Origin of the sequence: Verrucosispora sp. WMMC514 (assembly GCF_027497295.1) — a bacterium.
Lineage (GTDB): Bacteria > Actinomycetota > Actinomycetes > Mycobacteriales > Micromonosporaceae > Micromonospora > Micromonospora palythoicola.
Genome location: NZ_CP114906.1, coordinates 6,236,345 through 6,293,467, shown reverse-complemented (window position 1 = coordinate 6,293,467; position 57,123 = coordinate 6,236,345). Strand labels below are relative to the sequence as shown.

At 71.6% G+C, this 57,123-nt stretch carries 49 protein-coding genes (2 of these 49 only partly in view); 22 read left to right on the top strand and 27 right to left on the bottom strand.

Translation table 11 applies throughout. The annotated features are described in order from the left end of the window. From O7597_RS29200 to O7597_RS29175, 6 genes are all read left to right on the top strand, one after another. A protein-coding gene (locus tag O7597_RS29200) for an MFS transporter (protein ID WP_281581349.1) crosses the window boundary here: on the top strand, window positions 1-1,272 show its 3' portion. The gene continues 3 nt to the left of window position 1, outside the view; only the last 1,272 of its 1,275 coding nucleotides appear in the window; its start codon lies off the left edge, out of view; it ends in the stop codon at window positions 1,270-1,272. A 10-nt stretch (window positions 1,273-1,282) separates the two neighbouring features. Continuing rightward, window positions 1,283-2,215, top strand: coding sequence for an NAD(P)-dependent oxidoreductase (locus tag O7597_RS29195; RefSeq protein WP_281581348.1), 933 nt, complete (start codon window positions 1,283-1,285; stop codon window positions 2,213-2,215). Beyond that, a complete protein-coding gene (locus O7597_RS29190; RefSeq protein ID WP_281581347.1) occupies window positions 2,212-3,822 on the top strand; it encodes an FAD-binding dehydrogenase in 1,611 nt (536 codons plus the stop codon). The genes O7597_RS29195 and O7597_RS29190 overlap by 4 nt, the downstream gene beginning before the upstream one ends. A 6-nt stretch (window positions 3,823-3,828) precedes the next feature. Then, window positions 3,829-5,190: an acyclic terpene utilization AtuA family protein gene (locus O7597_RS29185; RefSeq protein WP_281581346.1), complete on the top strand. Its 1,362-nt coding sequence runs from the start codon at window positions 3,829-3,831 to the stop codon at window positions 5,188-5,190. Continuing rightward, window positions 5,187-5,504 (top strand): DUF4387 domain-containing protein, encoded by a 318-nt coding sequence (locus tag O7597_RS29180; RefSeq protein ID WP_281581345.1) that lies wholly within the window; start codon window positions 5,187-5,189, stop codon window positions 5,502-5,504. Before O7597_RS29185 ends, O7597_RS29180 begins: the two co-directional genes overlap by 4 nt. Window positions 5,505-5,620: 116 nt before the next feature. Then, entirely contained in the window at window positions 5,621-6,133 is a 513-nt protein-coding gene (locus O7597_RS29175) for a hypothetical protein (RefSeq protein WP_281581344.1), read from the top strand. 121 nt (window positions 6,134-6,254) lie between these two features. Here O7597_RS29175 and O7597_RS29170 read toward each other — a convergent pair whose 3' ends face one another. From O7597_RS29170 to O7597_RS29150, 5 genes are all read right to left on the bottom strand, one after another. After that, complete coding sequence (locus O7597_RS29170) at window positions 6,255-7,133, bottom strand: carbohydrate ABC transporter permease (protein ID WP_281581343.1); 879 nt, start codon at window positions 7,131-7,133, stop codon at window positions 6,255-6,257. Continuing rightward, window positions 7,133-8,155, bottom strand: coding sequence for a sugar ABC transporter permease (locus tag O7597_RS29165; protein ID WP_269741898.1), 1,023 nt, complete (start codon window positions 8,153-8,155; stop codon window positions 7,133-7,135). Before O7597_RS29165 ends, O7597_RS29170 begins: the two co-directional genes overlap by 1 nt. Window positions 8,156-8,165: 10 nt before the next feature. Beyond that, entirely contained in the window at window positions 8,166-9,464 is a 1,299-nt protein-coding gene (locus tag O7597_RS29160; protein ID WP_281581342.1) for an extracellular solute-binding protein, read from the bottom strand. 645 nt (window positions 9,465-10,109) lie between these two features. Then, window positions 10,110-10,844 carry a hypothetical protein gene (locus O7597_RS29155; RefSeq protein ID WP_281581341.1) on the bottom strand — a complete coding sequence of 245 codons (735 nt, stop codon included), beginning with the start codon at window positions 10,842-10,844 and terminating at the stop codon, window positions 10,110-10,112. Beyond that, window positions 10,837-11,409: an RNA polymerase sigma factor gene (locus tag O7597_RS29150; protein WP_281583341.1), complete on the bottom strand. Its 573-nt coding sequence runs from the start codon at window positions 11,407-11,409 to the stop codon at window positions 10,837-10,839. The genes O7597_RS29155 and O7597_RS29150 overlap by 8 nt, the downstream gene beginning before the upstream one ends. 83 nt (window positions 11,410-11,492) lie before the next feature. On the opposite strand from O7597_RS29150, the gene O7597_RS29145 reads away from it, so the two are divergent. Then, complete coding sequence (locus O7597_RS29145) at window positions 11,493-12,740, top strand: hypothetical protein (RefSeq protein WP_269741895.1); 1,248 nt, start codon at window positions 11,493-11,495, stop codon at window positions 12,738-12,740. Between the two features lie 73 nt (window positions 12,741-12,813). Here the strand turns inward: O7597_RS29145 and O7597_RS29140 are convergent, their stop codons facing one another. From O7597_RS29140 to O7597_RS29130, 3 genes are all read right to left on the bottom strand, one after another. Then, complete coding sequence (locus O7597_RS29140) at window positions 12,814-14,271, bottom strand: hypothetical protein (protein WP_269741894.1); 1,458 nt, start codon at window positions 14,269-14,271, stop codon at window positions 12,814-12,816. Next, window positions 14,268-16,106, bottom strand: coding sequence for a dynamin family protein (locus O7597_RS29135; protein ID WP_281581340.1), 1,839 nt, complete (start codon window positions 16,104-16,106; stop codon window positions 14,268-14,270). Before O7597_RS29135 ends, O7597_RS29140 begins: the two co-directional genes overlap by 4 nt. A 97-nt stretch (window positions 16,107-16,203) precedes the next feature. Further along, entirely contained in the window at window positions 16,204-17,097 is an 894-nt protein-coding gene (locus O7597_RS29130; RefSeq protein ID WP_281581339.1) for an IniB N-terminal domain-containing protein, read from the bottom strand. 298 nt (window positions 17,098-17,395) lie between these two features. On the opposite strand from O7597_RS29130, the gene O7597_RS29125 reads away from it, so the two are divergent. The 5 genes from O7597_RS29125 (at window position 17,396) to O7597_RS29105 (ending at window position 24,846) form a co-directional block, all read left to right on the top strand. Further along, entirely contained in the window at window positions 17,396-18,682 is a 1,287-nt protein-coding gene (locus O7597_RS29125) for an Hsp70 family protein (RefSeq protein WP_281581338.1), read from the top strand. Window positions 18,683-18,687: 5 nt separating this feature from the next. Further along, window positions 18,688-21,204 carry a LuxR family transcriptional regulator gene (locus O7597_RS29120; RefSeq protein WP_281581337.1) on the top strand — a complete coding sequence of 839 codons (2,517 nt, stop codon included), beginning with the start codon at window positions 18,688-18,690 and terminating at the stop codon, window positions 21,202-21,204. Window positions 21,205-21,254: 50 nt separating this feature from the next. Then, on the top strand, window positions 21,255-21,677 hold the full coding sequence (locus O7597_RS29115) for a roadblock/LC7 domain-containing protein (protein ID WP_281581336.1): 423 nt from the start codon (window positions 21,255-21,257) through the stop codon (window positions 21,675-21,677). Window positions 21,678-21,809: 132 nt separating this feature from the next. Beyond that, window positions 21,810-22,679 carry an AraC family transcriptional regulator gene (locus O7597_RS29110; protein WP_269741889.1) on the top strand — a complete coding sequence of 290 codons (870 nt, stop codon included), beginning with the start codon at window positions 21,810-21,812 and terminating at the stop codon, window positions 22,677-22,679. A gap of 109 nt (window positions 22,680-22,788) precedes the next feature. Then, on the top strand, window positions 22,789-24,846 hold the full coding sequence (locus O7597_RS29105; RefSeq protein ID WP_269741888.1) for an alpha-glucuronidase: 2,058 nt from the start codon (window positions 22,789-22,791) through the stop codon (window positions 24,844-24,846). Between the two features lie 31 nt (window positions 24,847-24,877). Here O7597_RS29105 and O7597_RS29100 read toward each other — a convergent pair whose 3' ends face one another. Beyond that, entirely contained in the window at window positions 24,878-25,528 is a 651-nt protein-coding gene (locus O7597_RS29100) for a methyltransferase domain-containing protein (protein ID WP_269741887.1), read from the bottom strand. A 141-nt stretch (window positions 25,529-25,669) separates the two neighbouring features. Between O7597_RS29100 and O7597_RS29095 the strand changes: the two genes are divergently transcribed. Beyond that, entirely contained in the window at window positions 25,670-26,554 is an 885-nt protein-coding gene (locus O7597_RS29095) for an AraC family transcriptional regulator (protein WP_269742768.1), read from the top strand. Window positions 26,555-26,628: 74 nt separating this feature from the next. Then, a complete protein-coding gene (locus O7597_RS29090; RefSeq protein WP_269741886.1) occupies window positions 26,629-27,237 on the top strand; it encodes a TIGR03086 family metal-binding protein in 609 nt (202 codons plus the stop codon). Window positions 27,238-27,284: 47 nt separating this feature from the next. On the opposite strand, the gene O7597_RS29085 is transcribed toward O7597_RS29090, so the two are convergent. Then, the gene (locus tag O7597_RS29085; RefSeq protein WP_269741885.1) at window positions 27,285-28,157 is read right to left on the bottom strand and encodes an SDR family NAD(P)-dependent oxidoreductase; all 873 of its coding nucleotides are present in this window, start codon (window positions 28,155-28,157) and stop codon (window positions 27,285-27,287) included. Window positions 28,158-28,259: 102 nt separating this feature from the next. Here O7597_RS29085 and O7597_RS29080 point away from each other — a divergent pair, with 102 nt between their 5' ends. Continuing rightward, window positions 28,260-29,138: a helix-turn-helix transcriptional regulator gene (locus O7597_RS29080; protein ID WP_281581335.1), complete on the top strand. Its 879-nt coding sequence runs from the start codon at window positions 28,260-28,262 to the stop codon at window positions 29,136-29,138. An 11-nt stretch (window positions 29,139-29,149) separates the two neighbouring features. Here O7597_RS29080 and O7597_RS29075 read toward each other — a convergent pair whose 3' ends face one another. The 5 genes from O7597_RS29075 to O7597_RS29055 form a co-directional block, all read right to left on the bottom strand. Beyond that, window positions 29,150-29,608: an N-acetyltransferase gene (locus O7597_RS29075; RefSeq protein WP_281581334.1), complete on the bottom strand. Its 459-nt coding sequence runs from the start codon at window positions 29,606-29,608 to the stop codon at window positions 29,150-29,152. Between the two features lie 11 nt (window positions 29,609-29,619). Beyond that, window positions 29,620-29,805: a hypothetical protein gene (locus tag O7597_RS29070; protein ID WP_281581333.1), complete on the bottom strand. Its 186-nt coding sequence runs from the start codon at window positions 29,803-29,805 to the stop codon at window positions 29,620-29,622. 41 nt (window positions 29,806-29,846) lie between these two features. Beyond that, the gene (locus O7597_RS29065; protein WP_269741881.1) at window positions 29,847-30,389 is read right to left on the bottom strand and encodes a carboxymuconolactone decarboxylase family protein; all 543 of its coding nucleotides are present in this window, start codon (window positions 30,387-30,389) and stop codon (window positions 29,847-29,849) included. A gap of 101 nt (window positions 30,390-30,490) precedes the next feature. Then, window positions 30,491-33,073, bottom strand: coding sequence for an AAA family ATPase (locus tag O7597_RS29060; RefSeq protein ID WP_281581332.1), 2,583 nt, complete (start codon window positions 33,071-33,073; stop codon window positions 30,491-30,493). Window positions 33,074-33,179: 106 nt separating this feature from the next. Further along, window positions 33,180-33,941 (bottom strand): SDR family oxidoreductase, encoded by a 762-nt coding sequence (locus O7597_RS29055; protein WP_281581331.1) that lies wholly within the window; start codon window positions 33,939-33,941, stop codon window positions 33,180-33,182. A gap of 81 nt (window positions 33,942-34,022) precedes the next feature. Between O7597_RS29055 and O7597_RS29050 the strand changes: the two genes are divergently transcribed. Then, a complete protein-coding gene (locus O7597_RS29050; RefSeq protein ID WP_269741878.1) occupies window positions 34,023-34,472 on the top strand; it encodes a MarR family transcriptional regulator in 450 nt (149 codons plus the stop codon). A gap of 48 nt (window positions 34,473-34,520) precedes the next feature. Here O7597_RS29050 and O7597_RS29045 read toward each other — a convergent pair whose 3' ends face one another. The 6 genes from O7597_RS29045 to O7597_RS29020 all read right to left on the bottom strand — a co-directional run bounded on the left by O7597_RS29045 (window position 34,521) and on the right by O7597_RS29020 (window position 42,782). Beyond that, complete coding sequence (locus O7597_RS29045) at window positions 34,521-35,204, bottom strand: DUF624 domain-containing protein (protein WP_281581330.1); 684 nt, start codon at window positions 35,202-35,204, stop codon at window positions 34,521-34,523. Then, the gene (locus O7597_RS29040; RefSeq protein ID WP_269741876.1) at window positions 35,201-36,721 is read right to left on the bottom strand and encodes a xylan 1,4-beta-xylosidase; all 1,521 of its coding nucleotides are present in this window, start codon (window positions 36,719-36,721) and stop codon (window positions 35,201-35,203) included. Before O7597_RS29040 ends, O7597_RS29045 begins: the two co-directional genes overlap by 4 nt. A 71-nt stretch (window positions 36,722-36,792) precedes the next feature. Continuing rightward, complete coding sequence (locus tag O7597_RS29035) at window positions 36,793-38,430, bottom strand: extracellular solute-binding protein (protein ID WP_269741875.1); 1,638 nt, start codon at window positions 38,428-38,430, stop codon at window positions 36,793-36,795. Window positions 38,431-38,476: 46 nt separating this feature from the next. Continuing rightward, on the bottom strand, window positions 38,477-39,409 hold the full coding sequence (locus O7597_RS29030) for a carbohydrate ABC transporter permease (RefSeq protein ID WP_269741874.1): 933 nt from the start codon (window positions 39,407-39,409) through the stop codon (window positions 38,477-38,479). Then, complete coding sequence (locus O7597_RS29025; protein WP_269741873.1) at window positions 39,406-40,386, bottom strand: ABC transporter permease subunit; 981 nt, start codon at window positions 40,384-40,386, stop codon at window positions 39,406-39,408. The genes O7597_RS29030 and O7597_RS29025 overlap by 4 nt, the downstream gene beginning before the upstream one ends. Then, a complete protein-coding gene (locus tag O7597_RS29020) occupies window positions 40,383-42,782 on the bottom strand; it encodes a glycoside hydrolase family 3 N-terminal domain-containing protein (protein ID WP_269741872.1) in 2,400 nt (799 codons plus the stop codon). Before O7597_RS29020 ends, O7597_RS29025 begins: the two co-directional genes overlap by 4 nt. A 295-nt stretch (window positions 42,783-43,077) precedes the next feature. Between O7597_RS29020 and O7597_RS29015 the strand changes: the two genes are divergently transcribed. The 3 genes from O7597_RS29015 (at window position 43,078) to O7597_RS29005 (ending at window position 46,871) form a co-directional block, all read left to right on the top strand. Next, complete coding sequence (locus O7597_RS29015; RefSeq protein ID WP_269741871.1) at window positions 43,078-44,109, top strand: LacI family DNA-binding transcriptional regulator; 1,032 nt, start codon at window positions 43,078-43,080, stop codon at window positions 44,107-44,109. A 21-nt stretch (window positions 44,110-44,130) separates the two neighbouring features. Then, window positions 44,131-45,174: an acetylxylan esterase gene (locus tag O7597_RS29010; protein WP_281581329.1), complete on the top strand. Its 1,044-nt coding sequence runs from the start codon at window positions 44,131-44,133 to the stop codon at window positions 45,172-45,174. 263 nt (window positions 45,175-45,437) lie between these two features. Then, the gene (locus O7597_RS29005; protein WP_281581328.1) at window positions 45,438-46,871 is read left to right on the top strand and encodes an endo-1,4-beta-xylanase; all 1,434 of its coding nucleotides are present in this window, start codon (window positions 45,438-45,440) and stop codon (window positions 46,869-46,871) included. Window positions 46,872-46,968: 97 nt separating this feature from the next. Here O7597_RS29005 and manD read toward each other — a convergent pair whose 3' ends face one another. The 3 genes from manD to O7597_RS28990 all read right to left on the bottom strand — a co-directional run bounded on the left by manD (window position 46,969) and on the right by O7597_RS28990 (window position 51,516). After that, window positions 46,969-48,165: a D-mannonate dehydratase ManD gene (gene manD, locus O7597_RS29000; RefSeq protein WP_281581327.1), complete on the bottom strand. Its 1,197-nt coding sequence runs from the start codon at window positions 48,163-48,165 to the stop codon at window positions 46,969-46,971. A gap of 201 nt (window positions 48,166-48,366) precedes the next feature. Next, entirely contained in the window at window positions 48,367-49,974 is a 1,608-nt protein-coding gene (locus O7597_RS28995) for an RICIN domain-containing protein (protein WP_281581326.1), read from the bottom strand. A 183-nt stretch (window positions 49,975-50,157) separates the two neighbouring features. Next, complete coding sequence (locus tag O7597_RS28990; RefSeq protein ID WP_281581325.1) at window positions 50,158-51,516, bottom strand: PHB depolymerase family esterase; 1,359 nt, start codon at window positions 51,514-51,516, stop codon at window positions 50,158-50,160. Between the two features lie 217 nt (window positions 51,517-51,733). On the opposite strand from O7597_RS28990, the gene O7597_RS28985 reads away from it, so the two are divergent. Beyond that, a complete protein-coding gene (locus tag O7597_RS28985; RefSeq protein ID WP_281581324.1) occupies window positions 51,734-53,389 on the top strand; it encodes a glycosyltransferase 87 family protein in 1,656 nt (551 codons plus the stop codon). Here the strand turns inward: O7597_RS28985 and O7597_RS28980 are convergent. Further along, window positions 53,371-53,622: a hypothetical protein gene (locus O7597_RS28980; protein ID WP_281583365.1), complete on the bottom strand. Its 252-nt coding sequence runs from the start codon at window positions 53,620-53,622 to the stop codon at window positions 53,371-53,373. The genes O7597_RS28985 and O7597_RS28980 overlap by 19 nt on opposite strands. A gap of 27 nt (window positions 53,623-53,649) precedes the next feature. Next, window positions 53,650-54,369: a spermidine synthase gene (locus O7597_RS28975; RefSeq protein ID WP_281581323.1), complete on the bottom strand. Its 720-nt coding sequence runs from the start codon at window positions 54,367-54,369 to the stop codon at window positions 53,650-53,652. A 112-nt stretch (window positions 54,370-54,481) separates the two neighbouring features. Here O7597_RS28975 and eccB point away from each other — a divergent pair, with 112 nt between their 5' ends. Together eccB and O7597_RS28965 are read left to right on the top strand one after the other, a co-directional pair. Next, the gene (eccB, locus tag O7597_RS28970) at window positions 54,482-55,858 is read left to right on the top strand and encodes a type VII secretion protein EccB (RefSeq protein ID WP_269741863.1); all 1,377 of its coding nucleotides are present in this window, start codon (window positions 54,482-54,484) and stop codon (window positions 55,856-55,858) included. Between the two features lie 120 nt (window positions 55,859-55,978). Next, window positions 55,979-56,554, top strand: a complete 576-nt coding sequence (locus O7597_RS28965; protein ID WP_269741862.1) for a dihydrofolate reductase family protein — start codon at window positions 55,979-55,981, stop codon at window positions 56,552-56,554. Between the two features lie 122 nt (window positions 56,555-56,676). Here the strand turns inward: O7597_RS28965 and O7597_RS28960 are convergent, their stop codons facing one another. Then, on the bottom strand, window positions 56,677-57,123 hold the 3' portion of the coding sequence (locus tag O7597_RS28960) for an AAA family ATPase (protein ID WP_281581322.1). 75 nt of this gene lie beyond the right edge of the window; only the last 447 of its 522 coding nucleotides appear in the window; its start codon lies off the right edge, out of view — the gene reads right to left on this strand; the stop codon is at window positions 56,677-56,679.

The window sequence follows — 57,123 nt, the reverse complement described above, 5'->3', positions numbered from 1 at the left end:
GCCGAAATGAAAACCCGCGACGAGGTGTCGTATCGGAAGATCACCTTCTTCATCGCGCTCGCGCTGTTCGCGCAGGAGTCGACCTGGAACTTCTACGACAACCAGGTGCCCGTCCTGCTGCGCGAGCATGTCACCAGCGCCGCGCTCGTCGGCGTGCTGATGGGCATGGACAACCTGCTGGGGATCTTCATCCAGCCCTGGATCGGCAACCGTTCCGACAACACTCGGACCCGGTGGGGACGGCGCATCCCGTACCTGGCGGTGGGCATGCCACTCGGGGCGCTGTTCTTCCTGCTGCTGCCCTGGACCACGTCGCTGGTCACGCTGGTCGCGGTGATGGTCGCCTACGCGCTCGTCGCGAACTCCATGCGACCGCTCGCCGAGGCGCTGACCCCGGACTTCGTCGCGCCGCAGCGCCGTGGCCGGACCAACGCCGTCGTCAAGATCGCCACGTCGCTCACCATCATCGTGGCGTCACTGATCAGCCTCCTGGTGGTGGACGACCATCCTCGGGCGGCCTTCGTCATCCCGGCGGCGATCATGCTGGTCGCCACCGCCGTGATGATCACCAAGGTGCGCGACAGCCGGTCCCCGGCCTATCGGGCCGCGGTGGCCGAGGACGCGACCGCCGGAGCCGGCGAGACGAGATCGCCGCTGTGGCGGGTCGTCACCGAACTCGTCACCAGCCACGACCGGCGGCGGGTGCTCCTGCTGCTCACCGTCTTCCTCTTCGGCGGCGCCTGGTTCGCCTCCCGGTCGCTGATGACCCCGTACGGCATGGAGGTGCTGGGCCTGACCCGCGGTGAGGCCGGCGGACTCACCCTGCCCAGCGGCGTCGCGTACCTGATCGCGGCCTATCCGGCAGCACTGGCGGCCGAGCGTTTCGGCCGGCTACGGGTGATCCTGATCGGCATCGCCGTCTTCGCCGGGGCACTCGCGGCCGGCGCCGTCGTGCGGACCCCCACCGGCACGGTCGTGCTGTTCTGCCTCGCCGCCATGGGCGCCGCCGGCTTCCTGATCAACGCGGCGGTCGCCCTGTGGAACCTGGCCCCGTCCAGCCGGATGCTCGGCGCCTACACCGGGCTCTACGCGGTCACCTGGTACCTGGGCGGCTTCGCCGGGCCGGCACTGGTCGGCGCTGCCGTCGACCTCGTCGGTTGGACCTGGATGCTGCTCGACATCGCCGTGCTGGCCACGCTCGCGGCCGTCGTGGTGATCCGGCTGGCCCGCCTGGAGCAGGCCCGCGCGACGACCCCCGCCCGCACCAGCTGAGAGAGTGCCGATGCCGACCATCCTGATCACCACCGACTACCTGAGCCCGGGTGACGAGGTGGACACCTACCTCACCGGCCAGGGCTTCACCACCCGGCACGACCCGATGCGCGGCCCGCGTCGGCCGGCGGACCTGATCGCCGCGCTCGCCGACGTCGACGGCGCGCTGATCGCCAACGAGCCGGTGACCGCGCAGGTGCTGGCGGCGTCACCCCGACTGCGGGTGGTCGTGCGCACCGGCGTCGGGTACGACTCGGTGGACGTACCGGCCGCCACCCGCCTCGGCATCAGCGTCAGCAACCTGCCCGGCATCAACGCCAACGCGGTCGCCGAGTACACCATCGCGCTGCTGCTGGCCCAGGCGCGGCACCTGGTCCCGATGGCGGCCGGGGTCGCGGCCGGTGGCTGGCCGCGCAGGGACGGGCACGAGTTGCGCGGCAAGATCCTCGGCCTGATCGGCCGGGGCGCGGTGGCCCAACGGGTGCGACCGCTCGCCGAGGCGTTCGGCATGACGGTGCTGGGCCACGACGTTCCCCTGGAGAACCTGCTCCGCGACGCCGACTACGTGTCGATCCACACCGCGCTGACCCCGCGTACTCGGCACCTGATCGACGTGGGGGCGCTGGCCCGGATGAAGCCGACGGCTCACCTGATCAACACGGCACGCGGGCCGATCGTCGACGTGGCCGCCCTGGCCGAGGCGGTCCGGTCCGGTCGGATCGCCGGGGCGGCCCTCGACGTGGTGGACGTCGAACCGCTGCCCGCCGACAGCGTGCTGCGCGGTGTCGAGGGCATCACCGTCTACTCGCACATGGCCGGCCAGACCGCCGAGGCCCGCCGCGACGCGGGCCTGTGCGGCGCCCGCGAACTGGTCGCCGCCCTGGCCGGGAAGCCACAGACCTCCGTCAACGCCCACCTGATCGACCCGGAGCAGAGAAGATGACCGCTGACGTGATCGTTGTCGGGGCCGGCCTGGCCGGGCTCGTCACCACCGCCGAACTCGTGGCCGCCGGCCACCGTGTCCTCCTGCTCGACCAGGAGTCCGAGCGCAGCCTCGGCGGCCAGGCGTTCTGGTCGTTCGGTGGCCTGTTCCTGGTCGACTCGCCCGAGCAGCGCCGGATGGGCATCCGCGACTCGCGCGAGCTGGCCTGGGCGGACTGGCTGGGCAACGCCGGGTTCGACCGGCCCGAGGACGAGTGGCCCCGACGCTGGGCCGAGGCGTACGTCGACTTCGCCGCCGGGGAGAAGAGGGCCTGGCTACGCCAGCTCGGCATCAGACTGTTCCCGATCGTCGGCTGGGCGGAGCGGGCCAACAACTCCGTGCCCCGCTTCCACATCACCTGGGGGACCGGGCCGGGCCTGCTGGAGCCGTTCATCGCCACGGCCCGGGCCGGGAAGGTGGGGTTCCGGTTCCGGCACCGGGTCGACGAGATCGTCCGCACCAACGGTGTCGTCTCCGGCGTACGCGGAAAGATCCTCGAACCGAGCAGCGCGCGGCGCGGCGTCGCCAGCGGCCGCACGGCCGTCGCGGACTTCGAGCTCTCCGCGCCCGTGGTGGTGGTGACCTCCGGCGGCATCGGCGGTGATCACGACCTGGTCCGGCGCAACTGGCCGCAGCGGCTCGGCGTGCCGCCGGCCCGGATGATCTCCGGGGTTCCGGCCCACGTGGACGGCCGGATGATCGGCATCGCCGAGGCGGCCGGCGGCACAGTCATCAACCCCGACCGGATGTGGCACTACGTGGAGGGCGTGCAGAACTGGGATCCGGTCTGGCACGCGCACGGTATCCGCATCCTGCCCGGACCCTCCTCGATCTGGTTGGACGCCCGTGGGCAGCGGTTGCCCGCCGAACTCTCGCCCGGATTCGACACCCTCGGTACCCTCGCCCGCCTGCGGTCCACCGGGTACGACCACAGCTGGTTCGTGCTGACCCAGAAGATCATCGAGAAGGAGTTCGCGCTGTCCGGCTCGGAACAGAACCCGGACCTGACCGGCCGCAGCGTCCGCCAGGTGCTGGGTCGGGTCCGGGCCGGCGCGCCGGCACCGGTCGAGGCGTTCAAGAAGCGCGGCGCGGACTTCGTGGTGTCCGCTGACCTCGATGAGCTGGTCGACGGGATGAACGCGCTCACCGAGACCCCACTGCTGGACCCGGCCGAGGTGCGGCGGGTGATCGAGGCGCGGGACCGGCAACTGCACAACCCGTTCACCAAGGACCTGCAGATCGCCGCCATCCGGAACTTCCGGAACTACCGGGGCGACCGGCTGATGCGGACCGCCCCGCCGCACCGGATCCTCGACCCGAAGGCCGGCCCGCTGATCGCCGTACGCCTGCACGTGCTCACCCGCAAGACGCTCGGTGGCCTGCACACCGACCTCGACGGGCGGGTCCTGGACGCTGCCGGGCAGCCGGTGCCCGGCCTGTACGCCGCCGGCGAGGCCAGCGGCTTCGGCGGCGGGGGCATGCACGGCTACCGCGCCCTGGAGGGCACCTTCCTGGGCGGCTGCCTGTTCTCCGGCCGGCAGGCCGGCCGAGCGATCACCAAGAAGTGAGGAACGATGGTCACCACTCCTGATTCCGTCCGCATCCTCGTGCCGGTCGGCATGCTCGGCGCCGGCTTCCCGACCGAGACCGTCGATTGCGGCCTGGCCCTCGGCGCCGACGTGATCGCGGTGGACGGTGGCTCGACCGACTCCGGGCCCTACTATCTCGGTGCCGGTACGGCCAAGACCGCCCGCGCCGCGGTCGCCCGCGACCTGCGCCTGCTGCTGCGGGCGGCGGCCACGGCCGGCATCCCGCTGGTCGTCGGCTCGTGCGGCACCAGCGGCACCGACGCCGGCGTCGACTGGGTCGCCGGCATCACTCGCGAGATCCTCACCGAGGAGGGCCTGCGGTTGCGACTGGCGACGATCTACAGCTCGCAGCAGGCGGCCGACCTCGATCTGGACCGGATCCACCCCCTCCCGCCGGCCGGCGACCTCGACCGGGCGACCCTGGAGAGCTGCACCAACATCGTCGGGATGATGGGCCATGAACCGATCGCCGCGGCCCTGGCCGCCGGTGCCGATGTGGTCCTCGCCGGACGGGCCACCGACACCGCGGTGGCCGCCGCCTATCCGCTGCTCAAGGGCATGCCGGCCGGGCCCGTGTGGCACGCCGCGAAGATCGTCGAGTGCGGCGGGCAGTGCACCACGAACCCGCGTGCCGGCGGCGTCCTGGCCACTGTCGACGCCACCGGCTTCACCATCGAGCCGCTCGACGCGAGCAACGCCTGCACGCCCACCTCAGTCGCGGCGCACATGCTCTACGAGACGGTCAACCCGTTCAGCATGCGCGAGCCCGCCGGCACCATCGAGGTGGGCGACGCGATCTACCGGGCCCTGGACGAGCGCCGCGTGCGCGTCGAGGGCTCCCGGTTCGCGCCGGCCGCGCAGCACACCATCAAGCTGGAGGGCGCGCGGATCACCGGGTACGAGACGATGTCGTTCACCGCGATCCGGGACCCGCACATCCTCGGCCAGATCGACACCTGGACCGCCCTGCTCCGCAAGATGATCACCGAGTGGGTGTCCGGGACCATCGGGCTGGCCGAGGGCGACTACAGCTTCGACATCCGCCGCTACGGGTACGACGCGGTCCTCGGTGACCTCGACCCGGCCACCGGGCCGCCTCGCGAGGTGGGCGTGATGCTTTTGGTCCACGCGACGGACCAGGCGACCGCGACGGCGGTCGCGAAGGTCGCCAACCCGCTGATGCTGCACCTGCCCACGCCGGACCTGGACTACCTGCCCAGCCTCGCATTCGCCACCTCACCGGCCGAGACGGAACGGGGACCGGTGTACGAGTTCGTGCTCAACCACGTCGTCGAGGTGTCGTCGCCGACCAGCCTGTTCCGCGTCTGCCTGGAGGACAACCGATGACCGTTGTCGCCGATCTCGCGCTGGAGGTTCGGTCGAAGAACGCCGGACCGTTCTGGGTGACGATGGAGATCTTCGCCCGGGATGCCGACGCCTACGCCGTCCTCGCCGATCCGTCGTTCCTGGACGCCTCGGTGATCGCCCGCCTCTACGGCGTCGAGGCGGCGGACGTCCAGTTCTTTCGGATTCCCTCGCTGAACGTCGTGAAGATCAGCTACCCGAGGCAGGTGGTGCAGGGCGGCCTGCGCGACCGCGACATCCACGCCGGTCAGCACCACGTGCCGCTGGCCATGCTGGCCGTACCGCCCGCCAACTGACCCCGCGCCACCGGGGGACGGCGGTTAAGCCGGGGGAATCCACCGATTCAAGTTTCGGCTGGTCGTGCTGGAGTTGGTCATCGGCGGCAAGCGGTGCCGCGGCGGAGGGATGACCTATGGAGATCCTCAGCAGGCTGGTAAAGGCCGCGATCGTCGGTGCGGCGCTCGCCACGCTCGTGGCGTGCGGGGGTGACGCGGGCACCGGTTCCTCGACGCCGGGCGACAAGCCGGGCGACGCCCGAACCGCCGACGACGCGGCAGATTCCCTGACCGAGCCGGAGGGCGAGGAGTGCGAACGCCTCACCACCGACGAGGTCGCGGACGCGATCGGGGCCCACGACGGCGGCCAGCACGACTACCAGCTCGGCGGTTGCGTCTGGACGGCGACCTCGGGCGGGCAGGCGCTGCACGCCACGGTCCTGCCCACCGACGAGTACGAGGCGGTGGCCGAGATCGGGGAGCCGGTGAGCGGATCCGCCGACGGTGCCGTCTACGACGACACGCACGGCGAGCTGTGGTTCCCGTGCGGCGACGGGGAGTTCTGCGGCATCAAGGCCGACATCGGTGACTCGGACCGGCGCAAGGAGGTCGCGTTGCGGATGGGCACGGTCCTGCAGGGCCGGATGTAGCAGGCGCCGCACCGATGGCGCCGCCGGACACACCGACGCGCCCGGCTCACCTCGATCAGACCTGAGTCTGGACCGGGGCGGCCGGGCGCGCCGAGGAGTTGTCGCCGCGTCCGCTGACGGATCAGCCCTTCACGGCTCCGGTCAGTCCGCCGACGATCCGGCGTTGGAACAGACTGAAGAACACCAGTGCCGGGATCATCGACAGGGAGGTGAACGCCAGGACCTTCGCCGTGTCGACCGAGTACTCCGAGGCGAAGGCCTGCACGCCGAGGGGCAGCGTGAAGGTCTCCTCCCGGTTCAGGATGAACAGCGGCAGCAGGTAGCCGTTCCAACTCTGGATGAAGGTCAGGATGGCCACGGTGATGACGCCCGGCATGGCCAACGGGAGCACCATCCGCCAGAAGAAACCGAGTCGGCTGCAACCGTCGATCGAGGCGGCCTCCTGGATCTCGTCGGGGATCGCCCGGACGAACGGGACCAGGATGATGATGGTCAGCGGGATGCCGAACCCGATCTGCGGCAGGATCACCCCCGGCAGCGTGTTCATCAGCCCGAGGGTCTTGACCAGGATGTACAGCGGGGTGATCGCCACGGTCAGCGGGAACATCAGACCGGCGGCGAACAGCGCGTACATCGCCCCCCGCCCCCAGAAGCGGTAACGCGCGATGATGAAGCTGGTCATCAGACCGAGCGTGACCACCCCGGCCGTGGTGGCCAGGGCCACGATCGTGGAGTTGGCGACCTGCTGCCAGAAGGTGCTGCCGGTCAGCACATCGAGGTAGTTCTGGGTCTGCCAGTCGGTGGGCAGCCCGGCCGGGTCGGTGGTGATCTCCGCGTTGGTCCGGAAGCCGCCCAGGATGATGTAGACGACCGGGGCCAGCATCGTCGCGATGAGCAGCAGCGCGACGAAGTACACCGACGGGTCCGTCCAGCTGAACGGCTTCCTCGACCGGGACGACCTGCGCGGTGCCCCGCGTCCGGCTACGGCGGTCACGGCCATCAGCGCCTCCCTCCGGTGATCGCGCCCTCGGTGTCCCGGCGCAAGATGAACCGCTGGTAGAGCAGGGCGGCGAAGAGCGAGATGAAGAACAGCACCACGGCGACCGCGTTGCCGTACCCGTACTCTCCCGCGTTCCGTCCGTTGGCCACCATGTAGGTGGCCATCGTCGACGTCCCGGCGGTCGCCGCCACGTACTGGCCCCAGATGATGTAGACCAGGTCGAACAGTTGCAGGGCGCCGATCATCGACAGGAAGGCCCAGATACGGATCGTCGGCCCGAGCAGCGGTAGCGTGATACGTCGCTGGATCTGCCAGAACGATGCGCCGTCGATCGCCGCGGCCTCCGTCAGCTCCTCCGGGATGCCTTGCAGGCCGGCGAGGAAGAGGATGACGGCGAAGCCGATGTACTTCCAGGTGAGGATGCCCATCAGCGTCCAGATCGCGATCTTCGGATCGGCCAGCCAGTCGTTCTGCAACCAGTCGAGCCCGATCTTGCCGAGGACGGCGTTGACCACGCCCTCCCCGTGCAGCATCAGGCTCCAGCCGGTGCCGACCACCACTTCGGCGATCACGTACGGGATGAAGACCAGCACCCGGATCAGCGTCTGCCCCCGCATCTGCCGGTTCAGCAGCAGGGCGAGCAGGATGGCCGCCGGCCCCTGCAGCAGCAGCGACAGCACCACGATGATGCCGTTGTGCCGCAGGGCGTCGATGAAGGTGCTGTCTTCGAAGATCAGCAGGTAGTTGCGGAGGCCGACGAAGTCCTCAGCGGGCCCGTACCCCTGCCAGCTGAAGAAGCCGTAGTAGGCGGCCATGGCCACGGGAAGGATGACGAAGGACAGGAACACGATGAGTGTCGGCCCCGTCATCAGTGCGATTTCCAGCCGGGCGGCCCAGCCGATGCCCTTGCGCCGGCGGCGCCGGGCCGGGGGCGACACGACCGGCGTGTCACCCCCGACCTTCGTCAGACCCGGGGTCGGGTCCGGCGCGAGCCGTACGCTCTCGTGTTGCGTTTCAGACATGGCGGTTGGATTACTGCGCCCTCTTGGCGGCGTCCTTGACCGCGTTGACGATGCTCTGCGGGTCCCCCTTACCGGCCAGCATGTTCACCACGGCGGTGTTCAGCGCGTTGCCGACGTTCTGCCCGTAGACCGTGTCGAGCCACTGCGAGACGAACGGCGCCTGGTTGTAGGCGGCCAGGATGGACTGCAGGTGCGGCTCGGTGACCGCGGCCTGCGCCTCGCTGTTCACCGGCGGCGCGTTGAACGCCTCGTAGTAGGCCTTCTGCACCTCGGTCTTGGCGATGTAGTTCAGGAAGGCGGTGCACTCGGCCTTGGGGGCCTGTGCCGAGCAGGAGTAGCCGTCGACACCACCGAGGATCGCGCCGGGCTGGCCGGCGCCGCCCTCGATGCTGGGGAAGGGGAACCAGCCCAGGTCGGGCAGCGGCTTCTGGTCGGGGGTCAGGGAGGCGATGACGCCGGGGTTCCAGGCGCCCATCAGCTCCATCGCCGCCTTCTTGTTGGCGAGCAGACCGGCGGAGCTGCCGGCACCCTGCTGGGCCGAGGTGGTCAGGAAGCCGCTGTTGAACGGCTCGGTCGCGGCGAAGTTCTGCACGTCCTGGCCGGCCTTGAGCCAGCAGGGGTCGTCGAAGGTCATCGTCTGACCGGCCTGGGTGATGGTCTCCGAGCTGCACTCACGCAGCGCGAAGAAGTAGTAGTAGAAGGCGGCCGGCCAGGCGTCCTTGGCGCCGAGCGCGATCGGCTGGACGTCCGCCGCCTTCAGCTTGGCCACGGCGTCCTGAAGCTCGGCGAGGGTGGCCGGCGGCTGGGCGATGCCCGCCTTGGCGAACAGGTCCTTGCTGTAGAAGAAGCCGCCCGGCAGCACCGCGACGGGCATGGCGTAGACCTTGCCCTCGATCGTCTGCGCGGTGAACGACCCCTCGGAGATCACCTTCTTGGTGTCGTCGGTGATCGAGTCGGTGAGGTCCATCAGCTGGCCGGCCTTGACCATCGCGGCCATCTTGCCGCCGCCGCGCTGCATGAACACGTCGGGTGCGTCGCCGGAGTTGAGCGCGGTCTGCAGCTTGCCGTCCAGATCCTCGTTCTGGATCGACTGGATCTCGATCTTCACGTTCTCGTTCGCGGCCTCGAAGTCGGCGACGGTCTTCTCCCAGAAGGCCTTGCCCGGGCCGGTGCTGGCGTTGTGCCAGAAGCTCATCGTGACCGAGCCGTCACTGTTGCGACCCTCCGAGTCGCCACCGCCGCAGGCCGCCGTCGCCAGGACGCCGGTTGCCAGGGCTACCGACACAGCCAGTAGTTTTCTCGCCCTCATCAATCTTCCTCTCTGCCGAGTCCGCCCACCTGAAACACCCCTGGGGACGAGCCGCCGGCCGAAACGTGCACCACGGCGACGCCGAAGGGTTGTCTCCTGTCGACAGGCGCTGGTCCGGGCTCGACTCGCGGTCGCATCGCGATCAACCTCGGAGTGACCCAGGCCACCGACGGCCAAAACGGTCGCAGACTTGTCCGAAAAAAACAAGACACGTTTCCGAAACTTCCGTGACCTAGTGCCGGAGGTGGTGACCTCGTTGTTCAGTCGGTCTTGTCGGCGGCGGTAGCAGGGCGGTCACGACCGTGGCTCTGCGTGACAGCGTGTTCGCGCTAACAACCACTGCTCCGCATTGGGGTCGGAAACGTCCGGTAGCTGGACCGAGCGGTTCTCCGCGCCGCTGCGGAGGCCTGGCCGCTGTCATCCTGGTCCCGGAAAAATCCCGGTAGGAGTTCGGATGCCGTCACCGGTCTCGCCGAGAGGGAATCGTTGTGTGCCCGTTACGAAGGTGATACCGGACCGCGGCGGGTCAGTCGGCCGGGGACGCTCGGAGCAGATCGGTTGATCACGCTTACATCCGCAATTCGACGCAGGGGTCGTCGGCATCGGATGACCGTGACGAAACGCGGAAAACCGGCGGGTACGGCGTCACTGGAGCGTGGTGGCGATCGTGACCGCCTCCGCCATGGTCAGATCGCCTTCCAACCGATACGTCACCCCGGCGTCCTCCCAGATCAGGGTCGCGGCGGCGAGGCGGGCACTCGCCTGGCGGACGACCCCGTCGCGGTCGGTGTAGGAGATCGGGTGCGGTCCGTCGATCCAGATCGCCTGGGCCGTACCCACCTGCGTCCACTCGGTGTCCGACCCGCCGGCCTGCTTGACGAAGACCGGATCGAGGCGGCCGTCGAAGATGTCCAGGCGGAGGGTGCCGGCCCGGTAGAGCAGGCTCGCCACCCGGTGTCCGCCGGTGTCGTCCGGGTCGGCCAGCAGGGCCTGCTCGGGCGGGCCCAGCACGGTCGGCGTCCGGATCGGGAAGCGCACCAGCCGTCGCGCCTCGTCGAGGGTGGCGGAGCGCTGCCCCGGCGGCGGCGACGGAACGCCCGACGGCGGCGTCCCGACCGGGGAGGTGCTGATGGTGACGCCGGCGAAGCGCAACAGGCCCGCCATCGCGTCGGCGAGCGCGGCCCGTCCCGGCGGCAGCACCGCCACCAGCAGCGCGGCCAGGGCCGCGGCCAACGCGTACCGCCAGCGTCGTCGGTCGGTGTGGCGGCCGGCGGGTGGCGCGGCGGCCAGCCGGGCACGGACCCGGGCCGTGACGTCCGGTGGCTCGGGGGTCCCCAACCACGCGGACAGGTCACGCAGCTCCCGCTCCAGGTCATCCACGACTGACCTCCTCCACCGCGAGCAGACCACGCAGTTTCACGAGCGCCCGCGAGGTGCGCGACTTCACCGTTCCCCGGGGCCAGCCCAGCATGGTGACCGTCTCGTCCTCGCTGAGGTCCAGCAGGAAGCGGCAGACGATCACCTCCCGGTCGCGGGTGGGCAGCGACCGCAGGGCCCGCACGAGGGCGGCCCGGCGTTCCCCGGCGAGGATCGCGCCGACGGCGTCGTCCTCGACGATCTCCGAGCCCGGTGCCACCCGCGCCGCGCGCAGCACCAGCCCGTCGCGCCGCTGCCGGGTGCGGTGCAGGTTGCGCGTCTCGTTGGCCACGATCGCCAGCAGCCAGGAGCGGAACGACGATTCGCCGCGGTAGCGGTCGAGCTTGCGGTACCCCTTCACGAACGCCTCCTGGATGACGTCCTCGGCGTCGGAGCCCGCGCCGAGCAGCACCGCGGTGCGGTACGCGGCCGCGGTGTGCCGGGCGACCAGTGACTCGTACGCCGCCAGGTCACCGGCCTGCGCGCGGGTGACCAACTGCTCGTCGTCCAGGGCAACCTCCGGTGGGATCACCACTACTGACACCGCGCACGCCGAACGGGTTCCATCGGGTCGAGAAGGAACCCGGGACGCTGCGGCGGTGTCACCGGGTCATGATGGCGAACACGACGATCTCGCGGCGTACCCTGCTGAGCACCCTGGCCGGGGCCGGAGCCGCCGCCCTGGTCGGCTGCGACCCGACCCCGGCCGCCGCCGACCCGCTACCGGACCCCCTCCTGGTCACCCTCGACGGCGGCCTGACGGTGTTGCGGGGCACCGACCGGCAGTCGATCGGCGCCGGGGTGGCCACCGCCGACGGGCGGCTGGTGTGGACCGCCGTGGCCGACGGAGCCGACACCCTTCTGTGGCGCGTCGACGCCGGCCGCGGCAACGCCTCGGAGCGGGTACGGCTGCCCGGCCGGTGGGTGCCGCAGACCACCTCCACCGACGGCACCCGGCTGGCCTTGACCACCGAACACCTCAGCGCGACCGGGGACCGTCCCGCCGGGCGCGACGAGACACTCGTGTTGATCGCCGACGCCGCCGGGGTACGGCAACGGCTGCGGCTGCCAGGCACCGTCGTGCCGGAGGCGTTCACCCACGACCTGGCCGGACTGTTCGTGCTGGAATGGCTGCCGCCGGCCGCCCCGGACCGCTACCGGGTACGTCTGGTCGACCTCGCCACCGGGATCGCCGGGCCGCTGTTCACCCGCGCCAAGACGCCGGTTCCGCCGGGCGCGGAGGAGGAGATGCGCGGCGACGGACGGCAGGCGGTGCTGGCCCCGAACCGCACCGTGCTCTACACGCTCTACACCCACCAGCCCGACCACCAGCACACCCGGGACCGGATCAGCGGCCGGCCGGGCCGCGACGTGCACGCCTTCGTCCACACGCTGCACCTGGAGCAGCGGTGGGCGTACTGCGTGGACCTGCCGCACCCGTTCGGGGAGGGCGGCGCGGACGGCCACACCATGGCGATCACCCCTGACGGTGGCCGGCTCTACGTCGCCGACGTCGGCTCCGGCGCCGTCGCGGAGATCTCCACCGAGGAGCTGACCGTCCGCCGCGTCGCCGCCCTCGCCGCCGGTGGTGCCCCGGCATACGCGGCGGCCTCCGCCGAGCGGCTGTTCCTCGGCGGAGGCACCGCCCTACGTACCGTCGACCTGGCCGGTCTCGCCGTCACCGCGGAGCGGGTGACCGCCGACCCGGTCGGCGGCCTCGTGCTCAGCGCCGACGGCGCCCGTCTCTACCTGGGCCAGCGGGCGGCGGTGTGCTGGCAGGACCCGGACACCGGCGGCGAACTCGGCCGCGCCGCCGTGCCGGGCCTGGTCGGTGTGCACGGTCCGGCCCGACCCGCCTGACCGGGCACCGGTCCCGACGCGGCCGGTCGTCGGCTGCGCCCGGACCGGCCCGAAAACGTTCCTGGACACCGCCTCAACGGGCGTGGGCGGCGGCCAGGTCGGCGAGCAGGCCCTCGCAGCTGCGGGCCACCACCTGCGCGCCGCGGCGCTGCGGCAACGGGAGTCCGGGGTCCTCGGCCCGTTCCCGCCACCGCCAGCGCGCCTCGGCGGCGGTCTCCCACAACCACGCCAGTGTCGCTTCGGGGGCGATGCCGAGCCGGGCCGCCGGTTCGTCACCGTCCCCACCGACCAGGCGCCGTGCCTCGGCGGCCAGCTCGGTGTCGAGGCCGAGCCGGCCGTCGCGCAGCGCCGCCAGCAGCCGCGATTCGGCGAACTCGTGCGCACCGGCGAGCAGTTGCTCCAGCGCGGCGAGCAGGTCGCCGGTGGCCGGACCGGGTTCGTCGCGCAGCAGCGCCTCCACCGCGATCAGCGCCGACCGGGCCTTGAGCACGTGCCGGCGGTCGACGAAGAGGCGATTGAGGGACTCGCGCAGCTCGCCGAGGCCGCTGCGCCGGACCAGCTCGGCGGCCAGGGCCACCCGGTTGTCGCAGCCGGTGCGGACGAGGGTGGTCGCCAGGCGGATCCCGACCACTCCGAGTCGCTCCAGCAGCGCGCCGCGGGTGGCCGCGTCCAACCCGGCCGGTGGCTCGCCGCGGGCGAACCGCTCGGCGGAGAGGAGGTACGGCTCCAGCTCGGCACGCGGCACCCGGGACAGGGTCGCCAGCGCGGCGAAATCGCTCTCGCCGAGCACTCGACCGGCCAGGCCGAGCAACCCGCTGCACGGCACCACCGTCAGGCACAGCGCGTCCACGTGCGGGTCCCGCAGCGCCCGCCGGGCGAGCTGACGGGCACCGAGCAGCGCGTCGACCCGACCACCACCGGACTCGTCCACCCGGGACAACACCATGATCGTGTGAACCGGCGCCGCCTGCCCGACGACGCCCTCCCGGGTCGCCGCCAGGGCACGCAGGTCGGCGCCCCGAGCGTCGCGGCTCAGGTACAGCAGCGCGTCGGTCTCCCGCAGCACCCGGTTCAGCACCGGATCCGCCGTCGGCTCGTCGGTCGCGCCGATCGCCGGGGTGTCCAGCAGGGTCACCTGCCGCAACGAGCGGGCCGGCCACCGCACCACGATGTCGCGCAGCTCTCCGGCCCGCCAACCGGTGAGGTCGACCCGCATCCCGGTGCCGGAGCGCAGCACCGCCAGCCGCTGCGGCGGATGACTCATGGAGTACCCGGTGGCGTCCGGCTGCGGCCCGTCCTCGTACCAGGTGAAGGCGCTCCCGTCGACCGGGGCCACCTCCTCACCCATCAGGGCGTTGAGCAGCGTCGACTTTCCGCTGCGCCAGCCACCGACGACGGCGACCCGCAGCGGCTGGTCGTAGCGGGCCAGTTGGCGCCGCAGCGACTCGGCGGCGCGGGGGTTGTCGCGGTAGCCGTGCAGCGCCCGGTGCAGCAGGTCCCGGACCGCCGCGTCCAGCCGCGCGCCGGTCATGCCAGTGAAGCCGGGCGGGCGGCGGTGACCTGCTGCGCCTGCTCGTACAGCTGGGCCAGGCGGACCATCCGCTGCTGGATCTCGCGTTGCCGTCGCTCCCGGACCGCCGCTTCGGTGTCGGCCGCCTCCTTGGCGCTGCGCAGCGACTCGATGATGGCGGTCTGCAACTCGTCGGTGAGCGCGGCGAAGTGGTCCCGCAGCACCCGCTGCGCCCGGCGGGCCGCGTCCCGGCTGTCCTTGCTGACCTGGATGAAGAAGTCGTCGACGTGCCGCTGCACCGCCGCCTTGACCGTGGCCTGCCGGCGACGCAACAGCTGTTTGCCCTCGTCGCGGATGCTCTTGCCACCGAACAGGGCGCCGGCGCCGATCGAGATCGGGTTGATCATGGGCAGGCCGGCGAGCGTCAGCGCCAGGCCGAACATCAGCAACCCGCCGTAGGAGCCCTTCATGCCGGTGAACACCTTCTGGCCGACGGTGAACCGGTCGACGGCGGGACGTTCCAGTTCCGGCACTGCGGCGCCGTACTCCACCGAGGCGGTCAGCGGCCACGGCGGCAGCGACCCGTGCCCGTACCGGGCGAACGACTCGGCGACCCGTCGGGCGATCCAGTCGCACCGCTGGACCAGCCACCGCCGGTTCGCCGTGGCCGCCTCGACGAGGCTCTGTTCCAGCCACTGCGCGACGGCGTCCCACGCCACCAGGGGGTCGGCGGTCTCGAACGCCTCGTCGACCATCCGCAGGATCTGCCGGGTGCGCTCGCGCAGGTCGTGCTCTATGTCGGAGATCAGATCGGCCATCTCGTCGGTCAACGTGTTCTGCCACCGGGTGGCGCACCGGCGCAGCTCGTCGACCTCGCGCTGCGCCGCGTGCAGCCGGGCCATCGGCGCGGACTCCTCGGCCGAGCGCTGGTCGGTCAGTTCCGCCCGCAGCGGTGCGGCGAGCTGTTCCACCACGGTGCGTGCGGTCAGCACCACGGCGGCTCGGGCCAGGGTGTCGGGCTTGCCGGCCAGCTGCCGCCGGAGCAGGGCGATCAGCGCCGGGAAGCCGGACTCCGCGTTGAGCGCGTGGTCATCGGTGGCGGCGGCGTGCAGGCGCAGCGCGGCGGACACCGGGATCAACGGGACCGGCACCCCGGCGTCGGCCAGGTGCCGCCGGTTGCGATCGGCCACGGCCCGCCAGTCCGGCACCAGGTCCGTCTTGGTCTGCACCACGGCCACGTTGGAGTGCGACCGGGTGAGGTGCAGCAGCATGTTCAGCTCGTTCACCGACAGGTCCCGAGTGGAGTCGGTGACCAGCAGGACGGTGTCCGCGCGGGCCAGGGCGGCGACCGGGGCGCCGGCACCCACGGCGGCGACATCACGGCCGCCCGGCATGTCGACGAGCACCACGCCCGCGCCGAGCAACGCCCGCGGCAGGCCGATCTCGATGTACGCGGGGCCGCCGCCGGGCAGCCGACCGGCGCTGCCACCGACTCCGGCGGCGATCTGGTCGGTCGGCACCGGCGTTCGTCGCACGGCCGGCGGATCGGCGACCGGCGACGTTCCCGGCCTCGACAGTGGCGTCTGCACGACGGTCGCCGAGGCGACCTCACCGTGCCGCAACATCGTCGGCAGGACGGTGGTGGTCCCGTCACCGACCGGGCAGACCGGCGCGTTGACGATCGCGTTGACCAGCTGGCTCTTTCCCTGGTTCGGCTCGCCGACGACGAGCACGGTCAACGTCGGATCGAGCAGGTGTGCGCGCTTGAGGCGAACCGCCTGAAGCAGGTCGCCCCGACCGTGTTCCTGGCACGTGCGGGCGATGTCGTCGAGCGCGTCGAGCCAGATTCCCGCCATCACCGCACCAAGTGTGCTGAATTCGGCGCAATTATCAAGTGCGAGGCGGCGGGCGGGGTCGGCACCGGCCGGTGCCGACCCCGCCCGCCGGCGGGTGTCAGAGAAGACCGTCGGTGAGGCCCAGCACCCCGCCGGTCGAGGTGGAGGCCTCGCCGTGGGTTGCCGTGTCCCCGCTCACCGAACCACTGACCCCGCCGTCCAGCAGCCCCGCCTTGCCGCCGGTGACGCCGCCGGTCACTCCACCCAGCAGGCCGTCGACCTGCCCGGTCACACCGCCCACAGTGGAATCGAGGTCCACCGACGGCACCAGGCCACCGGTGTCGCCGGTCAGGCCCAGCCCGCCGAGGGTGTCGTCGACACCGAGCGAACCGACCAGATCGCCGACCTGACTGGTGGTGCCGGGAAGCAGGCCCGACGTGGTGTCCAGCAGCCCGGAACCGGTGCCGTGCACCGCCGACGCGGGGTCACCCACCGTACCGGTGACGTCACCGAGCGCCGGCTCCGTGACGCGATCGATCGGGGTGACCACGTCCGCGTCGAGGGTGTCGGCCACGTCGTGCACCCCGGACAGGTCCACACCGACCCCGGTGGGGGTCACGCCGACGCCGACACCCGGGAAGACACTCGCCCCCGCGGTCACCGTCGACGGGTCGACGGCGATGGTGCCGAGCACCCCGGCCTTGACGTCCACCCCGGAGTGGGAGCTGCCGACGCTGATCTGCTGGGCCACGGTCTGCAACTGGCTGATCGCGTCGGTGGCGTCACCCACCAGTGGGTCGAGGCCGAGCTGCCCGGTCACCGGGGCGACCGGGGTCAGCCCCTGCACCGGGGCGTAGTCCACCACCAGCGGCACCACGTCCTGGACGTCGGCGGCGGTGATGTCACCGAGGCCGGCGGCCCGCAGCGCCCCCTCCGGGTCGAGGTCGAACGCCGACCGGGCGTCCGCGTCGGTCAGCAAATTGAGCACGAAGTCGTGCAGGGTCTGGTCCATGGTGGGGGTTCACTCCTCGGCGAAACGTCAACGACCGGTGATCGCCGACGACGCTACGGGCGGTGCCCGGGACCGGGCATCGGGGACGATCCCGCAATCCGACCCGTCCGATTAGGGGCGACGGGACTCTCGTACGTTAGGGGGAGTGGGGGACCGGCGCCCGCCGAAGTTGGGGCTCCTGATGCCGGAGTGATCTCTGGTACGAACGTAGGAGCCCACGGGGTTCCCCGGGGCGGCCCGCATCGGCGGGCCTGTCCGGCCCACCCCCAACGGCCGACGCGGTCAAGGAAGAAAGCAGATGGCCTACGTGCTCGGGATCGACATCGGCAACACCAGCACCGTCGCCGCGGTCGCCCGCCACCATGACGGGCACTGGGGTCACCCGGAGCCGGTCGCCCTGCACCCCGAGCCGGGCCCACTGCCGTCGACGCTGCTGCTGTCCACCGACGGGACCTTCACCCTCGGTGAGGGCGACGAGCCGGAACGTACCGCCCGGGGAGTGTTGAGCCGGGTCGGCGACGAGGTGCCGCTGTTGCTCGCCGGCGAGCGGTACCGACCGGAGACGCTCGTCGCGCTGCTCGCCGCGCACGTGGTCGACCAGGTTCACGGTGCCCGGGGCGCGCCGGCCGAGATGGTCGTGCTGAGCCATCCCGCGTCCTGGGGTCGGTACCGTCGCGATCTGCTGCACCACGCCTTGCGGGACTACGGACTCGGCGCGGTGACACTGCTGCCCCGCACGGTCACCGTGGCGGAGGGACACGCCGTCCGGGGCTTCGCCGGTGGTGTCGCCGCCGTGTACGCGCTCGGCGGCGACACCTTCGAGACCGCGCTGGTCCGACGCAACGCCCGGGACCGGTACGAGACCGTCGGCGTTCCCGCGACGCTCGCCCGGCTCGGTGGCGTCGACTTCGACGAGGCGTTGGCCGCGCACGTACGGACCGTGCTCGCCCGGGACTTGGCCGCCGCCGGCCCCGGTGCCCGTGCCGCCCTGCGCCAGCTGCCCGTCGAGTGCAAACGGGCCAAACGGGAGCTGACCGTCGGGTCGCAGACCGACGTGGCGTTGGCACTGCCGGCCGGGCCCGTCCGCGCGCCGGTGACCAGACTGGAGTTCGAGAACCTGATCCGGCCCGCCGTGCAGGCCACAGTGGAACTGCTGGCGCAGGCCGTCCGGGCCGCCGACCTGACACCCGCGCAACTCGACGGCGTGCTGCTGGCCGGCGGTGCCAGCCGCGTGCCGCTGGTCGCCGAACTGCTGGCCACCGCCGGCTTCGCGGTGGAGACCGCGCCCGACCCACAGCACACCGCGGCGGCCGGCGCGGCCGCCGCCGGCACCCGGATCCTGTCCCCACGCCCGCTGCCGGCCGGCCCGCCGCCACCGGCCGGCCCACCCGCGACCGGCGGCACCCCCGCCACCGTCGCAGCCGGCTCCGTCGGTTCGATGGCGCGCACCGCCGGCCCGTTCCCGGCCGACGACCTGACTCCGTCCGACGAGCCGCCGCCCCGCCCGCCGATCCGCTACCCGCCCCTGGACCTGCCGAAGCGATCCCGCCGGAAGCTGGTACGCAGCCCGGGGCACGAAGGATGACCGCAATGATGCCGAGCGCCGTGGCGGACAGCCCGCTGGTCCTCGCCGCCGACGCGACCGACCTGCTCGACGCGATCACCGCGGAGCCGGCGGCACCGCTCGCCCTCGGGGTGACCGGACCGGGCGGCCACGGCCGCACCACCTACCTGCAGGAAGTGGCCACCCGGTACGCCCGGGCCGGCGTCGCCGTGCACACCGAGGTGCCGGCCACCGACGACGCGTACGCCCCCGACACGGCGCTGCTGATCGACGACGCGCACCTGCTCGACGAGGCCCGACTGCGCACGCTGCGGCGACTGGTGACCGACCGTCGACACCGCATCGCGATCAGCTACCGCCCCTGGCCGCGACCGGCGGCCCTGACCGAGCTGACCGACACGCTGCGCCGCGAGGGACGCCAGCTCCTGCTCACCCCGTTCACCCGGGCCCGCACCGCCGCGTACCTCGCCGCCGTGCCCCGCCTCGGCCGCCGCGCCGACCTGGTCGACTTCGTGCACAGCCAGACCGGTGGGACGCCCCGGCACGTGGCATGGCTGGCCGACGGGTTGCGCGAGCAGGAGACGGTCGGTGTACCGACCGACCTGCCCCGCCAGGTGGTGCTGCATCTCGGTCCCGACCTGGAACAGCTGCCCGCCGACGTGCGGCGGCTGCTGATCGCGCTGGCCGCCGGCGTTCCGCTGCCCGCGGAGGCGCTGCGGCCGCTGCTGAACCGCGAACCGGCGGAGATCGACGACCTCGTCGCCGAGGCCCGGGCGGCGGGCCTGCTCGGCGCCGACGGCCGACCCACTCCGCTGGTGCGCCGGGCGGTGACCGTGCTGAGCCCGGCCGCCGACCGTACCGCCGTCTGGCACCTGCTCAGCGAACTCGCGTTCAACCGGGGCGCACCGGTGTTGCCGCTGGTGCGTTCGCTGCTGGCGGCCGGTGTCGCCGGCGACTGCCCGGCGGGCACCCTGGAGGCGGCGGCGGAGGAGGCCCTCGGCGGTGAGCCGGCGCTGGCGGCGCGCCTGTTCGCCGCGGCCGGTGCCGCCGGTCGACCCACCGCCGGCCGGCAGGCGGTCGCCGCCGCCCTCGCCGGTGACCTCGACCTCGCGTTGCGGCTGGCCGACCGGCTGCTCACCACGGGGGCGCCGGACGGTCGGGCGGAGGCCGCGCTGGTCGCCGCCACCGCCCTGGCCCACCGTGGACAGACCGACCGCAGCGTGGAGTTGTACCGCTGGTCGGGCGGGGGCAGCGCACACGCCTTCGCGACCGTCGGCGCCCTCGCCACCGGCCGACCGGCCGGGCACCCCGAACCCGTCGCGGACGGCCCGCCGACGTTGCCGGCCGGCGCCGCCCGGCTGATGGCCGACGGGGTACGCGAGAGCGTGCACGGCACCCCGTCGGCGGCCCTGTCCACCCTGGTGCAGGCGGCGGCCCTGCTGGAACCGGACGGGCGGGCGGTGCTGCTGCCGGACAGCCCCGCCGCGCTGGCGGCGCTGACCGCCGTGCACTGCGGCGAACTGGACATCGCCGAACGGGTCCTGGACCGGGCCCTGACCAGCGGTATCGGTGGGCCGCTGCTGGCCGGCCGGCACCGGCTGCTGCGTGCCTGGATCCTGATGACGCGGGGGCGGATCGCCGCGGCGAGCGAGCAGCTCGCCGAGACGACCGCCGGCGTCGCGCTCGGACCCCGCGACCTGCTCTTCGCCGCCGGGCTGACCATGGGTATCGCCCGGCGGGTCAGCGACCTCGGGGCGTTGCAGCGCGAGTGGGTGCCCGCGTTGGAGGCGGTGGTCCGCCACCCGGTCGACCTGTTCACCCTGCTGCCGCTGGGTGAGCTGGCCATCGCCGGTGCCCGGCTCGGTGACCTGGGCCGCCTCCAGCCCTACCTGCGCGACGCCCACGAGCTGCTCGGCCGGCTGGCCGACCCGCCCCTGTGGCGTACCCCGCTGCACTGGAGCGGACTGCACGCGGCGATCCTCACCGACGATCCGGCCGCCGCCGACGAGCACGTGACCACCCTGGTCGCCGCCGCCGGCCACAGCCGGTACGCCGCCGTGGTGGCCGCCGCGGCCGAGTGCTGGCTGGAGGTGCTGCGCGGCACCGTCGACCCGGTCCGGGTCGAGGCCGCCGCCCGGGGCCTGCACGACACCGGCCTGTGCTGGGACGGCGCCCGGCTGGCCGGCCAGGCCGCCATCCGTACCGCGGACCGACGGGCGATGACGACGTTGCTGGACTGCGCCCGGGCGCTGCAGGGCCGGTCCGCCGCCGAGGACCGCAAACCGGCGGCGGGTACCGTCTCGCACCGGCTCAGCGACCGGGAGCGGGAGGTGGCCGAACTGGTGGTCGCCGGTCTCACCTACCGGGAGATCGGGGACCGGTTGTTCATCTCGGCCAAGACTGTGGAGCACCACGTGGCCCGGATGCGTTCGCGGCTCGACTGCGCCAACCGCACCGACCTGTTGGCCATGCTTCGAACCATCCTGGCCGAACCGTCGTACACCACGAACGGACAGCCGTGGCCCCGACGGGCCGTGAACTGAGCCACGGGGACCGGTCCGGACCACCGGTTCCGTCAACGAGAGGACCTGCCATGACTTCTGCGGTGGCCACCGCCGACAACCTCGGCCGCGCGCTCGACAACATCGTCGACCGCGTGCCGGGTGCCCAGTTCGCGGTGGTGCTCTCCCCGGACGGGCTGCTGCTGGGCGCCTCCCGGGGCATCGACGGCGAACTCGCCGGCCAGCTGTCCAGCATGGTCTGCGGGCTTCAGGCGCTGGGCCTGGCCGCCGCGCGGGTCTGCGGTGACGGCGAGCTGCACCAGGTCGTGGTGCAGATGTCGCGGGCGTTCCTGTTCCACGCCACCACCGGAAACGGGGCCGTCCTGGCCGTCGGCATCGACGGCGACGCGGAGGTCGGCGACATGGCGTACGAGGTGGCCATGTTCGTCGCGCAGGCCGGTGACCACCTCCCGGTGTACCTGGAACCGGTGGCCCAGCGCGTCGCGCTGCACTGACCTGCGACGTGAGTCGCCTCGGGTGCCGGTGCGTCGAGCCCCGTCCCCGCTCCCCGCGTGATCGGATCGGGCCAGAACGATCGGGCGCCGCGTGGGGCGGGCGGGCCAGGCTGGATCTCGAAGGGAGGTCCCATGATCTCGGCACTCAACCGGCTCGTCGACCTGGTGGAGGAGCACCTCACCGAGGAACTCGACGTCACCGGGGCGGCTCGGACGCTCGGCACGACCGAGTACCACCTGCGCCGGATGTTCTCCTCGCTGGCCGGCATTCCGCTGTCGGAGTACGTGCGCCGGCGGCGGATGACCGTCGCCGCCGCCGACGTCGTCCGCGGTGAGGACGACCTGCTCGGCATCGCGGTGCGGTACGGGTACGGCTCCACGGAGGCGTTCGGACGTGCGTTCCGGGCCGTCCACGGTGTCGGCCCCGGTGAGGTGCGCCGCGACGGAGGCCCCCTTCGTACCCAGCCACAACTCAGGTTCCGCCTGAGCGTCGAAGGGAGCACCCCCATGGACACCCGCATCGTCGACCGCCCCGCGTTCCGGCTCGTCGGACACGCCACCCGGGTTCCGCTCATCCACCACGGCGTCAACCCGCACGTCCAGCGGCACGTCACCGCCCTGCCGGCCGAGGAGCACCAGCGGCTCAAGGAACTCGGTGACACCGAGCCCGCCGGCCTGCTCCAGGTCACCGACGACGTCGCTCCCGACGCCGCCGAGGGCACCGAGCTGACCTACCTGCACGGGGTCGCCGTCACCGGCGACACCACGGTCCCGGACGACCTGGACAGCATCGCCACGCCGGCCGGCACGTGGGCGGTCTTCCGTACCGCCGGAGCGTACCCGCAGACGCTGCAGCAGACCTGGGCCGCGACCGCGGCCGAGTGGTTCCCGTCGAACCCGTGGCGGCTGCGGCCGGGCCCGTCGATCGTCGCGATCCTGGATCGCGCGGCCGACTTCAGCACCGCCACCTGCGAGCTGTGGTTGCCCGTCGAACCGGCCTGACGGGGGTGGGGCGACGGCCCGGTGGGCACGCCCGCGCGGCGTGCCCACCGGTCACCGGAACTTCCGGAAGTATCTTGACGTGTTTGGTGGGAACGTTACGATCTGCGCGATGACCGCCCCCGCCCCGACCGACGTCCACCCCGCCTGGCTGCCGCCCGAGGCGTTTCGCGCGATCGGCTCCCGGCACTGCCTCGTACTCGGCGACGGAGGGCTCGTCGACACGGTCGTCACCGAGGTCGAGCGGGCCTGCGCCGAGCACGGCGGCAGCGTCCGGCGAGGGGCGGAGGGGCCACCGCCGAGCCTGGTGCTCGCCCTGGTCCCGGCCGTCGGCGACGACGGCCCAGCCGCACTGGTCGCCGCCCTGGCCGAGGTCGAGGCGGCCGAGGCGGCGCCGCTCGGCCCGGAAGGCTACGCCCTGGCCCGCCACGGCGAGGTCACGGTGCTGCTCGCCGACCAACCGGCCGGGCTGCTCTACGGGCTGTTCCACCTGATCCGCCTCGGTGAGGCCGCGTTCGGCGCGCCGCACGCGGCCCGGTCGCACCGTCCCGCGATGCGCCGTCGCATGCTCGACCACTGGGACAACGTCGACGTGCACCCGGTGATGGGGCAGGTCGAACGCGGCTACGCCGGTGGGTCGATCTTCTGGCAGGCCGGCCACCCCCGCCGCGACCGGGCCCGGATGCGCGCGTACGCGCGGTTGCTGGCCGCGGGTGGGATCAACGCGGTGGCGGTGAACAACGTGAACGTCCACGCCACCGAGGCGCGGCTGCTCACCGAGCGGCTCGACGACGTCGCCGAGATCGCCGACGAGTTCCGCCCGTACGGCATCCGGGTGCACCTCTCGGTCACCTTCGCCGCGCCCGTCGTCCTCGCCGGCCTGCCCACCGCCGATCCGCTCGACGACGCGGTGCGGGCCTGGTGGGCCGGGACCACGGCGGCGGTGTACGCCCGCATCCCCGACTTCGGTGGCTACGTGGTCAAGGCCGACTCGGAGGGACAACCGGGTCCGTTCAGCTATGGTCGCGACCACGCCGACGGGGCGAACCTGCTCGCCGAGGCGTTGGCCCCGCACGGCGGGGTGGTGCACTGGCGGGCCTTCGTCTACAACCACCGGCAGGACTGGCGGGACCGCTCCACCGACCGGGCCCGGGCCGCGTTCGACCACTTCGCCCCACTCGACGGCCGTTTCCGGGACAACGTCATCGTGCAGGTCAAGCACGGTCCGATGGATTTCCAGACCCGGGAGCCCGTCTCCCCGGTGATCACCGCGATGCCCGGCACCCGGATGGCGGTGGAGTTCCAGGTGACGCAGGAGTACACCGGCCAGCAGCGGCACGTGTGCTACCTGGCACCCTGGTGGAGCGAGGTGCTGCGGTTCGGCTGGGGCGACGACGGACGTACCGTCGCCGGTGTGGCCGCCGACGGTGGCGGCCTGGTCGCCGTGTCGAACGTGGGCGACGACCCGTTCTGGACCGGACATCCGCTGGCCCAGGCCAACCTGTACGCCTTCGGCCGGCTGGCCTGGGATCCGCGACTACGACCGGCGGAGCTGCTCGACGAGTGGATCGAGCTGACCTTCCATCCGGACACCACCGCCGACCCGGACCTGCTCCGCCGCACCCTGCACGAGATCATGGACGACTCGTGGCGCACCTACGAGCGCTACACCGCCCCGTTGGGCGTGGGCTTCATGGTGCGACCGGGGCTGCACTACGGCCCCGACGTCGACGGATACGAGTACACCCCGTGGGGCACGTACCATTTCGCCGATCGCGACGGCGTGGGCGTGGACCGCACCCGGGCCACCGGCACCGGCTTCACCGGCCAGTACCCCCGGCCGTGGTCCCGGGTGTACGAGTCCCCGGACACCTGCCCCGACGAACTGCTGCTCTTCTTCCACCACGTGCCGTACGAGCACGTGCTGCACAGCGGTCGCACCGTCATCCAGCACGTCTACGACACCCACTTCGACGGGGTGGCCGAGGTGGAGGCGGCCCGCCTGCGGTGGACGTCGCTGGTCGGGCTGGTGGACGCGGCGGTGCACGCCCGGGTGACCGAACGACTCGACGAGCAGCTGCGCTGCGCCCGGGAGTGGCGTGACCAGATCAACGCCTACTTCCACCGCAAGTCCGGGATACCCGACGCGCACGGCCGGCCCCTGCACTGAGCCGGCCTGCGGTGAAGCGGTGTCGTCCGCCTCAGGGTGCCTCGGCCCGGTAGCAGGCGAACCGGCCGAACCACGCCTTACCCCCGCCGTTTCCCGCCACGCCCGCCAGGCCGGCGTCGACGAGCGAGGCCAGCACCCGCTCGGGAAGGCTGGCCGCCACCCGGGCGTTGCGGTGCGCCATCCCGCCACCCCGCCCGGACGGGGTGCCGTCGATGTCGAGCACGTGCAGCTCACCGCCGCTGCGCAGCACCCGCCCGGCCTCCCGTAACGCCCGGGCGCGTTCGTCGTCGTCCAAGTGGTGCAGCATGAACGCGGACAGCACCCGGTCGACGCTGTCGTCGGGCAGCGGCAACGCACCGGCGAACGCCTGCTCGTACCGGATCGGCAGCCCGTGCCGGGCGGCCTTGCGGCGGGCCCGGCGCAGCGCGGCCGGGTCCGGGTCGATGCCCAGCGCGTCGATGTCCGGTACGCGACGCCCGAGCGCGGTCAGCAGGTTGCCGGTACCGCAGCCGATCTCCAGAATCCGCTGGCCGGACCGGAGGTTCGCCCGGTCCATCAGCTGCCCGTGGATGCGCCCGATGCCGGCGAGGCGGGAGAACGGATCGTAGAGCGGGAGCAGCCAGTGCCTGCCCATGCCGGGCAGGTACTGCTGCGCGTCGGTGTGGTGGGACGGTCCGGTCATGTGACGCTCCGATATCAGACGAAGTTCGGTCGTACCATCAGCGTCGTGGAGCGTGACACCGTGGACAATGGCGTAACCGTGGATCGGATGCGACAAAGTTCGGTTCCCTGGTCCCTCGCGGTCGGGGCGACCGGGCAGGGTGTGCCGGTCATCGGGTTCGGCCGGGTGGCGGGCCTCGCCCCGGTCGCCGTGGCCCGGGTGGCACCGGGTACGCCGATCGCGCAGCCGGCCGCCGGCGGTACCCACGCCCACGAATTCCTGGTGCTGTTCTACGCGCACCGTGCCGACGGCCAGCTGGTGATCGACGGCCGCAGGTGGACGGTGACCGACGGGGACCTGTTCGTCATCGCACCGGGGCAGGTCGTCTCCTTCCTCGACCCGATCGAGACCACGGCCACCGACGGATGGGCGGTGTGGTTCCCGACCGACGCGGTGCGGCCCGGCACGTCGGGCGCCTACTCGTCGTGGCGGTCGCATCCGTTGCTCCTCCCGTTCGCCCACGGCACCCACCGGGCGCAGCGGCTGCGCATCCCGCCGTCCGACCGGGCCGGCTGGGTCGAGCGCCTCGTCTCGCTCGACACCGAGTTGCGCGCCCGGCGCGACGGTCACCAGGACGCCGCCCTCGCCCACCTGACCCTGTTGCTGGTGGCCGCGGCGCGGCTGCCGACCGCAGTCGCCGACCAACTGCGGTCGGCGGAGGAGCCGCTGCTCGCGGCCGTCTTCGACGTCATCGAGCGGCGTTACCGGGAGCCCATCTCACTCGCCGACGTCGCCGCCGAACTGGCGCTCACCGCCGGGCATCTCACCACGGTGGTACGCCGCAGGACCGGCCGGACCGTTCAGCAGTGGCTCGCGCAGCGTCGCATGCAGCAGGCCCGCCTGCTGCTCACCGACACCGACCTGACCGTGGCGACCATCAGCCGCCGCGCCGGCTACCCCGACGTCAGCTACTTCATCAAACGCTTCCGCGCCGAACACGGGGTGACCCCGTCCCAGTGGCGCCACGCCACCCCCGGCACCTCCTGATCGGCCGTCCGCACGCGCTGTTCTGTCGGTCCCGGCGCGTAGCGTGCGGCGGAGTTCGCGACGAAGGAGCAGAGATGATCGACAGTCACGGCAGCCCGGATCTCGCGCCCGCAGCCCGCGCGTTGCAGGCGCTGCTGCCCGGGGTCACCGACGACCAGCTTTCCGGTCCCACTCCGTGTGCCGGCTGGACGGTCGGTGACCTGCTCGACCACCTCGTAGGACTGACGCTCGCGTTCCGGACGGCTGCCGAGAAGGGACCGGATCCCGCACCGGACGGTCCGGGTGAGCCCTCAGCCGACAAGCTCGATCCGCAGTGGCGCAGGGCACTGCCGGGGCGGCTCGACGAGTTGGTCGCCGCCTGGCGCGAGCCCGCCGCCTGGACGGGCGAGACCGCCGTTGGCGGGGTGCGGCTGCCGGCCGAGATCATGGGCGTCGTCGCGCTCGACGAGCTGGTCGTGCACGGATGGGATCTCGCCCGCGCGACCGGGCAGCCGTACGACATCGACGACCAGACCCTGGAAACGGTTTACCGGCTCGTCTCCCAGCAGGCCAGCAGCGACGGCACGCCCGGCCTGTTCGGCCCGTCGATCGCCCGGCCCGACGACGCTCCGCTGCTCGACCGCGTCCTCGGGCTCACCGGTCGTGACCGTGGGTGGACGCCCCCGGTGACCGGAGCCCGGTAGCACGGCGGGATCGTCGTGGTGCCTGGGCGCGTGTCGTCGCAGGGCTGTCAGGTCGCGGTGAGAGCCTGGGCGGCTTCGAAGAGTTCACCCTCCCGCTGTGGATCGTAGGATGCGTCCGAGGAGCGCTCGGCCCGCCCGAGGTTCACATAGGACCCGCTCGGCGCCACGGCCGGACCGGTCGCCACCCGTGCCAGGTGACGGCCGGCGGTGCGGGGGCTCACCGACAACGGGGTGAGGGTGAGCAGCGGCAGCACCCGGGCCGCCGCGAACCGCACGATCGGACCCGCGTCGCGGGTCAGTCCGGTGCCCGGAACGAAGCCCGGGTTCCAGCTGTACACCTCGGTGTTGTCCAGTCGCCGCGCCCACTCGTGCACGAGATGGATGACGGCGAGCTTGCTCGTCGAGTAGGCGGTCCGCCCGGCTACCGAGGTGTGCGGCCCATCCGGACGGGCCAGCTCCGCCGGGGGCCGCCACACCGGCGCGGGCGCGAGCCCCAGGTTGTGCCGGAAGTCCCCGAAGTGGGTGTCCGAGGCCGTGATCACCGCTCGTCGTAGCTGGTCGCCGAGCAGTCGCAGCAGCAGGTGGTTGGCGAGCACGTTGACGGCGAACGTCACCTCGTACCCGTCGGCGCTGCACCGGGCCCCGCTGGTCACCTGTAGTCCCGCGTTGCCGACGAACGACGTCACCCGGGCCCGCCGCATCACGTGGTCCGCCGCGGCGCGTACCGAGCCCAGGGAAGCCAGGTCGGTGCGTACGCCGTACACCTGTTGGTTTCCGCTCTTGTCGCGCAGCGCCTCGGCCAGTCCGCCGGTGCGATCGGTCACGAACATCCGCAGCCGTGGGTTCGCGGCGAGCATCGCAACCGCCGCGTGCCACCCGATTCCCCGGCTCGCGCCGGTCATCAGCATCGTCTCGGTCATGCCTCGACCGTGGCCGCGGCGGCGGCGGGTAGCCAGCACCCGGTGCGACGGTAGGACCAGCAGTACCAGGCCGAGCCTCGGGCCGGTCGGGATACTGGTGAGGTGACCAGTGCGTTCGGTGCCGCCGTACGGGCCTGGCGGGACCGGCTTTCCGCCGCTGACACCGGCCTGCCCACCACGGCCCGCCGTCGGGCGGCCGGTCTGCGTCGCGAGGAGTTGGCGTCCCTCGCCGGCCTGTCGGTCGACTACGTGGTCCGCCTGGAGCAGGGCCATGCCCGCAACCCGTCCGCGCACGTCGTCGCGGCTCTGGCCCGCGCCCTGCAACTCGACAATGCCGAACGGGACCACCTGTACCGCACCGCGGGTCTGCTGCCACCCGCCGCGGGTGACGTGAGCACCCACATCCCGCCCGGCGTGGCCCGCATCGTCGCCCGCCTGGGCGACGTCCCGCTGGCCGTGTTCTCGGCCGACTGGACGCTGCTCACCTGGACCCCGCTGTGGGCGTCCCTGTTCGGCGACCCGGCCGTCGTGGCCCCGGAGGAGCGCAACCTCCTGCGTGTCCTGTTCCTGCCGGGCGCGTCACCCGCCTGGCGGCGTGTCGCCCCCGACGGTGTCTCCGCGGCCCTGCCGGCCGCCCTCGTCGCCGACCTACGCACCACAGCGGCCGCTCATCCGCATGACCGCCGGCTGGCGGCACTCGTCGCCGCGCTGCACTCCGCCAGTCGGGACTTCGCCGCCCTCTGGGACTCCGGAGCGGTCGCCGCGCACGAGAGCGAACGCAAGACGGTCGCGCATCCGGCTGTCGGCCCGGTGACCCTGGACTGCGACGTGCTGACCGCGCACGGCTCCGACCTGCGCGTCGTGGTGTACACGGCACCCGCCGGCTCCCCGGACGCCGACAAGTTGGACCTGCTGCGCGTCACGGGAGCAACCGCGATCAACGACCAGGGGACGGCACTCCGCCGCCGGACAGTCGGATAGTCGCCGCTTCCTCAACGGCCGCACCGGTCCGGGCGCGCCCAGGGCCAGTCGGTGGCGATCCAGTCCGCGACGGCGTTGGCGAGCGGCACGTCCAGGTCTGCCCGGTCGGCCCGTACCCAGGACTGGACGGTCACGTCGTACTCCGCCGAGGCTGACGGGTAGAGGTAGACACAGCCGATGACGTCGCCGTCGCCCGGGTCGAGGACGGTGAAGGTGAACCCGGTGCCGTTGACGAAGTCGTCGGCATGACGGCGCAGGTCGGCAAGGTTCTTCTCCAGCGACATGCCGCTCGGTGGCGGCCAGTTGCCGTCCGGGTAACCAGGCGTGGCGCGGATGTGCTCGATGCTCGACGTCCACGCGGCGTGATCCGCCACGTTGTGCTGCGGACCCAGCGGTTCGAGGCGGAACCGGTCGGTGACCAGCGACGTCGGCGGGGTGAAGCCGGCAGGTACGAAAGCGTCCGAGGTCATGGGTCGGGACGCTACTGCTGTTGCCGGTCCGCCCGCACCCGACTTTGGCGGAGCGCGAGGCGAGCGGCCTCCTTGGTCAGGAACATGAGGGTGGGTCGACCGGACTCCGCTGCGCCGACGGCCACGAGGAAGGCGACGGTCACCCGCTCGGGATCCTCCAGGCCGGTGGTGAGACTGACTACTGCCTTGTTCGCCATGGCGTCCTTCCTTCTGTCGTGCGGATGCTGTCGTTCAGGACTCACGGTCGGGCTGCTACGACGGCGGCAATGGATGCCAGCTCGGGATCGGGCACGGTGCCGGCCGCAGCCAGGGCTCCGGCGAAGAAGCGGCGCACGCAGACAGCCAGGATGACCTGGAAGATGTCCGACTCGGACAGCCCATGCCCGCGCAGCGACTCGATCTCCTCGGCCGATGCCGACGCCGGGTCCGTGGCGATCCGCGCCGCGAAGTCCATGACCGCGACCTCGGTGTCGTCCAGCCCGGCAGCGTGGTGGTCGGTGAGCACGGCGCGCAGCTGAGAGTCGCCGAGGTGCCGGTCACGCAGCACCGCCGCGTGTGCGAGCACGCAGTAGCGGGCCCTCATTGCGCTGGCCGCGGCGACGGTGACCAACTCGTAGCGGCGCTCGTCCATCCCGCCGCGCACCGCCGCGCCCAGCCCGATCCACGCCCGGTAGGCCTGCGGCGCCAGCGCGAAGACCCGCGCGTACGCCGGGACATAGCCGTGCCGGTCGGCCTCGGCCGCGTAGAGTGCCGACTCGGTGGGTGTTCGTAGGTGCGTCATGTGCCGGACGCTAGGGTCCGAAGGCCGGCGGGTCCTGGGGGATTACCCCTAACTTGGCGTACGCCGCAGCCGGCCGCCGAGCAGCTCACCGGGTCGTACGCTCAGCCGATGAGGTGGCGTCGACGTGCTGCGGCGACCGCCTGACCGCGCGTGGTCGCGCCGAGTTTGTCGAGCACGGCTGCCACATGGTGCTCGATGGTCTTCGGTGCCAGGGTCAGCCGGCTGGCGATCTCGGCGTTGGTGAAGCCCTCCGCGAGCAGCCCGAGCACCTGGGCCTGACGTGGCGTCAGCCCTGCGGCGTTGGCGGCGCTCGCCGGCCGTGGACCGCGCGGCACCCCCGGCACACCGCGCCCGCGCAGCGCGGCCCGCAGACTCTGGGCCGCTCGTACGGCGTTCAGGCGGTCCAACTCGCGCAGCGCGGCCACGGCCGCCGCGCGGTCCCCGAACGCGAGCGCCTGGACCGCGCGGTACGCGTCGCCGCGCGCCCGCCACAGGGCGGCGGCCCCGGCCCAGTCGCCGCTCATCAACAGCCGGTACGGCCGATCGGCGGGCGTGGACGCGGCGACGGGTGGTGCCGGCTCGTCGGTGGCTCGCCACAGCCAGAACGCGAGCTCGTCGGCGAACCAGGGGTGCCCCCGGTCGACCGCGAGCCGCAGTGCCGGACGCAACTGCCGAGCAGCCGCTTCGGCCTCGCCGTTGAGCAGGTGAAACTCGGCCCACGCGGCGCAGACCGGCGCCATCCGCTGAAGCTCGCCGGTGGCTGACGCGGCGTCGACGGCCCGGGTCAGGGTCGCAGCCGCGTCGCCGCCTCGCGCCGCGTCGACCCGTCCCTTCGCGACCAGTGCGGGAACGATCGCCACGCTGGCCACGCTCGCCCGGTCCAGCGACTCGGCCGCGTCGGACAGCGCGCCGTCCCAGTCGCCCCGCCCGACCCGCAGCACCGCCCGGACACCGAGCAGGTACTGCACGTAGCCACCCAGCTCGTGCGTGTCCGCGTACCGCAGCGCCTCCTCCGCCACCGCGTGGGCGGTCGCGTAGTCGCCGACCTGCTCGTGGCAGGTGGTCAGGTTCACCAGTGCGCGGGCCGCGTCATCGACGTGTCCGGCGCGCGCCGCGGTGGTGTGCGCTGCCCGCAGCGTGGCCTGGCCCTCAGTAGGGTCGGCGAACATTCGCGCCGTCCCGATGTTGATCGAGGCGTGCACGGACGTCGCCGGGTCGTCGAGCTGGTCGGCGAGCCGCCGTGCCCGTTCGCCCCACTCGACCGCCTCCGCCATCCGGTGCGACAGCATGTGTAGTTGCGCCAGGTTGCTGTATGCCATCCCGAGCGCCCGGCTCGGGCCGAGCGGTGCGAGCACCCGTACGGCCCGGTCGGCGGCGTCGCGGGCCTGCTCCGCCTGCGCGCTCCACCACGCCAGCCGGGACAACCGGCGCAGGCTTTCGCCGAGCGCGAACGGGTCCCCGAGTCTCTCCCGCTCGGCGACTGCGGCGGTGACCGGTTCCAGTCCCTCGGACGCCATTCCGGCCAGGTATGCCTGCTCGGCGTACGACTCGAGCAGGCTGATCCGGTCACCTTCCGGCAGCATCGCCGCGTGCGGCCGGACCGCCCGGAAGTGGGCTACCGCCTCCCGGTGGGCGCCCTGCGCGGCGGCGCCGGCGGCGGCCCGCGGACCGAAACGGACGAGCTCGGCATGGTCGCCGCCGAGCCGGGCGTGGTGTACCAGTCGGGCCGGGTCGGTCCCCTCGATCCGGGCGAGCCGGGTCAGCGCGAGGCGGTGCAGAGCCGCCCGTCGCGGCGGGGTGAGCGACTCCTCGACAGCCCGGCGCAGCAACTCGTGCCGGTAGGCCATCATGTCGCCCCGGGCCACCAGGACGCCGCCCGCGACACATTCGTCGACGGCGTCCTCCGCGCCGGCCAGTACGGCGGCCTCGGCGCTCGTCGGGATCACCGACACCAGATGCGCCACCTCGCGGGCGGCGGCCGACAGCCGACGCAGCCGTGCCCGCGTCAGGTCGCCGACGGTGGCCGGGAGTGCGCGATCCGCGGCCAGCAGCTCGGTGACCAGCAGCGGGTTGCCGCCCGTGAGCTGGAAGATCTCGGCACCCGACCGACCGTGGTCGGCAGCCAGCCCGGCGACGCAGGCCGCGGAGAGCGGTGTCACCGGGACGGGCGTCACCGCCGATCTGGGCACCGATGCGAGCGCGGCCCGCAACGCGTGCTCCGTCCCCACCTCGTCCTCGCGGTAGGTCACCAGCAGCAACGCCGGCAGTCGCTCGATCCGCCGGCCCAGGAACACCAGCAGGTCCAGCGTCGCCTCGTCGGCCCAGTGCGCGTCCTCGACCACCATGACCCTGGGTGGCCGCTGACGTGGCCCGGACAGCTCGGCGACAAGCGCTGAGAACAGCTCCGCCTGCCCGGCACCGGCGGCGACCGCCTCGGCCAGCGCACCACCGGTCTGCCGGGCGATGTCGTGCAGCGGCCCCAGCGCGCGCGGGGTGACCAGCGGGTCGCAGGCCCCCCAGAGCACGACAGCCCGGCCGCCGCACGCCGCGGCGAACGCCTTGACCACCGACGACTTGCCGATCCCGGCTTCGCCCGCGATCAGCCCCACCCGACCGCCGTCGGCCGCCCCACGCAGCAGCGTGTCCAGGAGCCCGAGTGCGGTCGACCGCTCGTACAGCTGCATCGCCGGTGATTATCCACCCACCCGCCGCTCGTGGCGGACCGTGCGGGCGTGGAGCGCACTCGCGTCCGAGCAACGGCATCTTCGGACACCGGCTGCCCGTGCAGGGTCACCCGCGGACGAGTTCCCGACCACCGGCCAGCGACAACGTCTGCCCGTTGACGTGACCGTTCGCCGCCGAGACCAGGTAGGTGACGGCGGTGGCGACGTCCTCGGGAGTGCAGATCCGACCGGTGGGGGTCTTCGCCGACTCGGCGGCGACCGCGTCCGGTCCCAGGAACGGGGCGGTCAGTGCCTTGTCGGTGAGGGTGAAGCCGGGGCGCACGATGTTCGTCAGGATGCCGTGGCGGGCTTCCCGGACGGCGAGCACCCGCGCGGCGGTCTCGAGCGCGCCCTTCGCCGTGGCGTAGGCGAGTGGCCCCGCCATGGGTTGCGCGACGATGTCGGTCGACACGACGACGATGCGTCCCCAGCCGGCGGTACGCATGGCCGGCAGCGCCGCATCGGTCAGTGCCACCGGACCCACGGTGTTGGTGGACAGCGACGTGATGAGACCACCGATCTCGTCGGCGTCGAAGGAGGGCCACCGCACGGCGTTGGCAACCAGCACGGTGATCGGCCCGAGCCGTTCGGCGACGTCCTCGATGACCCTCGGCATGCTGGTGGGGCTGCCGTGATCCAGGTGGACGGCGCAGGCCCGACCGCCGGTTCCTGTGACGGCATCGACCACGTCCTGGGCACCGTCCTGGTTGGTGTACCAGGAAACGGCGACGGAGGCGCCCTCGGCCGCCAGGTGCAGGGCGATGGCGCGGCCGATGTCCCCGGAGGCCCCGGTGACGAGGGCGACCCTGTTCGACAGCCCGGTTTCCATGACCATCTCCTCCATAGTCGGCTATATGTTAGCCGACTATGGATCGGTTGGTGCCGACTCGTCAACTCGTACACTGCCCGGGTGGAACTGACGGATGTCCTGGCCACCAACAAAGCCCTGGTCAAGGTGGCCAAGCTGTACCGCAGCGCGCAGGCCGACGCGCTCAGCGCGCTCGCCCTGCACCCGGGGCAGGATGTCCTGCTGTGGATACTCGGCCAGGAACCCGACGGCATGACGGTTTCCGAGATCGCTGCCCGGCTCGGCGTGGAGCAACCCACGGTGACCCGCAGTCTGAGTCGCCTCGATCAGGGCGGATGGTTCGTCAGGGAACCGGTACCGGGCGATCGGCGGGCCACCCGGATCCGGTTGACCTCCAAGGGCCGCGCCGTCATCCCGAAGATCGAGGCGGCCTGGCGCACGCTCGCCGAGACCGCAACCGCCGGCATGGCGACCGATCAACGAGCCACGTTCGTCGAACTGCTCGAGAAGGTACGCGCAAACCTCCGTACCCTCACCACCGAGACCGAGTGAGCGCGTCGGCGGTGGCACCGACGGGCACCTCGGGCGGGACGGGCGGGCTCATTCGACGAACTCCTCGGCGATGATGTCGGTCATCGGTGCGCCACCACGAACCAGCGCGAGCGCCAGCACCGAGCCGAGGGCGGCGAGCGCCGCCTCCGAGGCGACGATGGTGAGCGCCGTCGCCGCCACCAGCAGCAGTACGGTGCCGGCGGCGACCACCGGGGTACGCAGCACGAAGTACCCGGCCAGCCGGAACACGTCACGCAGCCGGAACGTGAACAGCGACGTGATCACCAGTGCGTTGACCCCGACCACCGACACCCCGGCACCGACCAGCACCAGCGGCACCGCCCACCAGCCGGGCACCCCCGCCGCCGGCAGGTTGACCAGGTTGACCGCGATGACGGTCAACCACACCAGCGTCGGCACCCAGACCAGCAGCGAGCCGGTCAGGTTGGCCCGGTAGCCGCGCCAGAACAGCCGCCCCGGGTGCAGCTCGGTCAGGTCGAGACGCTGCCGGTGCAGGGCGTACAGCGCGGCGGAGACGGCCGGGCCGAGCGGCACCGCGCAGAGCGCGACCAGCGGCAGGTTGCTCACGTGCCGCTCCAACGCGAACAGCGCCACCAGGCCGGGCGCCGCGCAGACCAGGAGCAGCACCTCCACCACCAGCAGGGTGTAGATCAGCGTCGCCCCTCGGGACAGCGGGCCGGCACCGAACTCACGACGGGTGGTGGTGCTCACGACGGCTCACCGCCTAGCAGTCGCCGCTCGTCCCACCAGGGCGGAGTCTCGTCGGTCACCGGGCTCACCTCGGCCAGGGTCACCTCGTGCCGGGCCAGGTGCAGGTCCAGCTCGACGCGGCCGGCCAGCACCGGCAGCGAGCCGTGCCGTCGGGCCGGCTCGGCGGCCTGCCGCAGCACGTCGAGTTGGCGGGCGGTGGGGGAGGGTGGTCGGCCCAGTTCGCACCAGGCCCGCCAGGCGTTGCCGGACTCCTCGCTGACCGAGGAGCGCAGCAGGAACGCGGTGCGGGCGGCCGGGTCGGTGACCGGCAGCGACAGGCGTACGGCGTGGCCGTTCACCGGTTCGCCGCCGGTGACGTCGACCGGTGCCCAGGCCAGCACCGCGATGCGGCCGGTGTCGTCCCGGGTGACCAGGTGGTCCGCGCCACGGGCCAGGACCTGCGTGCCCAGCCGGTTCATGAAGGCGTACAGGTGGTATGTGGGCTTGCGGATCTGCCGGTGGGTGAGCAGGCCGAAGCCGCCGTGGAACAGCGTGGTCGGGACACCCACCTCCTCGAACACGTCGCTGAAGGTCCAGTAGGCGAAGGAGTCGACCAGGTCACCGCCGCCGGCCAGCACCGGGGCGAGGTAGGCGGCGTGGAAGGCGGTGTCGTGGACGGGGTTGTCCGGCCGGTACGAGCTGTTGAACTCGGTGACGTGCACCGGCAGGTCGGCCAGCGCGGTGCCGGCGAGCAACCGGCGCGGGCTGGCGAACTGCTCCAGCAGCCGCTGCGCCGGAGCGAGGGTCTGGTGTACGCCGAACGGCACGTGCTGGGCCGGGCCGGAGCTGTAGGCGTGCCGGCTGACGAAGTCGATCGGGACCGAACGGTCGGTGACGAACTCGGCGAACCGGGGCAACCAGCCGTCGTCGGCGCCGGGGGAGAGCGCCGGGCCGCCGACCTGGAGGTCGGCGTCGACGTCCTTCACCGCGTGCGCGGTCACCTCGTAGAGCCGGTGGTAGGCGTCGGCGTCGGCGTCCTGCCAGAACTCCTTGAGGTCGGGCTCGTTCCACACCTCGATCGGCCAGCCGCGTACCTCGTCCAGGCCGTACCGGTCCACGAGATGACCGACGGTTGCCCGGACCAGGTCGGCCCATTCGGTGTGCGACCGGGGCGGGGTGACGTTGCCGCGCCACCAGAAGACCGTCTGCTCGCCGCTGGCCAGCCCGGAGGGCATGAAACCCAGCTCCACGAACGGCCTGACGCCCAGTTCGAGGTAGGCGTCGACGATCTGGTCGAGGTAGCCGAAGGCGTGCCGGACCTGGCGTCGGCCGCGGTGCTCGTACGGTCGGTGCACCCCGACGCCGTCGCTGAGCAGGCCGTGCCCGCGGATGTACCGGAAGCCGATCTCGCGTTGGACCAGCGCCAACGAGTCCTGGTAGTCGCGGCGCAGGGCCAGGTCGAGCCGGCCGGTGCCGACGGCCAGGCGCCACGCGTCGCTCAGCCGGCCGACGGGTTGCTCCGCAACGGTGATCCGCATCGTCGTCCCTGTGCTCGGGGTGGAGGGTGCCCGGTCCGGTCGCGCCGACACGACCGGACCGGACAGGTCTGCTAGTTCTTCTCCTGGTAGCGCTTGTGCGCCTCGTTGACCAGTTCCAGGTAGGCGTCCATGTTCTTGCTCTTCAACTCCGCCACGTAGGCGTCCCACTCGGCGAAGTCACGCTGCCCGAGCACGAACTGGAGCGTGGCCTGGTAGACGTGGTCCTTCAGCGGGGTCTCCCAGAGCGAAACCTGCTCGCGCTCCTCGTCGTTCAGCGGGTACGGCGGCGGCGGCGACTTCGGCGCCCGGGCGTTCATCACCTGCTGGAACTCCTGCTCCTCGGGCGAGAAGAACGCCTGCACCAGCTCGGGCTTGCCGCCGTAGGCGAACACGCCGTTGCCGAAGCCGAAGTCCTTCTGCAGGTGCTTGGGCGCGCCGGGGTTGAGCCCGACCATGTCGACGTCCGGAGAGAGGGTCTTCTTGCCGCTGGCGTCCTTGACGAAGGTGGTGCCCTCGACGCCCCACTTGGCGAACTCCTGCCCCTCGTCGGCGTACCAGAGCCAGTCGACGAACTGCATCATGGCCACGAAGTTCTTGCTGTCGCGGGCCTTCGAGGAGATCATCATGCCGTTCTCCAGCCGGCTGGCCGGGTTGATCTCACCGGCCGGGCCGATCGGCAGCGGGATCTTGGTGATCTTCGCCTTCGGGTTGGTCGCGGCCAGGTCCGGCCGGTAGTCGTTCACCAACGTCTGAGCGTTGCTGCTGATCACGAAGGACTTGCTGTTGGCGAGCTTCTGCCGGGCCAGGTCGTCGGTCTGGGTGAAGCTCTCCGGGTCGAGCAGCTTCTCCGACACCAGCTTGTTGAGGTACTGCAGCATCTGCTTGTACTGCTCGGTGGCGCCGGTGTACTCGAACTGCTGCGCCTGGTCGTTCCAGCTGACGTGCTGGAAGTTCCAGCCCGCGCCGGCCAGACCGTACGACGCGGCCAGCATGTTGAGCAGGTTGCCGGCCGGGTTGGGCTGGCTGAACCGGTCGGAGAACGGGTAGACGTCCGGGTACGCCGCCTTCATCGCCTTGAGCATGGTGTAGACCTCGTCCCAGGTCTTCGGGACCTGGAGGTTCAGCTCTTCGAGGATGTCGGTGCGGACCGCGAGCGAGTACTCGTGCCAGGGCTTCTCATGCAGGCCGGGCAGCAGGTAGAACTTGCCGTCCTGCTGGCGCAGCGTGTCGATCTCAGGCTTCAGGTTCCACTTCTCGATCTTGTCCTTGAAGTTCGGCATCAGATCGAGGTAGTCGCTGACCGGCAGGATCGCCCCCGAGGAGACGTACGCGTGCACGTCCGGCGGATAGGTCTTCGGGATCAGCAGGGGAGCGTCGCCGGCACCGATGAGCAGGCTGCGCTTCTGGTTGTAGTCGCTCAGCGGCACCGCGACCTTCTCGAGGCTGACGTTCGTCCGGGACTTCAACTCCGTCCAGAACAGCCAGTCCTCCTTCAGCGGGTAGTTCGGGTGGTTGTTGTAGAGGACGGAGAAGGACAGCGGCTCGGTGGCCTTGAACTGGGTACCGACGGCGTAGTTCTCCATCGCGCCGGCCCGGTTCTCCGACAGGTCCTCGCTGTCGGACGAGTCGTCGCCACAGGCGGTGACGCTGCCGAGGGCCAGCAGCACGGCGGCAGCCGCCGCAGCGTGACGCCACGATCTGCGGAACATGGCGGGATCCTTTCAACTCGGTGGTGGGAGGGGTGTTCGCTACTGGTCAGCCCTTGACCGCGCCGAGCATGATGCCCCGGACGAAGTACCGCTGGACGAAGGGATATACCAGGAGGATCGGCAGGGTGGTGAGCACGATGGTCACGGCCTTGAGCGTCGCCTCGGCCTGTACCTCGTTCGCCTCGGTGATCGCCCCGACGTTCTCCGCGCCGGTGGCACCGGCGATCAGGTTGCGCAGGTACACGGTGACCGGCCACAGCTCCTGCCGGTCCATGTAGAGGAAGGCCGCGAACCAGGAGTTCCAGAAGGCCACCGCGTAGAAGAGCACCATCGTGGCGACGATGGCCTTCGACAGCGGCAGCACGATCCGCAGCAGGATGCCGTACGTGTTGAGCCCGTCGACGGCGGCGGCCTCCTCCAACTCCGTCGGCAGGCTCTCGAAGAACGCCTTCATCACCAGCAGGTTGAACACGTTTATCGCGTTGGGCAGCGCGATGGCCCAGACGCTGTTCTTCAGGCCCAGGCTGGTGACCAGGACGTAGTTGGGGATCAGGCCGCCGGTGAAGAACATGGTGAAGACCGCGATGCCGACAAGCGCGCCGCGCCCCTTGAGCTGCTTCTTCGACAGCACGTACGCGTAGCAGGTGGTCATCACGATCGAGATGACCGTGGCGGTGACCGTGTAGAACACGGTGTTGCGGTAGTTCGTCCAGAACAACGGGTCGGACATCAGCAACTGGTAGGTGTCCAGGGTGAACCCGCGCGGCACGAGGTTCACCTGGCCGGCGATGATGTACGCCTCGTCGCTCAACGAGCGGGCCACGATGTTGACGAACGGATAGAGCGTCACCACCACCACGAGGGTCAGGATGATCCCGTTGACCACCCGGAACACCCGGTAGCCCCGGGTCTCCTGGATGCCGCGGCGACGGGGACGGCTCGCGGAACCGGTGGGCCGCTCGGCGGTGTCGACGGTCACCACAGGCTCGTCCCCACCGTGCGGCGGGCGATCAGGTTCGCCGAGACGACCAGGATCAACCCGATCACCGCCTCGAACAGCCCGATCGCGGCGGCGTAGCTGAAGTTGCTGGACTGGAAGCCCATCCGGAACAGATACGTCGAGATCACGTCCGCGGTCGGATAGGTCAACGGGTTGTACAGCAACAGGATCTTCTCGAAGCCGACCGCCATGAAGGCGCCGATGTTGAGGATCAGCAGCGTCACCATCGTCGGCCGGATGCCCGGCAGCGTGACGTGCCAGGTCTGCCGCCACCGGTTGGCCCCGTCGATACGGGCCGCCTCGTAGAGGTCGTCGTCGATGGTGGTGAGCGCCGCCAGGTAGAGGATCGTGCCCCAGCCGACGGTCTGCCAGACCTCCGAGGAGACGTAGATGGTGCGGAACCACTCGGGCCGCTGCAGGAACGGAATGGCCTCACCGCCACCGGCGCGGACCAGCTGGTTGACCGTGCCGTCCATGGACAACAGCTGCATGACGATGGCCGCCACGATCACGATGGACAGGAAGTGCGGCAGGTAGGACACCGACTGCACGAACCGCTTGAGCTTGCGGGCCCGTACCTCGTTGAGCAGCAGCGCCAGCACGATCGGCAGCGGGAAGCAGAACAGCAGGGTCAGCGCGCCCAGGACCAGCGTGTTGGTGAAGACGTTCCAGAACGTCGGATCGTTCAGGAACATCTTGAAGTACCGCAGCCCGACCCAGTACTCACCGAAGATGTTGCCGCCGGGCTGGAAGCGCCGGAAGGCGATGATGTTGCCCAGCATCGGCAGGTACCGGAAGATCAGGAAGAACAGCAGCGGCAGGATCGCCAGCGAGTACAACTGCCAGTCCCGCCGCAGCGCCCGCCGCCAGGTCTGCCGGGCGACGCGTGGCGGCGGTTCCGGTGTCGTCGCGTCGGGGCTGGGCGGCGACGGGGTCAGGGTGGTCACGCTGCTCATGGCCGACTCCCCGCCGTCGGCCCGGCGACCGGTTCGACGCGTACCCGGGACAGCAGCTCCCGGTGGTGGCCGACCTCGCGTTCGTCGCCCGCCAGCCGCAGCGCCAGGCTGGCCACCACGTCGCCGCTGGAGCGGCTGAGCCGCAGGTGCACCTCACCGGGCTCGACCACGCGCCGGCCGTGCAGGCCGGTGAACGAGGTGACATCGGCGGGGACCGCGAAGCTGACCCGCGCCGCCCCGCCGGGTTCCACCGGCACCCGCGCGTACCCGATCAGGCGCACCACGGGCCGGGTGGTCTGCGCCACCGGATCGTGCAGGTAGAGCTGGACCACCTCGGTGCCGGCCCGGGCACCGGTGTTGCGGACGGTGACCCCGACGGTCACCTCCCCGTCGACCGGCCAGGTCGTCGGTTCCCCGGTGTCGCCGCCCGGCGCGTCGCCGACCGCGGCGTCGCTCCACTCGAAGGTGGTGTAGCTGAGACCGTGGCCGAACGGGAACGCCGGCGTCGGGTCCACCGACGACACCTTGGAACGTCGGCCCAGGATGGGCGTGAGGTAGGTGCCGGGCAGCCCGCCGGCGTGCCGGGGCACGCTGACCGGCAGCCTCCCGGACGGGTCCACCTCGCCGGTGAGGATCTCGGCCACCGCCTGACCGCCGAGCTGACCCGGGAAGAACGCCTGCACGATGGCGCCGGCCCGGTCCACCGCGTCGCCGAGGGCGTACGGCCGGCCGGAGAGGACCACCAGGACGACCGGGGTGCCGGTGGCCAGCACCGCGCGTACCAGTTCGGCCTGCACCCCGGGTAGCTGGAGGTCGACCGCGTCGCAACCCTCGCCGGAGGTGCCCCGGCCGAACATGCCGGCCCGGTCGCCGACGGCCAGGACGCAGACGTCGGCGTCGGTGGCCGCCTGGACCGCCGCCGCGATGCCTGAGGTGTCGTCGCCGGTGATGTCGGTACCCGGTACGTGGGTCAGCTGCGGACACCGCCGTTGAAGTTCCTCGCGCAGGGACGGGATCTCGACGCCCGTGCCGTGCTCGGGGTGGTGCACCCCGACGTGCAGCGGGAAGGTGTAGCAGCCGAGCATCGCCATCGCGTCGTCGGCGACCGGCCCGACCAGCGCGACCCGCTGGTCGGCGGCGAGGGGCAGCAGCCCGTCCTGGTTGCGGAGCAGCACGACGGACTGGCGGGCCAGTCGCAGGGCGACGGCCTGGCTGGCCTCGTCGTCGAAGCGCAGCGCCTCGACGTCCGCCGGCAACTCCCGCCAGCTCTCGTCGAGCAGGCCCAGCTCGATCTTCTGGATCAGCACCCGCCGCAGGGCCCGGTCGACGAGCGCCTCGCTGACCTCACCGGAGCGCACCGCCGCCGCCAGCGGCGCGCCGTAGGCGTCCACGGTGGGCAGCTCCACGTCGATGCCCGCCCGCAGCGCCAGCCGGGCCGCCGCCGCGGCGTCGGCGGCGACGCCGTGCAGGGTCTGCAGGAACCGGACGGCGAAGTAGTCGGCGACCAGCACGCCGTCGAAACCCCACTGCTCACGCAACGTCCGGGTGAGCAGCTCCACGTCGGCCGCCGCCGGCACCCCATCGATCTCGGCGTACGAGTTCATCACCGATCGCGCCCCGCCCAGTCGCAGGGCCATCTCGAAGGGCGGGAGGATCACGTCCGCCAGTTCCCGGCGGCCCATCGCCGTCGGTGCCAGGTTCCGGCCGCCCCGCGACGCCGAGTAGCCGGCGAAGTGTTTCAACGTCGCGACCACACCGGCCCGTTCCAATCCGCGCACGTACGCCGCGCCGACCGTGCCGACCAGGTAAGGGTCCTCGCCGATCGTCTCCTCGGTGCGCCCCCAGCGGTAGTCGCGGGTGACGTCCAGCACCGGGGCGAGCCCCTGATGGACACCGGCCGCCCGCATGGACCGGCCGATCAGCCCGGCCATCTCCTCGACCAGCTCCGGGTCGAAGGCCGCGCCCCAGCTCAGCGGCGTCGGGTAGACGGTCGCCCGCCAGGCGGCGAAGCCGGTGAGGCACTCCTCGTGCACCTGCGCCGGAATCCCGAACCGGCTCGCCGCGACGATCTGCGCCTGGGACGCGGCCAGGGACCGCGCGCCGAGGACCGGGTCGACCGGCGCCGTCCCGAACGGCCGGGTCAACTGCCCCAGTCCGTGCCGGATCGCCTCCGACCACGGTGGGGTGTGCTCGACCATGTCGGTCTGATGGGGAGCGACGCCCTCACCGGACGCGTCCGCGCCGACCCACAGCCCGACCAACTGGGCGAGCTTCTCCTCGAGCGACATCAGCGGGATGAGCGCGTCGGCCCGTTCGTCCGGTCGTAACGTCGGATCACGCCACCGATCGGCGTGAGTGGACGCCAATCGGTCGTCGACGGGCAGCTGACTTGTCATGCGAACCCCTCCGGCCGGGGCCGGGAGGTGTCCCGGCAGGCCACGCCGACCGCCGTGGAACACGGCGATTATCGAAATTTTCGGAAACCAGTCGGATACCTGTGTCGGGGAACCTAAGGGCGTCAACAGGGTGTGTCAAGGGTTGCGGAAAGACTGGCCAGACCACACCTGTCGTGCTGGTAAGCGATTGCCGGAATTCATCGCCGCGAGTGGCTGGCATCGACTCGGGTCACCCTCTGGTGGCTCGCGGCGTGTTACAGTCTCCGAAATTTTCGGATTCGTTGCAGAGGATCGGATGGCAGAGAAGCGGTCGTCGGCAGCGCTGGGCTCCGCCACCATCGCGACCATCGCCCGGGAGGTCGGTGTCTCCTCGGCGACGGTCTCCAAGGTCCTCAACGGACGGTCGGACGTCGCCGCCGTGACCCGCGCGCGGGTCGAGGCCAGCCTGCAGCGACACCGCTACCGTCGACGCGCTCGCCGCGCCCCCGGCGAGGGCCAGATCGACCTGGTCTTCCACGAGTTCGGCTCCGACTGGGCTCTGGAGATCATCAGGGGGGTGGAGGCGGTAGCCGCCCTGACCGGGGTGAACGTGATGTTGTCGCAGCTCAGTGCCGCCCGCCGACCGCCGCAGTCCTGGGTCGACGCGGTGGTCGCCCGGCGTCCCCTGGGAGTGCTGCTGGTGATGTGCAACCTCACCGATCCGCAGCGGCAACAGTTGCAGCGCCAGTCGATCCCCGTGGTCGTCATCGACACCGACAGCGCCAGCGTGGCCTCCGTGCCCACCGTCGGCTCCAACAACTGGAACGGCGGGCTGATCGCCACCCGGCACCTGTTGGATCTCGGGCACCGCCGGATCGCGGTCATCTCCGGTCCGCGCGACGTGCTCTGCGCCCGGGCCCGCACCGCCGGCTTCCGTTGCGCCCACGAGGAACTCGGCGTTCCGATCGATGCCACGCTGATCCGGCACGGCAACTTCCACCTCGACGCCGGCTACACCCACGGCATCGAGTTGCTCAGCCGGTCGGACCGGCCGTCGGCGATCTTCGCCGGCTCCGACCTGCAGGCGCTCGGGGTGTTGCGGGCGGCTCGGCAGCTCGGCCTGGACGTGCCGGGTGACGTGTCGGTGGTCGGCTACGACAACCTTCCGCTCTCGGCCTGGGTCGGTCCGGCCCTGACCACGGTCAACCAGCCTCTGCGCGACATGGCCGGCACCGCCGCCCAGATGCTGCTCGATCTCGCCCGCGGCAACGCCCTGCCCACCAGCCGGATAGACCTGGTCGCCGAGCTGGTGATCCGGGAAAGCACCGCACCGCCACCGCATTCGTGACCGAGCCCGCTGCGAGGAGCCATGCCCCTGTTCGACCTTCCACTGGACCAGTTACGGCAGTACGCGCCGGCCGTGGCCGAGCCCGCCGACTTCGACGAGTTCTGGCGCTCGACCCTCGATGCGGCGGCGCAGTCGCCGGTGCTGCTCGACGTGCGGCCTGAGCCGACCGACCTGCGCCTGGTGGACAGCTGGGACGTCACCTTCGCCGGGTTCGGCGGCGACCCGGTACGGGCCTGGTACAACCGCCCGGCCGGGGTGGACGAGGCGCTGCCGGTGATCGTGGAGTACGTCGGCTACGGGCGTGGCCGGGGGCTGCCGCACGAACGCCTGATCTGGCCGGCCGCCGGCTACGCCCACCTGCTCATGGACGCCCGGGGACAGTCCGGCCGGTACGGCGCGGGGGACACCCCGGACCCGCACGGCGAGGCACCCGGGGGGCCGTCGCCGCTGACCCGCGGCATCATGACCCCGGAGGGCTACTACTACCGCCGGCTCATCACCGACGCGGCGCGCGCGGTCGAGGCGGCGCGCGCCCTTCCGGGGGTCGACCCGCACGGCGTGGTGGCGGCGGGCAACAGCCAGGGCGGCGGACTGGCCCTTGCCGTCGCCGGGCTCGACGTCGAACTGGCCGCGGTGCTCACCACCGCGCCGTTCCTCTGTCACCCGCAGCGGGCCCTCGAGATCACCGAGGTGGGGGCGTACGGCGAGATCGCCAACTACCTCGCGGTCAACCGCGACGCGGAGCCGGCGGTACGTCGCACGTTGTCCTACGTCGACGGGGTCAGCTTCGCCCGTCGGGCCCACGCGCCGGTCCACTTCGGCATCGGACTGCGGGACATGGTGTGCCCCCCGAGCACCGGGTTCGCCGCCTACAACCATTACGGCGCCACCGCGTTCGGCCCGCGTCCCGAGCGCGTGATGCATGTCTATCCGTTCAACGGACACGAGCACGGGGAGGCCACCCACACCCGGCGGCAGCTGCGCTGGCTGACCGATACGCTCGGTGCCACCGCGGACCGGTTGGCCAGGCCGAAAGTTTCGGGGGCCCAGATCTCACCGGCGTGACACCTCCACCTGTGGCGCGCCGACGGCAGCGGTTTCGGATAGCGACCGGGACGAACGGTCAAAGAGTTCCGGGGCGCGTTGAGCTTTCGGAGCTGTTTCGATAAGGTTTTCGATACAACAGCCTCGATCTACTCACGATGGCGGGCTGAGTGCACCGGCCGACGCGGCATCCGGGCGACCGCGTCGGCGACGGAGAGCCATCGTGCTGGGCAGTAGTCGGGGCCGGCTATTCATCAGCACGGCTTCGTCGAAAGGCTCACGCCATGAACAACGCCCACGCCCGCGCCAGCGGGCGGCCGGCAACCCGACTGCGACCGCGCGCCGCGCTGGTCTCGGCCGCAGTCGGTCTCGCCCTCGTCGCCACCAGCGTGGTGGTGGCGACCTCCAGCGCCCAGGCCGCCGAGTCCACCCTCGGTGCGGCCGCGGCCCAGTCCGGGCGGTACTTCGGTGCCGCGGTGGCGGCGAACAAGCTGTCCGACTCGACCTATGTCGGCATTCTCAACCGCGAGTTCAACTCGGTCACGGCCGAGAACGAGATGAAGATCGACGCGCTCGAGCCGCAGCAGGGTCGATTCACCTACACCAACGCCGATCGGATCGTCAACCACGCCCTGTCCCGGGGCTGGAAGGTGCGGGGCCACACCCTGGCCTGGCACTCGCAGCAGCCCGGCTGGATGCAGAACATGTCGGGCACCGCGCTGCGCAACGCGATGCTCAACCACGTCACGCAGGTCGCGACCTACTACCGCGGCAAGATCGACTCGTGGGACGTGGTGAACGAGGCGTTCGACGACGGCAACAACGGCGCGCGACGTGACTCGAACCTGCAGCGCACCGGCAACGACTGGATCGAGGCCGCGTTCCGGGCCGCCCGGGCCGCCGACCCGGGCGCCAAGCTCTGCTACAACGACTACAACACCGACAACTGGACCTGGGCCAAGACCCAGGCCGTCTACCGGATGGTGCAGGACTTCAAGCAGCGCGGCGTGCCGATCGACTGCGTCGGGTTCCAGTCCCACTTCAACGCGCAGTCGGCGTACAACAGCAACTACCGCACCACGCTGTCCAGCTTCGCCGCGCTCGGCGTGGACGTGCAGATCACCGAGCTGGACATCGAAGGCTCCGGCACCCAGCAGGCGGACACGTACCGTCGGGTGGTCCAGGACTGCCTCGCGGTCCCGCGGTGCAACGGCATCACCGTGTGGGGCATCCGGGACAGCGACTCGTGGCGCTCGTACGGCACCCCGCTGCTGTTCGACAACAACGGGAACAAGAAGCAGGCGTACAACGCGACGCTCGAAGCCCTGAACGCGGGCGGGACCACCCCGCCGCCCACCACCCCGCCGCCAACCACGACTCCGCCGCCGAGCAGCCCCCCGCCGAGCAGCCCGCCGCCCGGTGGATCCGGATGCACCGCATCGGTGGCGTCGCTGGACCAGTGGAACGGTGGCTTCGTCGCTCAGATCCGGGTCACCGCGGGTTCCAGCAGTTTGAACGGCTGGGCGGTGACCATCGGACTTCCGGGCGGCAGCTCGTTGACCAACACGTGGAACGCCAACCCCAGCGGCACCAGTGGCAATGTGACGTTCCGCAACGTCAGCTACAACGGCAACGTCGCCGCCGGCGGCACCGCCAGCTTCGGCTTCCAGGGCACCGGCACCGGGCCATCCGGTAGCCTCGCCTGCTCCGGGAGCTGATCCGTCAGCACCACACCGGGCCCGGCGCGGACCTGTCCGCGCCGGGCCCTGGCGCGCCGGGTGCCGCCTGGCTCAGCGGTGCAGGCCGAGCGTCACGTCACCAGTTGTGCAGGGTGCCGTCCTCCAGCCGGTTGACCGGCAGCGAAGCCGGCCGGTACGGGTGCCGCGCGGCCAACTCCTCGTCGATGTCGACGCCGAGCCCCGGCTCCTCGGACGGGTGCAGGCAGCCGTCGGCGAAGCGGTACGAGTGCGGGAAGACCGCGTCGGTCGCCTCGGTGTACGGCAGGTACTCCTGCAGACCGAAGTTGGGGATGCTGACGTCGAGGTGCAGGGCCGCGGCCAGGCACACCGGGGACATGGTGGTGGTGCCGTGCGACCCGCTGCGTACGTGGTACAGGTGGGCGAGGTCGAAGATGCGGCGCAGGTGGGTGATGCCTCCCGCGTGCACGACGGTGGCCCGTACGTAGTCGATGAGCTGCTCGGTGATGAGCTGCTGGCAGTCCCAGACGGTGTTGAACACCTCGCCGACGGCGATCGGCGTGGTGGTGTGCTGACGGATCAGCCGGTAGCCCTCCTGCAACTCCGCCGGCACCGGATCCTCCAGCCAGGTCAGCGCGTACGGCTCCAGGGACTTGCCCAGCCGCGCGGCCTCGATCGGAGTGAGCCGGTGGTGCACGTCGTGCAGCAACTTCACCTCCGGCCCGAACTCGCTGCGAACCTGGGCGAAGACCGACGGCACGTGGTGGAGATACCGTTCGCTGCTCCACACGGTCTCGGCCGGGACGGCCGTGCCCGCCGGCTTGTCCTGTCCCACCCCGTAGGTGTCGGTCAGCCCGGGCACGCCGCACTGCACCCGGATGGCGCGGTACCCGAGATCGAGGTGGCGGGCCAGCTCGGCGAGGAGCCCGTCCACGGTGGGCGCGTTCGCGTGGCCGTAGACGGCGACCCCGTCGCGACTGCGGCCGCCCAGCAGTTGGTAGACGGGCAGCCCGGCCACCTTGCCCTTGATGTCCCAGAGCGCGGTGTCCACCGCCGCGATGGCGCTCATCGTCACCGGGCCACGTCGCCAGTACGCCCCCCGGTACAGGTACTGCCAGGTGTCCTCGATCCGGTCGGCCTCCCGGCCGATCAACAGCGGCACGACGTGCTCGGTCAGGTAGCTCGCGACCGCGAGTTCCCGGCCGGCGAGCGTGGCGTCGCCGACCCCGGTCACTCCGTCGTCCGTCACGATCTTCAACGTGACGAAGTTGCGGCCGGGACAGGTGACGATGACCCGGGCATCGGCGATCTTCATCCAGGCTCCTCACCGGCGGCCGACGGATCGACGCGAGCCAGTCTGGGATCGCCCCCATGATCTGTCAACCGGCGCCGGCCGGGGTGCCCGAGGGTGCCGTTCGGCCGCCGGACGTTCCCGGCCTACCCGCGCGCCGGGTGGTTGCCTGCCGGGCCGACGTGGCCGGGGCCGCCCGGAGACATCCGGGCGGCCCCGGCACGGTCAGCAGCGGCTGATGCTCGAATTGCTGAGGTTGACGTTGCTGATGGTCAGGTTGGTCGTGCAGGGGCTCTCCAGGATCCGGCTGTTGACCAGGGTGAAGTTCCGCAGGGTGATGTCCCGGTTGCCGGGGAACTCCGTCCGCGCCGCCAGCCGGACCTCTCCGCCGCCGCTGATGGTGCCGCCGCCGGCCGCGATGTCCACGCCGTAGCAGTTCTCGATCAGGATCGCGTTGTTGCCGGTGTTGGCGATGTCGACCCGGTTGACCGCCACGCCGCCGGATTCGGAGACGCAGAAGATGCCCCGGCCGCCGCCGCGTGCCCGTACGGTGCCGACCCGGATGTTGATCGGGTAGCCGGAGCCGATCCGGCCGGCGCGGTTGGCGGTGCGGAACGCCGCGTAGCCGGTGCCGGTGCCGGCGTTCTCCGCGTCGACCGTGGTCACGGTGGCGTTGATGGTCTCGTTGAGCAGCAGGCCGGAACCGCCGACGTTACGGGCGGTCACGGTGCCGACGGTCAGCCCGTCCACGCCGTACGTCTCCACGCCGTGCGTGCTGGTGCCGGAGACGTACACGTTGTCGATGCGCACGTTGCGCGTCCACTGGCTGGTGTCGCCCCGGTTGTCGATCCGTACCCCCAGCCCGCTGGAGACGCGCAGGTCGATCTGGCCGAGGATCACGTTCGTCACGTTGCGCATGAAGATGCCGTAGAGCGGCGTGCCGGTGACGGTGAGGTTCTGCACCTCGACCTGGGTGGTGCCGCGCGAGTAGATCGGCGCCTGGTCACCGGAGCCGGAGCCGGTCACGTTTATCGTGCCGCAGACGTCGATCGTCGTGTAGCTGGGCAGGGAGATGCGCGAGCCGGCGCTGATCGAGCCGGAGCCGCGTACCACCACCCGCTGCTTGCTGGTCCGGCCGGCGCTGAGACTGTTCACCGCCGCCTGCACGGCGGCCTGCATGCTGCTGCCGGAGTAGACGGTGCTGCCGCCGTTGCGGGCGGTCCAGGTGCCGCCGTTGAGCACCGCCTCGGCCTGGAACGAGCCGCTGCCGCACCCGGTGCCGTTTCCGCCGCCCAGGGTGACCAGCTGCCACTGCTGGTTGGCGCCGTCGTGGTCCTGGTACTGGGAGATCATGCCGCCGTCGGCGGTGGACCAGCCCCACACGTCGAGGACCTTGTTGGAGTGCCGGTTGACGAACCGGACGTACCCGCCGGCGGAGTCGGCGAGTCGGAAGTGCTGGCGGGTGTTGCCGCTGGCCGCGGTGTTCTGCACGAGTTGGACACCGTCGGTGGCGTTCGGCAGTTCGAGGACCTTGCCGCTGTGTACGGAGCGGACCTGGTAGTAGCCGCTCCCCACGTCGACGAACCGCCACTGCTGGACGGCGGCGTCGTTGCGGGCGTACTGGTTGACCGGGGCGTTGTCGGCGGTGGACCAGTTCCACACGTCCATCGCCTTGCCGCTGTGCCGGTTGACGAACACATAGGTGGCGTTGGGGTCGACCGTCGCGGCCTGGGCGCTCGGCGAGGCCACCAGCACGCCGACGCCGAGCAGCGCCATCGTGCTGACGACGACCAGCCAGCGCCGAGGGTTTCGTCTTCCTGTCCTGAACAGCATGCGGGTTCCTCCGGGAACGGGTGTGGTGGCGGAGCGCGTGCCGGAGTGGTGAACGACGCAGAGCAAGCGCTTTCCTGATATCGACAGGAATATATCTTCCGGTTTGCCTCAAGCCAAACGAGCGGTGGCGACGCCGGTGTCCGTACGGCGGTAGCCGTACGGACACCGGGCCGGGTGCGACGGTCAGCCGACCGCGCAGGTGGTGCCGTTGAGGGTGAACGAGGACGGGCTGGCGGTGTTGCCGCTGTGGTTGGCCTGGAAGCCGATGGTGACCGAGCCGTTGGGGGCGATGGTCCCGTTGTAGGAGACGTTGCGGGCGGTCACCGCCCCGGACGTCGGCGAGTAGGTCGCGTTCCAGCCGTTCGTGATGGTCTGCCCGCCGGGCAGGGTGAACGACAGGTTCCAGCCGTTGACCGCCGTGACGCCGGTGTTGGTGATGGTCACCGACGTGGTCAGCCCAGTGTTCCAGGCGTTCACCGCGTACCCGACCCGGCAGCCCGTGCCTGGCGGCGGCGTGGTGGGCGTCGGCGTCGGCGTGGGAGTGACCGTCGGCGTCGGCGTCGGCGTGGGAGTGGGGGTGGGGGTTGGGGTGGGAGTGAGCGTCGGCGTCGGGGTGGGGGACGCGGTGTCGAGTCCGAGGAACCGGATGGCCTGCGCGGCGTCGACCGGCAGGTTGTGCGACACGCCCTGCATGCTGATCGCCTCGACCGGTGCGGTACCGCCGGAACCGCCGTACCGGGTCCGGGTGTAGCCGGACTGCGGACTGTCGGTGAAGGTCGGGGTCTGGCTCAGCCCGTGCAGGTTGGTCCACTGCTCGATCTGCTCGCCGAAGTTGGGGTAGCGCAGGATCTCGTCGTTGGTGCCGTGCCAGATCTGCATCCGCGGCCGGGGTCCGGTGTAGCCGGGGTAGGCGTTGCGCACCAGGTCCCCCCACTGCTGCGGAGTGCGGTTGATCTGCCCGTTGGCGCACTCGCTGTTCCATTCCGAGCCGCCGGTGGTCGCGAAGCAGCCGAACGGCACGCCGGCGAACGCCGCACCGGCGCGGAACACGTCCGGGTAGAGCCCGAGCAGGACGTTCGTCATCATCGCGCCGGACGAGGTGCCCGTCGCGGCGATCCGGGCCGGGTCCACCGGATAGCGGTTCCGGACGTGGTCCACCATCGACATGATGCCGACCGGGTCGCTGCCGCCACCGCGCCGCAACGCCTGCTGCGAGTAGACGTCGAAGCACTGGCTGCTGCGGGTCACCGACGGGTAGATCACGATGTAGCCGTACTGGTCGGCCAGGCGGGCGTACTGGGTGCCCGAGTACATCGCGGGCCCGCTGCCGGTGCAGTAGTGGACCACCACCAGCAGACCCGGCCGTGGCGCGACCCGGTCGGGTACGTAGAGGTACATCCGCAGGTTGCTCGGGTTGGTGCCGAAGTTCGTCACCTCGGTCAGCGTCGCGGCCGAGGCCGATGTCGGCAGCGACAGCGCGGCGAACGCGGTCAGGACGATGGTCGCCAGGACGGCAGACCACAGTCGGAACTCTCTTCTCATGGAACGGGTCCTCCGGACGGAAGGGGACATGGTGGTGTTCCGATCGAGGGCTGCCCGGTGCCCTACCTCGTCCGGCTCTCAGAACATCGATGATTGTCTTCGTCGGCGGGTGGGCGTCACAAGGCGTGGCGCGGCAGCCGCGCTGAGCGGTGGCGGAGCCGCGCCGAGCGGCGAACGGCCGCACGCCCAGCGGTCCGGGGAGATCTATTCTCTGTGCATGCGGGATCGTCGAGCGGCGCTGCTGTGGGTCGGATTCGCGGTCGCGGCGCTGGTCTCCGTCGCCCTGGTGCTGCGACGCCCGGACCGCCTGTCCGACCTGCACATCTATCACGGAGCGTTGACCGACCTGCGCGCCGGGCGACCGCTCTACGGGTACGTGGCGCCGAACGGGGGGCCGTTCACCTACCCGCCCTTCGCGGCGCTCGTGCTCTGGCCGATCACGACCGTGCCGCTGGGTGTGGTCGAAGCGTTCTGGCTGGCGGCGACCTGCGCCGCCGTGATCGCCCTCGCCGTCCCGGTCGGTCGCGCGCTCGCCGCCGGCCGCACCGCCACACCGTTGCCCGGTGCGACCGAGGGCCGGGCGACGACGTCGGCGGCGGTCAGCATCGCGGCGGTCGCGGTGGTGCTGATGGTCGCCGCTCCCGTGCAGAGCAACCTGCGCTTCGGTCAGGTGAGCATCTTCATCGTGCTGATGGCGCTGCTCGACGGGATGGCACCACCGTCGCGGACGCGCGGCCTGCTGGTCGGCGTGGCGGCGGCGATCAAACTGACCCCGCTGCTGTTCGTGCTCTACTTCCTGGTCTGCGGCCGGTACCGCGACGCCGGCCGAGCGCTGGGCGCCTTCGTCGCTTGTGGGGCGCTCGCCCTGGCCATCCTGCCCGCCGAGAGCCTGACCTACTGGGCGGGCACGGTCACCCAGACCTCCCGGATCGGCAACCTGGCGTCCTTGGGCAACCAGTCGGTGCACGGGATGTTGCTTCGTCTCGGCCTGGACCCGGGAGCCCTGCCGCTGGTCTGGTTCGCCCTGGTGCTCGTCATCTGCGCCCTGGCGGTGCTGCGGGCGCGGGGGCTGTCCCGGCTGGGGCGTCCGGGGCACGCGGCGGTGCTGGTCGGCTGCGCCACCGTGGCCGCGTCGCCGGTCTCCTGGACCCATCACCAGGTCTGGACGGTGCTGGCCGCGATGCTGCTGGTGGGTTCCGTCGGCGTGACCCGGAAGGTCGCCGGCGCCCTGCTGCTGGCCAGCATGGTGCTGTCGCTGGGTGCGGTGCTGGCTCCGGTGTCGATGCGACCCGGCGTGCAGTTCCTCTTCGAGAACGCCCGCGCCGTGGGCGCGGTCGCGCTCTGTGTGGCGGGATTCGGCGCGGTCGCGCTGACCGCCAACCGCACCCAGCCCGCTCGGTCTCTCCGGCGAGGCTGGCTGCGGGTGGCCGTCGCGTCCCTCGGGGCACTGGCGTTCTTCGCCGTGCAGCCGTTGCCCGCCGGAGCCGACCCCACCTTCAAGGCGTACGGCCTGCCGGACGTGGTCAATCCGCGGTACTTCTTCGTCTGCCGGGGGCAGGTGGAGTGCGCCCGCTACGGCACCGGCGCCCCGGTCACCTTCGGCACCCGCAGCGAGAAGACCAAGGTGCGCGTCAACGGTGTGGTCTCCGACCAGGTGGCGCGGCTGGACTACCACTCCGCCCCGGGCGGCCCACCCCGGACCATCCCGCTGTTGGCCGCCTATCCCGGTGTGCGGACGTTCTCATTCCGTTCGGCCACCATGGCCCACGGCCGGCTGATCGCGTACTCCGCCGACGGACGAGCCCTCGCCCGCTACGACGACGAGTTGACCGCCGCGGCCGGGACGAGAGGCACTCAGCGGCGGTTGGGGTAGTTGTGGGCGGACCGGCGGCCCCGCACGAAGGCCAGCACGATCACCGCGGCGAGCGCGACCAGACCGATGATCACCAACCACTGGACCGCTTCGAGCAGCAGCCCCAGCAGGACCAGCACCCCTGCGACCACGCCCACGACCCAGAGCAGGGCACGCATCTCCACCTCCCACCCGGCCGCCCGGCCGGTCCGGGCGCGGTTGCCGACCCGGCTACCCGCTGCTGCCCGGATCATGCCGACCGTGTGGCCGCACGGGCGAGATCAGTCGGGAAGTTTCCCCAGGTAGACGGTATTGGCCGACGCGCCGCCGGTCAGCGGGTTGGCGAACCGCACCACGTGACTGTGGTGGGTGGGGAAGACCGCGGCCAGGGCGGCCTCGAAGTCCGGGTCCGGTGGGTCGTCCGACCAGAGGGCGAACACCCCGCCGGGATGCAGCAGCCGCGTCAGCCGGCGCAACCCGTCCGGCCGGTAGAAGGCGGCGTGGCTCGGGTGCAGCGGGTGGCGGGGGGAGTGGTCGACGTCCAGCAGCACCGCGTGGAAGCGACGCCCCGCGTCGTCGGGGTCGAGGCCGTGCGGACCGGCCACCTGGGCGAAGAAGTCGGCCCGCACCAGCCGGGTACGCGGGTCCGTGGCCAGTCCGGCGGCGAAGGGCAGCAGGCCGCGCCGGTGCCAGTCGATGACGTCCTCGACCGCCTCCACCACCAACAGGGCGGCGACCCGGTCGTCCGCCAGCGCGGTGCGGGCGGTGTAGCCCAGCCCCAACCCACCGACGACCACGTCGAGGCGGTCGCCGGCCAGCGCCGCCAACCCCAACCGGGCCAGCTCGATCTCCCCGGCGGTGAACAGGCTCGACATCAGAAACTCGTCGTCGAGCTTGACCTCGTACACGTCCAGGTCGAGCCGAGGATCGCGACGTCGGCGCAGACTGATCTCGCCGATCGGTGTCGCCCGCCAGGCCAGTTCCTCGAAACGTACGCTCACCGCCGGAATGCTACCGACCGGTGAGCGACCATCCGTCGCGTGACGCCCGGTCCCCGGGACATCGACGCAGCGCATATCCTGTGCGCCGATCGTCTCGCCGGAGGGGGAAACGTTGCCGTCGCGGCAGGACCAGCTGCACTCGTACCAGTTCGCCGTGGCGCGGACGGTGGCCGCGTTGGTGACCCGGGACGGCGATCCGGCGCTGTCCCCGACGCGCCGGCTCGCCGGAGCCGCGCTGGCGAGCGTCCTGGTGGCGGCTGTCGGGCTGGGTGCCACGGCCCTGTACGGCCTGTTCACCGGCGGCGGTGGGACCTGGCGCGACGCGGGCGTGGTGATCGTCGAGAGGGAGTCGGGCGCCCGGTTCGTCTACCGGGAGGAGCGGCTGCACCCGGTGCTCAACTACGCCTCCGCGCTGCTCATCATCGGCGCGCAGCGGCCGAAGACCGTACTGGTGTCCCGCCGGTCGATCGACGGGGTGCCGAGAGGGCTGCCGTTGGGCATCCGCGACGCACCCGACTCGCTGCCTCCGGCGGGCCGGCTGGCCACCGCCGGGTGGACGGTCTGCTCGGTGTCACCGACCGGGCCCGAAGCGGCAACCCGGTCGGTGCTGCTGGTGGGTGCCGGCGGTACCGGCGGCCGACCGCTGGGCCGGGACGCACTGCTGCTGCGTGACGCCGACGGCGGGCTGCACCTGCTCTGGCAGCAGCGTCGACACCTGATCCGGGACACCGAGCGGGTGCTGGCCGCGCTCGCCACCACCCGCTCCCGGTCCGTCCCGGTGGCCGCCGCCCTGCTCAACTCGGTGCCTGCCGGTCCCGATCTGACTCCGCTGAGCCCGCCGGGCCTGGGCCGGCAGTCCGCCCGGGTGACCGGGGCCCGGGTCGGTGACGTGCTGGTGGTCCGCAACTCCGGCGGCGGCCGGCAGTACGCGGTGGTGCTCCGCGACGGGCTCGCCGGCATCACCGAGCTACAGGCCGGTCTGCTGCTCGCGCGGACCGGTCAGCGGGAGCCGGAGCAGATCAGCCTCGGCCGGTTCGCCGCCCTGCCGCAACTGCCCGACCTCGTACCCGTCGGGCCCGACGCGCCACCGGCGGCCCCGCCCCGGCTGACCACGCCGAACCCGTCGACGGTCTGCGCGCGGGTCGGCGATGACAGCGGGTCGGTCGAGCTGCGGCTGGGGGTGGCACTGCCCGTGCCGGCCCGGGCACCGGACCGGTCGACCGAGCCGACGACCGCCGACCACGTGTTCGTGGAGCCGGGTCGGGGCGCGCTCGTCGAATCGGTCGCCGCACCGGGCGCCAGCGGCGGCGCGATCTCCGTGGTGACCGATCTCGGTCGGCGGTACGCGCTCACCGGCCCCGAGGTGACCGGCATGCTCGGCTACGCGGACGTCCGACCCGTCCGGCTGCCCGCGGGGGTGGTCAGCCTCGTACCGGCCGGTGCGCCGCTCGATCCGGACGCGGCCCGCCGCCGCGCCGCCCCCGCCTGAGGTGCTCGGACGCGCGCCGCGAAAGTGATAGGACATTTCTCGGCGTGGGCTGTCGAATCCGGCGACGCCCGCTCGTCGCACTGACGACAGCACGTCAGACAACCAGCAAGGAGCAACCTGATGCGTACCCTCATCGCCACCGCGTTCGTCTCGCTCGACGGCGTCGTCGAGGCACCCGGTGGAGAACCGGGCTACCGCAACTCGGGCTGGACCTTCAACGACATCGAGTTCGACGAGGCCGCCTACGAGATCAAGGGCCGGGAGCAGGACGAGGCCACCGCGATGATGATGGGCCGGGTCAGCTACCAGGCGTTCGCGCCGGTGTGGCCGAAGATGACCGAAGAGTTCGCCGGCTACAACGCGATGCCGAAGTACGTCGTGTCGACCAGCCTCAAGGAGCAGGATCTGGTGACCAACTGGGGGGAGATCGTCATCCTCCGGTCGCTCGACGACGTCGCCGCCCTCAAGCAGACCGAGGGCGGGCCGATCAGCATCCACGGCAGCGCCACGCTGAACCGCAACCTCTCCGACGCCGGCCTGATCGACCGTTACCACCTGCTGGTCTTCCCGGTGCTGCTCGGCGCGGGCAAGCGGCTGTTCAGCGACACCGACCGGGACAAGCAGAACCTCAAGCTGGTCGAGAGCGAGTCCTACGCCAACGGCATCCAGAAGCTGGTCTACGACGTCGCCCGTTGACCGGTCGACCGGCCCCGCCGATCCCTCCGCGTGACCGTCGAACCGAGGTGGGTACATCTGTTGTCGCCCCGACGACAACAGATGTACCCACTGCGAAATCTGCGTCGGTAGCCGAAGCGGGGTCAGCGCCTGGGCACTGACCGGATGCTCATGGCGATGGCGTCGGCCACCTGGTCGGGCGGCTGGGACGCGTCGACGAGCTGAGCGCCGGTCACGGCGGCAAAGGTGGTGAGCGCCCGGGCAACATGATCGTGTCGCCACTGCCGGGCGGCGACATCGACCTGGTCGGCATCGATGCGGGCGCGCAACTGCTCCTCGGGCAGCGTGAGCACGACCTCGTGCACCTCGACGCCGTCCGCACGGATACCGTCGAGAATCTGCTCCCGGTACGCGGGATTGATGAGGCTCATCGGCGCGATCCAGGGGTGCGGGTACTCCCGGGCGAGGCCGCTCATCGTCTCGACGACGAGGTGACGCCACAGTGGAAGATCCTGGAAGTCCCCGGTCGGCGAGCCGATGAACTGCGTCAGCAGGTAACCGACGTACTCGGGGTCGAACACCTTGGCATC

Bases quoted from the DNA above. Each gene is read 5' to 3' on its own strand.
- O7597_RS29065 (WP_269741881.1), bottom strand. From the start codon at position 30,389: ATGACGCACCTACGAACACCCACCGAGTCGGCACTCTACGCGGCCGAG.
- O7597_RS29170 (WP_281581343.1), bottom strand. From the start codon at position 7,133: ATGGCCGTGACCGCCGTAGCCGGACGCGGGGCACCGCGCAGGTCGTCC.
- O7597_RS29140 (WP_269741894.1), bottom strand. From the start codon at position 14,271: ATGACCGGCGCGCGGCTGGACGCGGCGGTCCGGGACCTGCTGCACCGG.
- manD (WP_281581327.1), bottom strand. From the start codon at position 48,165: ATGAAGATCGCCGATGCCCGGGTCATCGTCACCTGTCCCGGCCGCAAC.
- O7597_RS29125 (WP_281581338.1), top strand. From the start codon at position 17,396: ATGGCCTACGTGCTCGGGATCGACATCGGCAACACCAGCACCGTCGCC.
- O7597_RS29145 (WP_269741895.1), top strand. From the start codon at position 11,493: ATGATGGCGAACACGACGATCTCGCGGCGTACCCTGCTGAGCACCCTG.
- O7597_RS28980 (WP_281583365.1), bottom strand. From the start codon at position 53,622: ATGATCCGGGCAGCAGCGGGTAGCCGGGTCGGCAACCGCGCCCGGACC.
- O7597_RS29105 (WP_269741888.1), top strand. From the start codon at position 22,789: ATGACCGCCCCCGCCCCGACCGACGTCCACCCCGCCTGGCTGCCGCCC.
- O7597_RS29060 (WP_281581332.1), bottom strand. From the start codon at position 33,073: ATGCAGCTGTACGAGCGGTCGACCGCACTCGGGCTCCTGGACACGCTG.
- O7597_RS28990 (WP_281581325.1), bottom strand. From the start codon at position 51,516: ATGAGAAGAGAGTTCCGACTGTGGTCTGCCGTCCTGGCGACCATCGTC.
- O7597_RS29120 (WP_281581337.1), top strand. From the start codon at position 18,688: ATGATGCCGAGCGCCGTGGCGGACAGCCCGCTGGTCCTCGCCGCCGAC.
- O7597_RS29195 (WP_281581348.1), top strand. From the start codon at position 1,283: ATGCCGACCATCCTGATCACCACCGACTACCTGAGCCCGGGTGACGAG.
- O7597_RS29100 (WP_269741887.1), bottom strand. From the start codon at position 25,528: ATGACCGGACCGTCCCACCACACCGACGCGCAGCAGTACCTGCCCGGC.
- O7597_RS29180 (WP_281581345.1), top strand. From the start codon at position 5,187: ATGACCGTTGTCGCCGATCTCGCGCTGGAGGTTCGGTCGAAGAACGCC.
- O7597_RS29035 (WP_269741875.1), bottom strand. From the start codon at position 38,430: ATGTTCCGCAGATCGTGGCGTCACGCTGCGGCGGCTGCCGCCGTGCTG.
- O7597_RS29015 (WP_269741871.1), top strand. From the start codon at position 43,078: ATGGCAGAGAAGCGGTCGTCGGCAGCGCTGGGCTCCGCCACCATCGCG.
- O7597_RS29110 (WP_269741889.1), top strand. From the start codon at position 21,810: ATGATCTCGGCACTCAACCGGCTCGTCGACCTGGTGGAGGAGCACCTC.
- O7597_RS29070 (WP_281581333.1), bottom strand. From the start codon at position 29,805: ATGGCGAACAAGGCAGTAGTCAGTCTCACCACCGGCCTGGAGGATCCC.
- O7597_RS29040 (WP_269741876.1), bottom strand. From the start codon at position 36,721: ATGCGGATCACCGTTGCGGAGCAACCCGTCGGCCGGCTGAGCGACGCG.
- O7597_RS29115 (WP_281581336.1), top strand. From the start codon at position 21,255: ATGACTTCTGCGGTGGCCACCGCCGACAACCTCGGCCGCGCGCTCGAC.
- O7597_RS29090 (WP_269741886.1), top strand. From the start codon at position 26,629: ATGATCGACAGTCACGGCAGCCCGGATCTCGCGCCCGCAGCCCGCGCG.
- O7597_RS28985 (WP_281581324.1), top strand. From the start codon at position 51,734: ATGCGGGATCGTCGAGCGGCGCTGCTGTGGGTCGGATTCGCGGTCGCG.
- O7597_RS29005 (WP_281581328.1), top strand. From the start codon at position 45,438: ATGAACAACGCCCACGCCCGCGCCAGCGGGCGGCCGGCAACCCGACTG.
- O7597_RS29130 (WP_281581339.1), bottom strand. From the start codon at position 17,097: ATGGACCAGACCCTGCACGACTTCGTGCTCAATTTGCTGACCGACGCG.
- O7597_RS29175 (WP_281581344.1), top strand. From the start codon at position 5,621: ATGGAGATCCTCAGCAGGCTGGTAAAGGCCGCGATCGTCGGTGCGGCG.
- O7597_RS29010 (WP_281581329.1), top strand. From the start codon at position 44,131: ATGCCCCTGTTCGACCTTCCACTGGACCAGTTACGGCAGTACGCGCCG.
- O7597_RS29135 (WP_281581340.1), bottom strand. From the start codon at position 16,106: ATGGCGGGAATCTGGCTCGACGCGCTCGACGACATCGCCCGCACGTGC.
- O7597_RS29055 (WP_281581331.1), bottom strand. From the start codon at position 33,941: ATGGAAACCGGGCTGTCGAACAGGGTCGCCCTCGTCACCGGGGCCTCC.
- O7597_RS29185 (WP_281581346.1), top strand. From the start codon at position 3,829: ATGGTCACCACTCCTGATTCCGTCCGCATCCTCGTGCCGGTCGGCATG.
- O7597_RS28995 (WP_281581326.1), bottom strand. From the start codon at position 49,974: ATGCTGTTCAGGACAGGAAGACGAAACCCTCGGCGCTGGCTGGTCGTC.
- O7597_RS29020 (WP_269741872.1), bottom strand. From the start codon at position 42,782: ATGACAAGTCAGCTGCCCGTCGACGACCGATTGGCGTCCACTCACGCC.
- O7597_RS29085 (WP_269741885.1), bottom strand. From the start codon at position 28,157: ATGACCGAGACGATGCTGATGACCGGCGCGAGCCGGGGAATCGGGTGG.
- O7597_RS29075 (WP_281581334.1), bottom strand. From the start codon at position 29,608: ATGACCTCGGACGCTTTCGTACCTGCCGGCTTCACCCCGCCGACGTCG.
- O7597_RS29025 (WP_269741873.1), bottom strand. From the start codon at position 40,386: ATGAGCAGCGTGACCACCCTGACCCCGTCGCCGCCCAGCCCCGACGCG.
- O7597_RS28965 (WP_269741862.1), top strand. From the start codon at position 55,979: ATGCGTACCCTCATCGCCACCGCGTTCGTCTCGCTCGACGGCGTCGTC.
- O7597_RS29160 (WP_281581342.1), bottom strand. From the start codon at position 9,464: ATGAGGGCGAGAAAACTACTGGCTGTGTCGGTAGCCCTGGCAACCGGC.
- O7597_RS29165 (WP_269741898.1), bottom strand. From the start codon at position 8,155: ATGTCTGAAACGCAACACGAGAGCGTACGGCTCGCGCCGGACCCGACC.
- O7597_RS29190 (WP_281581347.1), top strand. From the start codon at position 2,212: ATGACCGCTGACGTGATCGTTGTCGGGGCCGGCCTGGCCGGGCTCGTC.